Genomic DNA, 54,280 nt, shown 5'->3' with positions numbered 1-54,280 from the left:
CCGGGGCGCCCCCCCGTCGTATGCGCTGCGACCGGGCGACCGGGCGGGCGCCCCGAAGGGGGCGCGGGGACGTGCCCGGCCAGCCACAGCGGCGCCGCAGTCGGCCGACGGCGCGACATGGCACGGCCGGTGGAGCCCTCAGCGGGCCTTCGGCCCGCCCTTCGGGAGCTTCATGCCCCGCGGCATCGGCCCCTTCGGCAGCGGCATGTTGCTCATCAGGTCGCCGAGCGCGCGCAGCCGGTCGTTGGTCGCGGTGACCTGCGGACCGGTGAGCACCCGCGGGAACTTCAGCATCGTGGTCCGCAGCTTCTTCAGCTCGACCTGGCCCTCGCCCGTGCCGACGATCACGTCGTGCACCGGCACGTCCGCGACGATGCGGTTCATCTTCTTCTTCTCGGCGGCCAGCAGGCTCTTGACCCGGTTCGGGTTGCCCTCGGCGATCAGCACGATGCCGGCCTTGCCGACGGCCCGGTGCACCACGTCCTGGCTGCGGTTCATCGCCACCGCGGGTGTCGTCGTCCAGCCCCGGCCGATGTTGTCGAGCACGGCCGCGGCGGCGCCCGGCTGGCCCTCCATCTGCCCGAAGGCCGCTCGCTCGGCCCGGCGCCCGAACACGATCGCCGTCGCGAGGAAAGCGAGCAGGAAGCCCAGGATCCCGAGATAGATGGGGTGACCGATCAAGAAACCGATCGCGAGGAAGACACCGAAGGTGATGATGCCGACAGCCGCGAGTACAAGACCGATCTTCTTGTCGGCCCTGCGGGTCATCTTGTAGGTCAGGGCGATCTGCTTCAGTCGCCCGGTGTTCGCAGCGTCCGCTGCGGTTTCCTTCCTCGCCATGCCACGAAGTCTACGTGGCCCCGGGAGCGTCGACGACGGCGGTGCCGGTGGGGAAGGGGCGCGGGTGGATCGGGAAGGCCCCTCGGACGCTCCGGCCGCTCAGCCGCTGGGCTGCTCCGGCCGCTCAGCCGCTGGGCTGCTCCGGGCGCTCAGCCGCTGGGCTGCTCGGCTGCTCAGCCGCGCGGGCTCTCGGTCGCGGCGGGCGCTCGGAGGCGCGTCGTGGTGGCGGTCTGTTCGAGGACGCGCTGGGCCTCGACCCGGTCCTTGGCCCGGCGGCGGTCCTCCAGGACGGAGGTCCAGGCGTTGCGGCGGGCGGTGCGCTGGCCGCCGCTCATCAGCAGCGACTCGACGGCGCGCAGGGCGTCGGTGAAGGACGGGATGACGGTTGCCCGGACGGGCGGCGCTGCCTGCATGGTGGAGGTCCCCCCTCGGTACGGCTCCGGGTGCGGATGTACGTGGTGTGATTTCAGGGTCACTGTTCGGTGTTACCAGGGCGTGACCGACCGGTCAAACGCCCATGAAGCGCCGATGTGCGGTGGCGGGCGGGCGGTGAACGCCGACGCGGCCCCGGCCGATGCCCTCATCTGCGAGGACGGCCGGGACCGCGTCGATCCGGTCGCTACCGGTCAGTAGGATCTTGTGCGCGAATTCACACGCTTGGCGCAAGCCGTACGGGGCACGGCGGCTGACGGAGTGTCAGGCGGGTCACGCGGACTGCGGGGCGCCGTGCGCGTCCCCCCGCTGCGGAGCGGCCGACTCGCGCAGCTCCACGGCCATCCGGTACAGCCGCCCGGCGCGGTAGGAGGAGCGCACCAGCGGGCCGGACATGACCCCGGAGAAGCCGATCTGCTCGGCCTCCTCCTTCAGCTCGACGAACTCCTGCGGCTTGACCCAGCGCTCCACCGGGTGGTGGCGCACGGACGGGCGCAGGTACTGCGTGATGGTGACCAGCTCGCAGCCGGCGTCGTGCAGCTGCCGCAGCGCGTCGCTGACCTCCTCGCGGGTCTCGCCCATGCCGAGGATGAGGTTCGACTTGGTGACCAGGCCGTAGTCGCGGGCGGCCGTGATGACCTGCAGCGAGCGCTCGTAGCGGAAGCCGGGGCGGATCCGCTTGAAGATCCGCGGGACCGTCTCGACGTTGTGCGCGAAGACCTCGGGCCGGGAGGAGAACACCTCCTGGAGCTGCTCGGGGACCGCGTTGAAGTCGGGGGCCAGCAGCTCGACCTTGGTGTGCCCGCCCTCGCGGCCGGCCGTCTGCCGGTGGATCTGCCGCACCGTCTCGGCGTACAGCCAGGCGCCGCCGTCCTCGAGGTCGTCGCGGGCGACGCCGGTGATGGTGGCGTAGTTCAGGTCCATGGTGACCACGGACTCGCCGACGCGGCGCGGCTCGTCACGGTCGAGCGCCTCGGGCCTGCCGGTGTCGATCTGGCAGAAGTCGCAGCGCCGGGTGCACTGGTCGCCGCCGATGAGGAAGGTCGCCTCGCGGTCCTCCCAGCACTCGTAGATGTTCGGGCAGCCCGCTTCCTGGCAGACCGTGTGCAGGCCCTCGCTCTTCACGAGGTTCTGCATCTTGGTGTACTCGGGGCCCATTTTCGCCCGGGTCTTGATCCACTCGGGCTTGCGCTCGATGGGGGTCTGGCTGTTGCGGACCTCCAGGCGCAGCATCTTGCGTCCGTCGGGGGTGACTGCGGACACAGCGGCTCCCTGTAGCTTTCGATTCCTCGGCGTACACCAGGGTACGCCCGTGATGTGTACGGCCTTCCGGCCGGGCGGACCCCCGTCAGCGGGGGCCGTTTCCCCTTAGGCGGAAGCCCGTTCGATCTCCCGCGGCTTCGGCTCCGCGCTCTCCAGGACGTCCCTCAGATGCCGCTCCACCACCGGCAGCACCTCGTCGATCGTCACGTCCCGGCCCAGTTCGCCGGCCAGCGAGGCGACCCCCGCGTCCCGGATCCCGCACGGGATGATCTTGTCGAACCAGCGGTTGTCCGGGTTCACGTTCAGGGCGAAGCCGTGCATGGTGACGCCCTTGGCGACCCGGATGCCGATCGCGGCGATCTTGCGGTCCTCCCGGCGCTGGCCGGCGTTGGAGGGCGCGTACTCGGGGCCGTTGAGCCGCGGGTCGAACTCCTCGTCGTGCAGCCGGGGGTCGAAGTCCAGCGACAGTCCGCCGAACGCCGGCCGCTGCTCCACCGGGTCGCCGAGCACCCACACCCCGCTGCGGCCCTCGACCCGGGTGGTCTCCAGGCCGAACTCCGCGCAGGTGAGGATCAGGGCCTCCTCGAGCCGCCGTACGTGCGCCACCACGTCCACCGGGCGCGGCAGCTTCAGGATCGGGTAGCCCACCAGCTGGCCCGGGCCGTGCCAGGTGATCTTGCCGCCGCGGTCGACGTCGACGACCGGGGTGCCGTCCAGGGGGCGCTCGTCGTCCGCGGTGCGCCGGCCGGCGGTGTAGACCGGCGGGTGCTCCAGGAGCAGGACGGTGTCGGGGATCTCGTCCGCGAAGCGCGCCGCGTGCACCCGGCGCTGTTCGTCCCACGCCTGCCGGTACTCGACCGCCTGTGCGCCGAACCCCATCTGGACGAACCGCAACTCGCTCACGGCAAGCGCCTCCCTCGAATCCGTAAGGCATGACATGCGCCCACGCCACTGTACGTCCGCCCGGACCGCGTCAGCTCCACGGTCAATCCTCACACGATCGGATGAATGAAGGTCGAAATGTGCGACCGGGCGCTCACGCTCCGCTACATTCGCGCCGTTCACCAGGCCATAAGGGCTGCTCACAGGCAATCCGGGCACCACGGACTCCTTCGGGGCCGCTGGGGGTCCGAAAGGCAGGAGACCGCACCGCAGATGACGGAACGACCCGCGCAGCGCACTCCCAACCGACAGCTCGCCGCGCTCATCGCAGAAGCGGGCTTCTCCAACGCGGGTCTCGCCCGCCGGGTGGACCAGCTCGGCCTGGAGCACGGCCTGGATCTCAGATACGACAAGACCTCCGTCACCCGGTGGCTGCGCGGCCAGCAGCCCCGCGGCACCACCCCCGCCCTCATCGCCGAGGTCTTCACCCGGCGTCTGGGCCGCCGCCTCACCGCCCAGGACCTCGGCCTCGACGCCTGCGCGCCGGTCTACGCGGGGCTGGAGTTCGCCGGCACGCCGGAGGAGGCCGTCGACATCGTCAGCGGGCTGTGGCGCAAGGACTCCGGCAGCCACGCCGAGCTGCGCAAGATCGCGTTCACCCCGGCCGGGCTCGTGGTGCCCAGCCGGGACTGGCTGATCGGCCGCGCCGACGACCATCTCGCCCGCGGCGAGCAGCAGTCCCCCGCCGCCGAGGCCGCCCGGGCGGGCCGGACCCCCGCCGTCCCCGCCCAGGGCCGCCCCGTGGTGCCCCGTCAGCGCGGCGCCGAACGCGCACCCGGCCAGAAGGTCACCACCGGCGACGTCGCCGCGCTGCGCTCGGTCGCCGACCTGTTCCGCGCCCTCGATCACATGTACGGCGGCGGCCACGCCCGGCAGGCCCTGGTGCGCTACCTGGAGCACGAGTGCGAGCCGATGCTGCGCGGCACCTACGGCGAGCAGACCGGCCGCCGCCTGTTCGCCGCCACCGCGGACCTGACCCGGCTCGCGGGCTGGACGTCGTACGACATCGCCGCGCACGGGCTCGCCCAGCGCTACTTCGTGCAGGCGCTGCGGCTCGCCCAGGCCGCCGCGGACCGGGCCTACGGCAGCTACGTCCTGGTCACCATGAGCCGGCAGGCCGTCTACCTGGGCCACGGCCGCGAGGCAGTGCAGCTCGCGCGCGTGGCCCAGCAGGGCGTCGGCACCGGCGCCCCGCCGGTGGTGCAGGCGCTGCTGCACGCGGCCGAGGCGCGCGGGCACGGCGTGCTCGGCGAGGTGCGCAACTGCACCGCCTCGCTGGTGCGCGCCGAACGCGCCCTGGAGACGGCGCGCCCCGGCGACGAGGTGCCCTTCTGGGCCCGCTCCTTCGACGAGGCGCAGCTCGCCGACGAGTTCGGGCACTGCCACCGCGACCTGCAGCAGTTCCGCGCGGCCGCCCAGCACGCCGAGCGCTCCCTGCAACTGCGCGCGCCCTCCTACGCGCGCAGCCGCCTGTTCAGCCGTGTCGTGCTCGCCTCCGCCCGGCTCGGCCTCGGCGAACTCGACGAGGCCTGCCGGCTCGGCGTGGAGGCCGCCGCGCAGTCCGCGGAGATGCGGTCGGTGCGGGCGGTCGAGTACGTCAAGGACTTCGAGCGCCGGCTCGAGCCGTACAAGGACGCGGCACCGGTGCGGGGCTACCGAGACAAGATCGCGGCACTGCAGTAGCCCGGCCCCACCGCGGCCCGAGCCCACCGCGGACCGGTCGTGTCCTGGCCCGGTCGTGTCACGGCCCGGCGCCACCGCGGCCCGGCCCCCCACCGCGGCCCGGTCGTGCCACGGACCGGTAGCGCCCGGACCGGCCCGTCAGGCCGCCTCCCGCAGCGCGGTGCCCGGCGGTTCGGCACGGTGCATCGAGCCCGCGCCCAGGTCGGCCAGGATCGCCGCGGAGGCCCGGTGGCCGGAGTGCAGGGCGCCCTGCACCGTGCTGGTGTCGCGGTGGTCGCCGCACACGTACAGGCCCGCCAGCAGCCGTACCGGCCGCCGCAGGTCGTGCGGTGGCCGCATGGCCGGCACGGCCTCGGCGGTGTGGTGCACGGCGAGGGTCTCCCAGCGCGCCGTCGAGGTGCCGTACAGCCGGGCCAGGTGCATGCGCACGGCCGTGTCGAGCTCCGGCGGGGGCGGGCCGAGGACCGTCGAGGAGACCAGGGTGCGGCCCGCGGGCGCGCGGGCGGGATCGACCCGGCTGACGACCGCGGTGTGCGCGACCGGTCCGCCCCGGTCCGCGTCGAGCAGCAGGAAGGCGCCCGTGCCGGGCGGCTCGTCGGTCGCGTGGTGCACCACCGTCACCGGGTGGAAGTCCGGCACGCGCAGACCGGGCAGCAGCTCCGCGGCGGCCCGCGCGTCGGTCGCCAGCAGCACCGCCCGGCAGCGGATCTCGCCGTGCTCGGCGGTGGTCACACCGTTCGTGGAGACGGAGGTCACCCGGACGCCGGTGCGTACGGTGCCCGGCGGCAGCCCCCGGGCGAGCAGCTCCGGCAGCGCCTCGGCGCCGCCCTCCGGCAGGCACAGCCGCCCGCTCGCGTACGCGCGCAACGCGAGGTCGGCGACCCTGCTGGACGTGGTCAGCTCCGGGTCGCACAGCAGCGCGGCGAGCAGCGGACGCAGGAACCCGTCGACCGTGCGGGCGGGGAGGCCGCGGGCCGCCAGCGCCTGCCCGGCGGGCAGCTCCGGCCGGGCCAGCAGCCGTTCGGCCCGGGTGGCGGCCAGACGGGCCAGGGCGGTGCCCAGGCGGGCCTGGTCGACGGCGGTGCCCAGCGGGGCGCCGGACCGGGGAGCGCTCCGGGAGGGGGTGCTCGCCAGCGCGCGCACCGCGTGGAGTGCGCCCCGTGCGCCCCCCGTGGCCGCCGGAAGTCCGGCACGGTGCCTGCGCCCGTCGCTGTGCAGCAGGACACCCGGGGCGAAGGGCCGCAGGACCAGCCCGTCGAGACCGGGTGTCAGACGTAGTTCGGGATACGCCGTGCACAGCAGCTGGCCGACGCGGTCGAGCCGGAACCCGTCGACCTTCTCCGTGGCCATGCGGCCGCCGGCGCACGGGCCGGCCTCCAGGACCGTGGTCGTCACTCCTGCGCTGGTCAGCCGGTGCGCCGCGGAGAGCCCGGCGACCCCGGCTCCCACGATGACGACGTCCGCTCGGTACATGGGCTCAAGCACGTGCCCCTCCTCGAGGTTGCGCGGCCGGTGGAGACGTGATGCCCCCGACAGGCTCCGGGAATACCCGAGTTCGGGTCGAGGTTAGGGCCGTGACCGACCGTCGGCAGTCGCGCACGGACAGGGCACGGTCGCACACCGGTCGCATGCGGTCGTGCCCCGGCCGGCGCCGCGCTCCCGGTCGCCGTGCCCGACGCCGCCGTGCCCGGTGGCCGCCGTGCCCGACGGTCGCTACGGCTGCGCGTCCGCCGCCCTGATCGACTCCTCGATGTCCGGGAACGCGAACGCGAACCCCGACGCCAGCAGCCGCGCCGGCAGCACCCGTGCGCTGCCCAGCACGTCCCCGGCCATCTCGCCCAGCACCGTCCGCAGCACCGGCGCCGGCACCGGCAGCAGCGTCGGCCGGTGCAGCACGCGCCCCATCGCCGCGGTGATCTCACGGTTGGTCCGCGGATGCGGGGCGGTCAGGTTGACCGGCCCGGACAGGCCGTCGGTGTCGATCAGATGCCGCAGGGCGGCCACCTCGTCGTGCAGCGAGATGTACGACCAGTACTGCCGCCCGTCGCCGATCCGCCCGCCGAGCCCCGCCTTGAACAGCGGGAACAGCCGGGCCCAGGCCCCGCCCGAGCGGGCCACCACCAGCCCCGTCCGCGCGAACACCGTGCGCACGCCCGCCTCCTGGGCGGGCGCCGCCGCGCCCTCCCACTCCACGCACAGGGCGGGCAGGAAGCCCTCCCCGGGCGGCGCGCTCTCGTCGACCGCGCGGTCGCCGGTGTCGCCGTAGAAGCCGATCGCACTGCCGTTCACGAACACCCGCGGCCTGGGCTCCAGCGCGGCGACCGCCTCCGCCAGCACCGAGGTGCCGCGCACCCGGCTGTCGCGGACCGTCCGCTTGTACTCCTCCGTCCACCGCCGGTCGCCCACCCCGGCGCCCGCGAGGTTGACCACCGCGTCGCACCCGGCGAGCCCGGCCGCGTCCACGTACCCCTCCTCGGGGTTCCAGCGCACCTCGTCCCGCTCCCGCGCCGCCCGGCGGACCAGCCGCACCACCTCGTGCCCGTCGGCCCGCAGGGACCGCACCAGCGCCGAGCCGATCAGACCCGAGGCGCCGGCCACCGCGATTCGTGAACTCTCCATGATCCCCATCCTGTACGGGCGTGCCGGGTCCCGGTCCGGTTCCGGGCCCTCCTCATAGAGTGACCGTCATGTCCGCCACACACATACGCCACGCCACGTACGCCGACGAGGACGCCCTGTCCCTGCTCGACCGGGCGACCTGGTCCCCCCTGCACGCGGTCACCCCGCCCCCGCGGGAGCCGTACGAGCCCTTCTTCCGGGAGACCGCGGGCCCCGGCGACCACCTGGTCGCCGAGACCGACGGCCGTGTGGTGGGCTACATCCGCCTCGGTTTCCCCACCGAACTGGCGTCCAACGCGCACGTCCGGCAGATCCGCGGGCTGGCGGTGGCCGAGGAGGCCCGCGGCAGGGGCGTCGGCCGGGCGCTGCTGCGCGCCGCCGTCGAGGAGGCCCGCGACCGCGGCGCCCGGCGCATCACCCTGCGGGTGCTGGGCCACAACACCGCCGCCCGCAAGCTGTACGAGTCCGAGGGCTTCGTCGTCGAGGGCGTACAGCCGGAGGAGTTCTGCCTGGACGGCGCCTACGTCGACGACGTCCTCATGGGCCGCTTCCTGTGACCCGGGTTCCTGCCCCCGGGCCCCCGCCGCCTCGGGAACCGACGGCCCTCAGGAACTGACCAGGTCGCCGGTGTCCACCGGCGCCGTCGCCGTGGCCGCGCGCCAGGCGTCGGAGGCCACCTCCGCGGCCGTCAGGGCGTAGCCCGTCGCGTCGTCCGAGGTGGACCGGGCGAACACGACGCCGTAGACCCGGCCGTCGGGGGTCAGCAGCGGGCCGCCGGAGTTGCCGGGGCGGACGGTGGAGCGGATCGCGTAGATCTCCCGCGTCACCGTGGACTCGTTGTAGATGTCCCGGCCGGTCGCCCGCACCCGGTTCGCCACCGTCGCCGCCTGCAGGTTCAGGTCGCCGTCCTGCGGATAGCCGGCCACCACCGCCGAGTCCCCGCGCGCCGCGCCGTCGTCGAAGCGGAGCACGGGGGCGGTCAGCCCCGGCACGTACAGCACGGCCACGTCCCGCTCGGGGTCGAACAGCACCACGCGCGCCCGGTACGACGGCCCGACCCCGCCCACCCGCACGCCAGGGGCGTCGATGCCGGCCACCACGTGGGCGTTGGTCATCACGCGCTCCCGGGCGTACACGAACCCGCTGCCCTCCCGGCCCTCGTCGCCGGAGACGCCCTCGATCTTCACGGTGCTCAGCTGGGCCGCCTTCGTCGCGCTCGCCGTGACGCTGTCGCCGGAGGGCTCGGCCGCCCGCGCCGCCGACTCGTTCTCGAAGGGGTTGAAGACCTGCGGGAAGCCCGCCCGGTCCAGCGCCGACGTGGCCCGCGAGAACCACGCGGGCGTGGTCCGCGGCATCGCCTCCTGCACCGTGCCGAGCAGGGCCGAGTCCCGGATCGCCGTGTTGACCACCGGCGACGAGGACGCGCCCAGCACGCTCGCCGCCACCCACGCCACGATCAGCACCGCCACCGAGTTGGCCGCGGCCCCGCCGGCCCCGTCCGCCACCCGCAGCGGCCCCCGGTCCAGCTCGCGGCGCAACAGCAGCGCCGGCCGGCCCGCCAGCTCGTGCCCCAGCACGGCCGGCACCAGCACGGTCAGCACCGCGGTCACGGTCGCGCGGGTGGTCCCCGGCGTCACCAGGCCCATCACCGACGGCAGCGCCCACACACCGACGACCGCGCCGCCGACGAACCCGGCCAGCGAGACGCAGCCGGCCACCAGCCCGCGCCGGTAGCCGGACACCGCGTAGGCCGCGACCACCGGCAACAGGAGGATGTCGAGCAGATCCACCAGGCCGCCTCTCTCTCGGACCCCTCAGTACGACGGGACGGGCCCGGTGATCAGTCACCCGCGCGTGCGGCGCCCGGAACGGGGCCACGCCTGCGGGTACCCGAAAAACGTCGCGGACCGGGACGATGGTTCCACCGGGTGGCAGACCACACATCGCGGACCCGGGGGATCAGCCCGACAGTGGGACCATGCGTGTCTTCCGACCGGCCTTACGAAGAGCGCGCAGGGTGCGCAGGCGAACCGTGGCGCGCATACGCCGGCTGCCCCATGCCACCCGGGTGACGCTCGTCTGCCTGCCCGCGCTGGCCGCCGTCCTGGTGCTGGCGCTGTTCGTGAGCGACGCCGGCCGGCCGGCCGGCGTCCACCGCCCCCGGCCCGCCCCCGCGACCCGCCCCCCTCAGCCCTCGGCCGCCCGGCCCCCCATCGTGCCCCGCTCGGCCTGGCTCGGCCCCGCGCGGCTGCACCCCCAGCCGCCCCCGCGCTACGCCGACGAGGTCATCGCCGTCGTCGTCCACCACACCGACTCGCCCAACGGGTACGCGTGCGCCGACGCGCCCCGCGTCATCCGCCGCATCTACGAGGAGCAGACCGGTGTCCGGGGATGGGACGACATCGGCTACAACTTCCTCGTCGACCGCTGCGGCACCATCTACGAGGGCCGCGCCGGAGGCATCGACCGTCCCGTCATCGGCGCCCACACGCAGGGCTTCAACCACCGCACGGCCGGTGTCGCCGCCATCGGCACCTTCACGGCCGGCATGACCGTCCCCAAGGCCATGACCGACGCGATCGCCGCCGTCGCCGCCTGGAAGCTGGGCCTGGCCGGCGTCGACCCGCGCGCCATCGTCCACCTGATCTCCAGCAGCGGCCTCAGCCGCTTCCCCGCCGGCGCCTCCGCCGCGCTGCCCGCGATCGCCGGCCACGACGACGGCTACCGGACGAGCTGCCCCGGCGCCGCGCTGTCCGCCCGCCTGCCGGAGATCAGGGGGCTGGCGGCACGGCTGCAGGGCCGCTCGTCACCCCAGCAGCCACGTCACAGCCGACGCGCAGGGCACGCGGATCCCGCCCGTCCACGGTCCTGACCACAGGCCGACCGGAGGTGGGGAGCATGAGCCGCATCAGCAGCAGGGGACGCTTCCGGATACGTCTTCCCGGTCATGTTCGCCGTCTTCGGCGGTGGTCTGCGCGGTCGCGGCCGTCGTCCTCGGCCCGGCCGCCGCCACGGCGTCCGCGCTCGACCAGGCCGACAAGGCACCGCCGCACCACGCGGTGGCGGCCGAGCGCACGCAGGCGTACCTCCCCCGGAACCGACGGGCCGCCGGCGAACCGCCGCCTGAGCGATCGGCGCCGTCGGCGCGGGCCTGCGCGGCCGGTCCGCGCGCCTGCGCGCCTGTGTGTCCCGTCCGCGCGCCCGTCGGTCCGCGTGCCTGCGCGCCCGTGCGTCCCGCCCGTCGGTCCGCGTGCCTGCGCGCCCGTGCGTCCCGCCCGTCGGTCCGCGTGCCCTGCGTGCCTGTGTGTCCCGTCCGCGCGCCCGTCGGTCCGCGTGCCTGCGCGCCCGTGCGTCCCGTCCGCCGGTCCGCGTGCCCTGCGTGCCTGTGTGTCCCGTCCGCGCGCCCGTCGGTCCGCGTGCCTGCGCGCCCGTGCGTCCCGTCCGCCGGTCCGCGCGCCTGCGCGCCTGCGCGCCCGCGCGTCCCGGCCGTGCGGTCAGTCCCTGAAGCGCTCCCACAGCCTGGGATACCGCTCCGCCAGCGCCCGCTCGTTCTCGAAGTCGACCGGGGAGCCCACCGGTTCCAGCGGCGCCGCAGGGATGCCCAGGTCGGGCGCGACGGTGCCGGTGAGCTGCTCGTACGCCTCGTCCGCGGCGTAGCCGAGCTCCTCGCCGTCGCCGTCCACCTCCTCGTCGAAGTCCGCCAGCAGGTCCGCCAGCGCGTCCGGATCGTGCACCGCGCCCTCGTACACCTCCCGGCCCTGCCCGATCAGCCAGCAGCGGAAGAAGTCGAAGGCGTCGTCGCTCGCGCCGTCCAGCAGCACCCAGGCGGCGCCCCACAGGTCCCAGGTGTACGCCCGGTTGTAGCGGGCCTCGAAGTGACGGGCGAAGTCCAGCACCAGCTCCGGGTCGAGCCGCAGCAGACGCTCCACGAGCAGCTCGGCCTGCTCCTCGGGGTCGCCCTCGGCGGCCTCCCGGGTGGCGTCCACCAGCTCCCAGAACTCCGTCTCGTCCATCACGGGTCCAGCATCGGCCCTGGGCGGGCGGGGCGCACGCGGAGTACGGCGGGCCGCCGCGACCCGTACAGGAGGGCGAGCCGGGCCGCGTCGTCGGCCAGACGCGCCCGCAGACCCGCCGGCGCCAGCACCTCCGCCTCCGGCCCGAGCGCCGTGAGCTGGGTGTGGGCGACCTCCTCGGACTCCACCGGCAGGGTCACCGTCACCCAGCCGTCGCCGTCGGGCGCGCCCGCCGCGGCCAGCGCCTCCCGGGCGGCCTGCGGATCGACGGCGTACGGCAGCCTGCGCACCCCCTCGCCGGACAGCCGGACCACCACCTCGGCCCGCAGGATCGACCGGGCGAACTGCTCGGCCCGCTCCTCCCAGAAGGCGGGCAGATCGAAGTCCTCGTCCCGCTCGAAGCGCTCCCCGTCCGCCTCGACCGCCGTGAACCGGTCGAGGCGGTACACCCGGCAGGACCCGCCGGCCGCCACCCGCGCGCACAGGTACCAGACCCCCGCCTTCAGCACGAGGCCGTACGGCTCCAGCTCCCGCTCGACCTCCGCCTCCCGGCCGCGGTAGCGCGCGGTGATCCGCCGGTCGTCCCACACCGCCCGCGCCACGGCGGGCAGCAGCTCGGGCGTCGCCGGCTCGGTGAACCAGTTCGGCGCGTCCAGGTGGAACCGCTGGGCGGCCGTCCACGGAGCGTCCCGCAGGGACGGCCCGAGGGCCGCGGACACCTTCAGCCGGGCCGCCGAGGCCGCGTCCTGGAGCCCCATCTCCCGCAGCGCGCCGGGCACACCGCTCAGGAACAGCGCCTCCGCCTCGTCGCGCGCCAGTCCGGTCAGCCGGGTGCGGTAGCCGCCGATCAGCCGGTAACCGCCGGCCCGCCCCCGGTCCGCGTACACCGGCACGCCCGCCTCCGACAGCGCCTGCGCGTCCCGGGTGACCGTCCGCTCCGACACCTCCAGCTCCCGCGCCAGCTCGGCGGCGGTCATCGAGGGCCGGGACTGCAGCAGCAGCACCATTCTGATCAGCCGGGCAGCACGCATACGGCCATCATGCACAAGGCCGGGTCCCCGCCGAGGCGGGGACCCGGCCGCACGGCGGGGACCACGGCCCGCCGGACGCCGTACCAGCAAGCAGTACGGGCCGTATCGCGGGCCGTACTACAGGCCGTACTTCTCGCGCGCTTCCTTCACCGCCGTCGCCTTCACCTCACCGCGCCGGGCCAGCTGGGCCAGGGCCGCGACGACGACCGACTCGGCGTCCACTCCGAAGTGGCGGCGGGCGGCCTCACGGGTGTCGGAGAGGCCGAAGCCGTCGGCGCCGAGCGAGGACCAGTCCTGCTCGACCCACTGCGCGATCTGGTCCGGTACCTGGCGCATGTAGTCGGAGACCGCGAGCACCGGGCCCTCGGCGCCGTGCAGCGCCCGGCGGACGTAAGGCACCCGCTCCTCGCCGCGCAGCAGGGCCGCGTCGGCGTCCAGGGCGTCGCGGCGCAGCTCCGTCCAGGAGGTCGCGGACCACACGTCGGCGGCCACGCCCCACTCCTCGGCGAGCATCCGCTGAGCCCGGACCACCCAGTGGATCGCCGTGCCGGAGCCCAGCAGCTGGATGCGCGGGGCGTCGGCCGCCGGGGCGAACCCGGCCGACTCGGCCGTGCTGAAGCGGTACAGGCCCTTGACGATGCCCTCGTCGACGCCCGGGTCGGACGGCTTCGCGGGCTGCGGCAGCGGCTCGTTGTAGACGGTCAGGTAGTAGAAGACGTTCTGGTCCTCGCCCGGCTTCGCCTCGCCGTACATCCGGCGCAGACCCTCGCGGACGATCACCGCGATCTCGTAGGCGAACGCCGGGTCGTAGCTGAGCGCGGCCGGGTTGGTGGCGGCGATGACCGGGGAGTGGCCGTCGGCGTGCTGCAGGCCCTCGCCGGTGAGCGTGGTGCGGCCCGCCGTCGCGCCGACCAGGAAGCCGCGGCCGAGCTGGTCGCCGAGCTGCCACATCTGGTCGGCCGTGCGCTGCCAGCCGAACATCGAGTAGAAGATGTAGAACGGGATCATCGCCTCGCCGTGCGTCGCGTACGACGTCGAGGCGGCGATGAAGTCGGCCATGGAACCGGCCTCGGTGATCCCCTCGTTGAGGATCTGGCCGTTCTTGGCCTCCTTGTAGTACATCAGCTGGTCGCGGTCGACCGGCTCGTACGTCTGGCCCTTGGGGGAGTAGATCCCGAGGGACGGGAACAGGCTCTCCATGCCGAAGGTGCGGGCCTCGTCGGGGACGATCGGCACCCAGCGCCGGCCGGTCTCCTTGTCGCGGACCAGGTCCTTGACCAGGCGGACGAACGCCATGGTGGTGGCCACGTTCTGGGAACCGGAGCCCTTGTCGAAGGCGGCGAACACTTTCTCGGCGGGGGCGGGCAGCGGCGCCACCGGGTGCACCCGGCGGGCCGGGGCCGGGCCGCCGAGGGCCGCGCGGCGCTCCTGGAGGTAGCGCACCTCGGGGGAGTCGGCGCCCGGGTGGCCGTAGGGGACCACGCCGTCGGTGAAGTCGCTGTCCCTGATCGGGAGTTCGAGCAGGTCACGCATCGCCTTGAACTCGTCCACCGTCAGCTTCTTCATCTGGTGGTTGGCGTTCTTCGACGCGAAGCCCTCGCCGAGGGTGAAGCCCTTGACCGTCTGGGCCAGGATGACCGTCGGGGCGCCCTTGTGCTCGACGGCCGCCTGGTAGGCCGCGTACACCTTGCGGGACTCGTGGCCGCCGCGGGAGAGGTGGAAGCACTCCAGGATCTTGTCGTCGCTCAGCAGCTTCGCCATCTCGGCGAGCGCCGGGTCGGCGCCGAAGAAGTCCTGCCGGATGTAGGCCGCGTCGCGGGTCTGGTACGTCTGCACCTGCGCGTCCGGCACCGCGCGCAGCCGCCGGACCAGCGCGCCGGTGGTGTCCAGGGCGAACAGCTCGTCCCAGGCCGAGCCCCACAGCGTCTTGATCACGTTCCAGCCGGCGCCGCGGAACTGGGCCTCCAGCTCCTGCACGATCTTGAAGTTGGGGCGGACCGGGCCGTCGAGGCGCTGCAGGTTGCAGTTGATGACGAAGGTCAGGTTGTCCAGCTGCTCGCGCGCGGCCAGCGCGAGGGCCGCCGTCGACTCGGGCTCGTCCATCTCGCCGTCGCCGAGGAAGGCCCACACGTGGGAGGCGGAGACGTCCTTGATGCCGCGGGCGGTGAGGTAGCGGTTGAAGCGGGCCTGGTAGATCGCCGACAGCGGGCCGAGGCCCATCGACACCGTCGGGAACTCCCACAGCCACGGCAGGCGGCGCGGGTGCGGGTAGGACGGCAGGCCGTTGCCGCCGGCCTCCTGGCGGAAGTTGTCCAGGTGCGTCTCGCTCAGGCGGCCGTCGAGGAAGGCGCGGGCGTAGATGCCGGGGGAGGCGTGGCCCTGGATGTAGAGCTGGTCGCCCGAGCCTCCCCCGCTCTCGGCTCCGCTCGAGCGGGAGGTGCCCCCACCTTCCTTGCCGTGGAAGAAGTGGTTGAAGCCGGTCTCGTACAGCCAGGCCGCGGAGGCGAAGGTGGCGATGTGGCCGCCGACGCCGTGCTTCGCGCCCCGGGTGACCATGGCGGCCGCGTTCCAGCGGTTCCACGCGGTGATCCGGGCCTCCATCGCCTCGTCACCGGGCACGGCGGGCTCGGCGGCGGTGGGGATGGTGTTGACGTAGTCGGTCTCGAGGAGCTTGGGCAGCGCGATGCCGGTGCCCTCCGCGCGCTCCAGCGTGCGGCGCATCAGGTACGCGGCACGGTGCGGGCCGGCCGCCTTGGCGACCGCGTCCAGCGAGGCCTGCCACTCGGCGGTCTCCTCCGGGTCGCGGTCCGGGAGCTGGTCGAGCTCGCTCGGCTGGATGGCGTTGGAGTCGGTCATGTCGCCGCCTTCCTCAGTCGAAGGGGGTTCCCTCATCGGTAAGGGTTCGGGGGTGCCCTTGGTCTTTGGCAGGACAGGGCGCGGGGCTCGGGTTCGAGCCCGACCGCGACTGTATCTCCCTGATCGATGATCGATCAAAGGGTGACAGGCAAAAACTCTTGATGACGAGAAAGTAGGCACCGGGTGCCGTTCGAACAGGCACCCGGTGCCGCGTTCCGGGGTGGGTCGACGGGCTGTTTCCGCAGGTGAGCGCGGCGCCGCTCGGCCGGGTCAGGCGTGAGCCGGGCGCCTGTCAGGCACGCGGAGCGCAGCCCAGCACGTGCGCCTTCACCAGCTCGGCGATCCTCGGGTCACGCCGGCGGAACGCCTGCACCAGTTCCTCGTGCTCCTCGGCGTACGACTGCTGCACCGTCCCCAGCCACCGGATCGACAGCGCCGTGAACACCTCGATGCCCAGGCCCTCCCAGGTGTGCAGCAGCACCGAATTGCCGGCCGCCCGCACCAGCTCCCGGTGGAAGGCCACCGTGTGCCGCACCTGGGCCGTCCCGTCGGACTTGCGGTCGGCCTCGTACAGCGCGGCGACGTGCGGCTCCAGCGCCGAGCAGTCCTCCGCCAGCCGGTCGGCCGCCAGCTCCGCCGCGATGGCCTCCAGGCCGGCCCGCACCGGGTAGCTCTCCTCCAGGTCGGCCGCCGTCAGGTTGCGCACCCGCACGCCCTTGTTGGGCGCCGACTCGATCAGCCGCAGCGACTCCAGCTCGCGCAGCGCCTCCCGCACCGGCGTCTGGCTGACCTCCAGTTCGGTGGCGATACGGCGCTCCACGATCCGCTCGCCCGGCTGCCAGCGCCCGCTGACGATCCCTTCCACGATGTGCTCGCGGATCTGTTCGCGCAGCGAGTGGACGACGGGCGCGGTCATGAGTGCTCCTTAGGAGAGGGCTCCGAATCCGGTGCTGCGGTCCGAGGGCCGGTGGAGGGACGGCGATCGGGCGGCGGGCGGAACCCCGGGTGCGTTTGACGATTAGACAATAAGGCCGGAAACGGCTTGTGGAGAGGCGCACGGGGGCGCTTTGGCGCAGGTGAGACGAGACTTACACAGCGGTGTCCCCCCGGCCGCCCCCGGGAACGCGCGACGCCCCCGTCCGGAAGGCCCGGACGGGGGCGTCGTACGTACTGCTGCGTGTCCCGGGGGTCACTCGGGGGTCAGAGGCCGAGCTCGACCTCGAACTCGCCGGCCTCCAGGATCGCCTTGACCGCGGTCAGGTAACGGGCCGCGTCGGCGCCGTCCACCAGACGGTGGTCGTAGGAGAGGGTCAGGTAGGTCATGTCGCGGACGCCGATGACCGTGCCCTCCTCGGTCTCGATCACGGCCGGACGCTTGACCGTGGCACCGATGCCGAGGATCGCGACCTGGCCCGGCGGCACGATGATCGTGTCGAACAGCGCGCCGCGCGAACCGGTGTTGGAGATGGTGAAGGTCGCGCCGGACAGCTCGTCCGGGGTGATCTTGTTGGCGCGGACCTTGCCCGCCAGCTCCGCCGTGGCCTTGGCGATGCCCGCGATGTTGAGGTCGCCGGCGTGCTTGATGACCGGGGTCATCAGGCCCTTCTCGGAGTCCACCGCGATACCGACGCTCTCGGTGTCGAAGTAGGTGATGGTCCCCTCGGCCTCGTTGATCCGGGCGTTGATGACCGGGTGGGCCTTCAGCGCCTGCGCGGCGGCCTTGACGAAGAACGGCATCGGGGAGAGCTTGACGCCCTCGCGCGCGGCGAAGGAGTCCTTGGCCTGGGCGCGCAGCCGCATCAGGCGCGTGACGTCGACCTCGACGACCGACGACAGCTGCGCCTGCTCGTGCAGTGCCTTGACCATGTTGTCGCCGATGACCTTGCGGATGCGCGGCATCTTGACGGTCTGGCCGCGCAGCGGCGAGGCCTCCAGGGCCGGCGCCTTCCGGGCGGCCGGAGCAGCCGGGGCGGCCGGGGCCGGGGCAGCGGCGGCGGCCTTCGCGGCCTCGGCGGCGGCGACGACGTCCTGCTTGCGGATGCGGCCGCCGACGCCGGTGCCCTTGACGGTGGACAGGTCGACGCCGTTCTCGGCGGCGAGCTTGCGCACCAGCGGGGTGACGTAGGCGCCGTCGTCACCGGCGATCGCGGCCGGAGCCGGGGCCGGGGCGGGCGCGGGTGCCGGAGCAGCCGGGACCGGCTCGGGGGCCGGGGTGGTGACCTGCTGCGGGGCCGGAGCCGTGGGGGCCTGCGGAGCCGGGGCGGCGGGCGCGGGCGCCGGGGCGGCAGCGGCGGGGGCCGGGGCGGCGGGCGCGGCCGGAGCCGGAGCCGCGGGGGCCTCGGCGGCGGGCGCCGGAGCCGGGGCGGCCGGGGCCGGGGCGGCCGGGGCCGGGGCGGCCGGGGCGGCGCCCGGAGCGCCGATGACGGCGAGCTTGGCGCCGACCTCGGCGGTCTCGTCCTCGCCGACGACGATCTCGAGCAGCACGCCGGAGGCGGGCGCCGGGATCTCGGTGTCGACCTTGTCCGTGGAGACCTCGAGCAGCGGCTCGTCGGCCTCGACGGAGTCGCCGACCGACTTCAGCCAGCGGGTGACGGTGCCCTCGGTGACGGACTCGCCGAGCGCGGGCAGGACGACGTCCGTGCCCTCGGCGGTGCCGGCGCCGGCGGCGGCCTCGGCGGTGGGCGCCGGGGCGGGGGCGGCCTGCTCGGTGGACGGCACCGCGGCCTGCGGGGCCGGCTCGGGCGCCGGGGCCTGCTCGGCGGCCGGAGCGGCGGCAGGGGCGGGCGCCGGGGCCTGCTCGGCGGCCGGGGCGGGGGCCGCGGCGGGGGCGCCGGTGCCGTCGTCGATGACGGCCAGCTCGGCGCCGACCTCGACGGTCTCGTCCTCGGCGACCTTGATGGAGGCCAGGATGCCGGCGGCGGGCGAGGGGATCTCGGTGTCGACCTTGTCGGTCGAGACCTCGAGCAGCGGCTCGTCGGCCTCGACGCGTTCACCCTCGGCCTTCAGCCAGCGGGTGACGGTGCCCTCGGTGACGCTCTCGCCGAGCGCCGGAAGGGTTACGGAAACCGCCATGGTTTCGGTTGCTCCTAACGAATTGCGGAAGTCTGAGTCGTCGCGTTCGTCGACCGAGGGTCAGTCGTGCGAGTGCAGCGGCTTGCCCGCGAGGGCCAGGTGGGCCTCGCCCATCGCCTCGTTCTGCGTCGGGTGGGCGTGGATGAGCTGGGCCACCTCGGCCGGCAGGGCCTCCCAGTTGTAGATCAGCTGGGCCTCGCCGACCTGCTCGCCCATGCGGTCGCCGACCATGTGGACGCCGACCACGGCACCGTCCTTCACCTGGACGAGCTTGATCTCGCCCGCGGTGTTCAGGATCTTGCTCTTGCCGTTGCCCGCCAGGTTGTACTTGAGAGCGACGACCTTGTCCGCGCCGTAGATCTCCTTGGCCTTGGCCTCGGTGATGCCGACGGAGGCGACCTCCGGGTGGCAGTACGTCACCCGCGGGACACCGTCGTAGTCGATCGGGACGGTCTTCAGACCGGCCAGGCGCTCCGCCACCAGGATGCCCTCGGCGAAACCGACGTGCGCCAGCTGGAGCGTCGGCACCAGGTCGCCGACCGCGGAGATGGTCGGTACGTTGGTGCGCATGTACTCGTCGACCAGGACGTAGCCGCGGTCCATGGCGACACCCTGCTCCTCGTAGCCGAGGCCGGCGGAGACCGGGCCGCGGCCGACGGCGACGAGCAGCACCTCGGCCTCGAACTCCTTGCCGTCGGCGAGGGTGACCTTGACACCGTCCTGGGTGTACTCGGCCTTCTGGAAGAAGGTGCCCAGGTTGAACTTGATCCCGCGCTTGCGGAACGCGCGCTCCAGGAGCTTGGAGGAGTTCTCGTCCTCGACCGGGACGAGGTGCTTCAGGCCCTCGATGACCGTGACGTCCGCGCCGAAGGACTTCCACACGGAGGCGAACTCGACGCCGATGACACCGCCGCCCAGGATGATCGCCGACTTCGGCACCCGGTCCATGACGAGGGCGTGGTCGGAGGAGATGACGCGGTTGCCGTCGATCTCCAGGCCGGGCAGCGACTTCGGCACGGAGCCGGTCGCCAGCAGGACGTGGCGGCCCTGGACACGCCGGCCGTTCACGTCGACGGAGGTGGGGGAGGACAGCCGGCCCTCGCCCTCGATGTACGTCACCTTGCGGGACGCGATCAGACCCTGCAGGCCCTTGTACAGGCCGGCGACGACGCCGTCCTTGTACTTGTGCACGGCCGGGACGTCGATGCCCTCGAAGGTGGCCTTGACGCCGAACTGCTCGCTCTCGCGGGCCTGGTCGGCGATCTCGCCCGCGTGCAGCAGGGCCTTGGTGGGGATGCAGCCCCGGTGCAGGCAGGTGCCGCCGACCTTGTCCTTCTCGATCAGGGCGACGTCCAGGCCCAGCTGCGCTCCGCGCAGGGCCGCGGCGTAACCACCGCTACCACCGCCGAGGATCACTAGGTCGAAAACGGTGCTGGCGTCGTTCGCCACGTCACGTCCTCCATGCATGTGCGCCACGCCGGTCGTCGCTGACCGGTCGGCGGCTGGTGTCCGGCCGCTGTTGCTTCGGCCCTGTGGTTGGGGCCCTGTCCTGCCGTGCCCCATCTTCGCACTTGTCGGGACCCGACGAGACGCCGGGCCGGGGTGTGAGACGTCCCACGTTCGGCCGAGCGCAGCGCGACGGGGCCCCGCCCTACCCGCGTGCGGGGCCCCGTCGCGCACGGCGCCCGTCAGCCGAGGTCGCCGGCCGCCGTCAGCTCGGCCAGCCGCACCAGCGTGCGCACCGCCGTGCCCGTACCGCCCTTGGGCGTGTAACCGAACGGGCCGCCCTCGTTGAAGGCCGGACCGGCGATGTCCAGGTGGGCCCAGGTGATGCCCTCGCCCACGAACTCGCGCAGGAACAGGCCCGCGACCAGGCCGCCGCCCATCCGCTCGCCCATGTTCGCGATGTCGGCGGTGGGGGAGTCCATGCCCTTGCGCAGGTGCTCCGGCAGCGGCATCGGCCAGGCCGGCTCGCCGACCTCCTCGGCCGCCTCGTGCAGCGCGGAGCGGAAGGCGTCGTCGTTCGCCATGATCCCGAACGTCCGGCTGCCCAGCGCCAGCATCATCGCGCCGGTCAGGGTCGCGACGTCGACGATGGCGTCCGGCTTCTCCTCGGACGCGGCCCACAGCGCGTCCGCGAGCACCAGCCGGCCTTCGGCGTCGGTGTTGAGGACCTCGACCGTCTTGCCGCTGTACATGCGCAGCACGTCACCGGGGCGGGTGGCGGAACCCGACGGCATGTTCTCGGCCAGCGCCAGCCAGCCGGTGACGTTGACCTCCAGGCCGAGCCGCGCGGCGGCGACCACGGCGGCGAAGACCGCCGCCGCACCGCTCATGTCGCACTTCATGGTCTCGTTGTGGCCGGCCGGCTTCAGCGAGATGCCGCCCGAGTCGTAGGTGATGCCCTTGCCGACGAAGGCGAGGTGCTTGGCGGCCTTGGCGGAGGTGTACGACAGCTTCACCAGCCGCGGACCCGCCGCCGAGCCCGCGCCGACGCCGAGGATGCCGCCGTAGCCGCCCTTCTCCAGCGCCTTCACGTCGAGCACCTGCACCTTGATGCCGTGCTCCTTGGCCGCGGCCTGCGCGATCGCGGCGAACGCCTCCGGGTCGAGGTCGTTCGGCGGCATGTTGATCAGGTCGCGGGCGCGGTTGAGCTCCTCGGAGACGGCGGTGGCGCGCGCGACGGCCGCCTTGTGCTCCTTGTCACGGGGCCGGGCGCCGAGCAGCGCGGCCTCGGCGAGCGGCGCCTTGGACTTGCCCTTGGCGTCCTTGCCGTTCTCCTTGTACGTGTCGAAGGAGTACGCGCCGAGCAGCACGCCCTCGCCGATCGCGCCGACGTCGCCGGCGTCGCCGACGGGCAGGGCGAAGGCGGCCTTCCGGGTGCCGGCGAGGGCGCGGGCGGCGACGCCGGCGGCCTTGCGCAGCGCCTCCGCGCCGTAGCCGGCGTCCTTCTCCGGCTCGGCGCCCAGGCCCACCGCCACCACGAGCGGGGCCTTGAAGCCGGACGGCGCCGGCAGCTTCGTCACCTCGCCCTCGGCGCCGGTGGCACCGAGGGTGTCCAGGACGCCGGCGAGTCTGCCGTCGTAGGCGTTGTCCACGGCCTCCGCGCCCGGTGCGACGACCGGGCCTTCGGCGCCCTTGGCGACACCGATCACGATCGCGTCGGCCCGCAGGCCGGGCGCCGCGGCGGTGCTGAGAGTGAGAGCAGTCACGGTGGTGAAATCTCGCTTCCGATGTGAAGTTGCTGGGGTCGAGCGGTGTGGGCCGGCCGGGCCCGGAAGCCGACCCCGGTTCGGCCTGAGGGTGCGGTTCCGGCGGGGTCTTCCCCGGTGCGGCGAACACTCCGGACGAGCCTACGCGCGTACGCGGGCCCGCTCGATCCCGTGATTGTTCACCCGGGGGCGGGCTCCTGGACATCCGTCGCACGACAGGCGCTCGCCCGGGGCGCTCCCGCCTCCGTGGGCAGGTCGGGCGCCGGCCCCTCAGGGAGCGGCGGCGACGGGCGTGGCCGCGGCCCCGGCCCCGGTGACCGCGGTGCCGGCCATCCGGTCGGCGAGGGAACGGCGGCCCGGCAGGAGCACGGGCAGCGCGTTGAGCAGGAAGACGACGACGGCCACCGCCCACACCAGCACCGACAGCAGGAACTGCCCCTCGATCAGCAGCACGCAGGCGACGGCGTAGACCGCGACGTCGGCGGCGGTGGTGACGGCGGCGCGCAGCGCGGCGCGGCGCGGCACGCACGGGGTGACCTTCAGGCCGAGCAGTCCCTTGCCGACGGTGCGCCCCGCGAGGGCGAGGCAGCCCCACTGGTAGAGGAACGTGACGAGGACCAGCAGCCCGAAGGCCTCCTCCACGTACAGCACCGTCTTGCCCCACAGCGACAGCCCGAGGGCCTCCGAGGCGCCGACGACGTCCCCGCGCGCGGTCAGCAGGTCGAAGCCGCCGCGGGTGGCGAGGCCGGGCACGTCGGCGACGAGCGCGGAGATCCGGTTGAAGGTGAGCACGCCGAGCCCGGTGGCCGCCGCGAGCACCAGCGCGAAGTCGATCAACCAGGCCATGGCACGACGGAGTTTCGGCACAGTCGTCCCCCGATCGGATCCCGTGTCCGTGTACGGCGGAAGAGATTAGCGCCCCAGGCACAGCACCAGCAGCGAAACCGTCGCGGCCGTCTCGGCGAGCGCCCCGAAGACGTCGCCGGTCACCCCGCCGAAACGGCGCGTGCAGTGGCGCAGCAGGAGTTCGGCCGCCCCCGCCGCGGCGAGCACCGCGAGGGCCGTGCGGACGGCGTCGTACACCCCGATCCACGCGCCGGCCGCGGCCGCCGCGCCGGTCGTCACGGCCGCGGCGAGCACCGCGCCGCGCACCGGGACCACGCCCGCGACCGCGGCCCCCAGCCCCTCCGGCCGCGCGGCCGGCACGCCCGTGCGCGCGGCCAGGGTCAGTGTCAGCCGGGCCCCGGCCGCGGAGACGGCGGCGGCGAGCGCGCCCCGGGCCAATGAGCCGCCGTACAGCTGGGCCAGCGCCGCCACCTGCGCGAGCAGGACCAGGACCAGCGTGATCACTCCGAACGGACCGATGTCCGACTGCTTCATGATCCGCAGCGCGTCCTCGGCGGGCTTCCCGCTGCCCAGCCCGTCCGCGGTGTCCGCCAGACCGTCCAGGTGCAGGCCGCGGGTGAGGACGGCGGGTACGGCGGCGGAGGCGACGGCGGCGAGCGGCGGGCCGGCGCCCAGCCACAGCAGCAGCAGGCCGGCCGCGGCCGAGGCCGTCCCGACGGCCGCCCCGGCCACCGGGGCGCACAGCATGCCGGCCCGCGCCGCGTCCCGGTCCCAGCGGGTCACCCGGACCGGGAGCGCGGTGAGCGTGCCGAAGGCGAAGCGGAGGCCGTCCGGCCAGGGGGGCGTGGTGGAGGGTGCGGGCACCGGCGCAGGTTACCCGGCGGTCGGGAGGGCGGGGGAGACGGCCGTGGATAAAGTTCCCATATGGGACATTGGTGGGAGCGGAACATCATCGAGCCCGGCAAGCTGCCGCTGCTCCTCGCCCTGGCCGCGTTCGTCCTGACGTTCCTGGTCACCCGGACGATCACCCGCCTCATCCGGGCGGGCAGGGGGCCCTTCGGCAACGTCAAGGCCGGCGGACTGCACATCCACCACGTCGTCCCGGGCGTGGTCCTCACCGTCGTCGGCGGCTTCGGCGCGGTCACCAGCGGCCGGTACGGCTTCGGGGCGGCCGTCTGCGCGGTCCTGTTCGGCATCGGCGCGGGCCTGGTCCTCGACGAGTTCGCGCTGATCCTGCATCTCCAGGACGTCTACTGGACCGAGGAGGGCCGCCAGAGCGTCGAAGTCGTCGTGCTCACCGCGGCCGTGGTCGGACTGGTGCTCGCGGGCTTCGCGCCGTTCGGCGTCAACGACATGAGCCGGCAGGAACTGCACAGCCGCGGCAGCGTGATCGCGACCGTCGTGGTCGACTTCCTGTTCTCACTGGCCGTCCTGGTCAAGGGCAAGGTCCGGATGGCGGTCTTCAGCGTGATCGTGCCCTTCGTCGGCGTGGTCGGCTTCGTCCGGCTGGCGCGCCCCGGCTCCCCGTGGGCCCGCCGCTTCTACCGCGACCGTCCCCGCGCCCGTGCCCGCGCCCTCCTGCGCGCCTACCACCACGACCGCCGCTGGTCGGGCCCGAGCCGGGCGTTCCAGGACTGGCTGGGCGGCAAACCCGACCCCGAGCCCACCCCCCGGGCCCTGGAGCGCCGGTGACCACAGCACACCGCGGGCGTCCGCACCGCGCGGCTGCGGCTGCGGCTGTTGGTGTTGCCGTCGATGTTGCCGTGGTTCCGGATCCGGCTCCGGTCGACAGGCGGGGCCGCGCGCCAGGAGCAGGGCCGCGGCGATCGCCGCGAGGTGCTCCTTGCCGGCGAGGTTCTCCTTCAGGGCGACCTCCAGCACTATCGCGCACACCACCGCGCCGACCGTGACGCGTGCGCCGTAGCGCCTGCCCAGGAACACGGCCAGGCCCACCACCGCCGCCGACGGGCCGGCGTCGACGACCTGGGCGTCGGAGCGGGGCAGACCCAGCGGGCCGCCGGGGCCGAGCGCGATGCCCACCCGCGCGTACAGCGTGCCGGCGAGCGTGGCGGCGTACGCGACGACGAGCGTCCGCCACCGGCCCAGGCAGAGCTCCGCGAGCCCGAACACGACCAGGACCTGCGCCAGCGCCCCCCACGCGGGCAGGTCGAGGGCCGGCACGAACAGCGACAGGGGAGTGCGCAGGAGGGCCGCCCAGAGCGGGTCCGCGGCCCGCACGGCACCGGCGTCCTGCACCAGCGCGTACCCCCACGGCCGGTTCTGCGCGAAGTGCAGAATTCCCGTCAGGCACACCGCCCCCAGGGTCATCGGCACCGCCCGCCCGCGCCGTTCCCGCAGCGGTTCGCGCACGGCGACGTACAGCCGTCCCCATTCGGCGCGGGCCCAGCGGCCGACAGCCGTCATCCGTGCGTCTCCAGGTGCTTGCGGTGCAGCCACTTCGGCAGCCCCGGCGCCTCCAGAAAGCCCTCCGCGCGTGCCGACGCCAGCGCGATGCGCGGGAGGTCCGCGCTCTTCTCGAAGAGCAGGAACCGCGGCTCCCACACCGGCCGGTACTTGGCGTTGGCGCGGTACAGCGACTCGATCTGCCACCACCGGGAGAAGAAACTGAGCAGCGACCGCCACAGCCGCAGCACCGGTCCCGCGCCGAGCCGCGAGCCGCGCTCGAAGACGGACCGGAACATCGCGAAGTTCAGCGAGAGCTGCGTGACGCCGATGTCCCCGGCGTGCCGCAGCAGCTCGATCACCATGAACTCCATCAGCCCGTTGTCGCTGTCGCGGTCGCGCCGCATGAGATCGAGGGACAGCCCCTTGGGTCCCCACGGCACGAAGGACAGCAGCGCCCGCAGCTCCCCCTGGGGATCCGCGCACTCGAGCATCACGCACCGCCCGTCCCGCGGGTCCCCCAGCCGCCCCAGCGCCATGCTGAACCCGCGCTCGGTCGCCCCGTCCCGCCAGTCGTCCGCCCGCTCGATCAGGTACGCCATCTCGTCCTCGGGGATGTCCCCGTGCCGCCGGACGCGCACCGTGTACCCGGCGCGCCGCACCCGGTTGAACGCCTGCCGCACGGTCCGCATGGCCCGTCCCTCGAGGGCGAACTCGGAGACCTCGACGATCGCCTCGTCGCCCAGCTCCAGCGCGTCGAGCCCGTGCCGCGCGTACACGGTCCCCGCCTCCTCGCTCGCCCCCATCACCGCCGGGATCCACCCGTGCGCCCGCGCCTCGGCGAGCCACGGCTCGATGGCGCCGGGCCACGCCTCGGGGTCGCCGATCGGGTCGCCCGAGGCCAGCGAGACGCCGCCCACGAGCCGGTAGACGACGGCCGCCTTACGGGTCGGCGACCACACCGCGCTCTTCTCCCGCCGCAGCGCGAAGTACCCGAGCGAGTCCCGCTCACCGTGCCGGTCCAGCAGCGCCCGCAGCCGCGTCTCGTCGTCCTCGGTGAGCGGGTCGACGGCGCGCCGGGAGCGGAACGCGGCGTAGAAGACGGCCAGGACCAGTGCGGTGCTCAGGACGTTGATGGCGACGTTGGCCCAGTTCGGCGCGTCGATGCCGGGGAAGCGGGACTCGTCCACGGCCACCGAGACCAGCCGGAGCGCACCGTAGTGCCAGCGCTCCGCGAACGTGGAACGCGCCGCGTCCGGATCCTGGTTGGTGACCGTCACCAGCAGCGCGGCGAGCAGCGAGCAGACCAGCGTGCCGACGACCGCGACGGCGGCGGCGAGCTTCGGGTTGGACCGGTCGCCCTTGGCGTAGAACTCCCGCCGCCCGACGAGCAGCGCGGCGACGAACGCGGCGGTGAGGCCGAGGGAGACCCAGTTCTGGGCGTACCGGCGGACCTCCTCCAGCGACATCGCGAGGACGAACAGCGCGAGGAACGGGCCGGCCAGGGCGAGGTTGAGGATCCACGCGGCCCGCTTGCGCCGCCGCATGGTGATCGCCAGGAAGGCGGTGAACACCCCGGAGGCGAAGCCGGCGGTCAGCAGGTACGGCGTGAAGAGGTTCTCCTGGTTGTGCCGCCGTACGTCCTGCCCCAGGGAGACCCACACCGCACTGAGGAAGTTGACGAACGCTACGGCCCGCAGGTACCAGACGGCGAACGCGGCCGCTCGCCGCTGGGCAATTCGGGCATCTCCCATGAGTAAGTATCATATGGGCGATCCCTCTGTGAATCGTCTCATCCCCGCTCCCCCGCGCGGCCACCCCCCGATTCCACCCCCACCGTCACCCGATCTCCCCTGTCCCGCCCCGAGCCCCACCCCTGCCGACGCCCCGAGCCCAACCTGCCCGGGTCCGGCCCGACCGGCCCGGGGTCCGGCCCGACCGGCCCGGGGTCCGGCCCGGCGGCCCGGTCTCGGACTGGCGGTCCGTTCCGACCTGGCCTCCTGGCGGCCCGGCCCCCGTCCGGCGGCCGTGGTGGGTTTCCGGACCGTCTCCGGTCCTGGCGGTCTCCTCGACCCCGGCTGCCGTTCGGGCGCTCCGGCGGCCCCGGCGGGCCTCCGGCTCCCCGGTGGGCCTCCGGCTCCCCGGGGGTCTCCGGCTGCCCGGGGGTCTCCGGCTGCCCGGGGGTCTCCGGCTGCCCGGGGGTCTCCGGCTCCCCGGCGGTCTCCGTCTGCCGGGTGCCGCGGGGGCCGGCGGCGGTGGTGGGCCGCTGGCGTCGGCGGTCCGGCGTTGGCGGCCCCGACAGCTCCGGCCGCCCCGGCGGTCCGGGCGGGCGTCGGTCCGTCTCCGGCTCTCGGGTTCCGGAGGCTGGTGGTCCCGGTGGCCCGCTCGGTCTCGCGGTCTCCTCGGCTCGGTGGCCTGCTCGGTCTCGCGGTCTCCTCGGCCCGGGGCCTGCTCGGTCCCGCGGGCTCCCCGGCCCCTGGCGGCCTGCCCGGCCCCGGCGGGCTCCGGCAGTCGGTGGCCAGGGGGTGGTCATGCCGGCGGTCTGGCCGCCGTGGTGGGGCCGGCGGCCGCGGCAGGCATCGGGGTCATCGGCAGGGGCCGGTTCCCGTGGTTCTACGGGGTGCCGGTGGCCCCGGCCGCCTCTCCTGCACCGGGGGCGTCGGCGTCCCCGGTGGGGCCGGTGGGCTCCGGGTTCTCGGGGACTTCCGGTCCGCCCTCGCCCGAGGGGGCCGGCTTCTCGGGGAGTTCGGCGGCGAGTGCGGCGGCCGCCTGCACCAGCGGCAGTGCCAGCAGCGCGCCCGCGCCCTCGCCCACGGTCACCCCCTGCGACAGCAGCGGCTCCAGAGCCATCCGGTCCAGCGCCTTGGCCTGCCCCGGCTCCCCGCTGTCGTGCGCCGCCAGCCACCAGTCCGGCGCCCGGAACGCGATCCGCTGCCCCACCAGCGCGCAGGCCGCGGCCACCACCCCGTCCAGGATCACCGGCATCTTGCGCACCGCGCTCTGCAGCAGGAACCCGGTCATCGCGGCGAGGTCGGCGCCGCCCACCGCGGCCATCAGCTGCAACTGGTCACCGAGCACGGGCCGTGCCCGGCGCAGCGCGTCCCGGATCGCCGCGCACTTGCGCATCCACGCCAGATCGTCGATCGCCAGCCCGCCCCGCCCGGTCACCACGGACGCGTCGGTCCCGCACAGCGCGGCGACCAGCACACCCGCCGGCGTCGTCCCGCCCACGCTCACATCGCCGAGCACCACCACGTCCGTACCGGAGTCGGCCTCCTCGTCGGCCACCGCGATCCCGGCCCGGAAGGCCGCCTCGGCCTCCTCCGGGGTCAGCGCGTCCTCGACGTCGATCCGCCCGCTGCCGCGCCGCACCCTGTGCCGCACGACCTCCTCGGGCAGGTTCCGCGGGTCGCAGTCCAGGGCCATGTCCACGATCCGCACCGGCACGCCGAGCCGCCGCGCGAGCACCGACACCGGACGGCCGCCCTCCAGCACCTCGCGCACCAGCCGGGCCGCGCTGCCCGCGGGCCGGGCCGAGACCCCGAGCTCGGCGATGCCGTGGTCGCCGGCGAAGAGGACCACGCGCGGCCGTTCGACCGGCCGCACCGGCACCGTGCCCTGCGCCGCGGAGAGCCACTCACCCAGGTCGTCGAGGCGGCCCAGCGACCCGGGCGGCACGACCTGACGCTCCCGGCGCGCCTCCGCGTCGCGGCGCACCCCGCCGTCGGGGCGCTCGATCAGATCGGTGAAGTCGTCGAGATTAAGCGAGCTCATTCGCCGAACAGTACCGGCACCGATCGAACAGAGCCGCGCCACACGGTCACCCCGCGCACCCGGCGTCGTTGCCCCCAAGATCGCGATCCCATACTTTCCCTTTTGTCGAGTTTGTCGTACGTCTTGGGAGCCGCCCGTGAACCGTCTGCGCACCCGCGTCCACGCCCTCGACCGGCGCCGCCGCCACCGCTCCGCGGCCCGCGCGCTCCTGCGGGTGCTGCCCGAACCGGAGAGCTGGCTGGACGTGGGAACGGGCTGTGCGGACTTCCCGCACACCGCCCGGGAGTTCTTCCCCTACACCGCCTTCGACGGCATCGACCCCACCGCCCGTGTCGAGTACGCCCGCCGCGCCGGCCGCGTCGAGGAGGCGTACGCCGGGCAGGTGACGGACCCGCACATCACCTCGCTCCTGCGCGCCCGCTACGACGTCGTCACCCTGCTGCGGCACCGCTCGCCCGGCGCGCCGGACCCCGGCGCCGAACTGCGCGCCGCCCTCGCCGTCCTGCGCCCCGGCGGCCACCTCCTCGTGGAGGTGCCGGGAATGCGGTCGGACGGCGTCCGCGCGTACCTGGAGGCGCAGGGCTGCGCGATCGTCACGCCGGCCGGCCGCTTCCCGGACCTCCTCCCGCCCGGCCGCCGTGTCATCGCGCGCCGCTGACCACGACCCCGGGCCTCCGCCCGGCTCCGCGCCGCCCCGCCCCGTCTCCCCGGCTCCGCTCCGCGGGGGCGGCCCGTGAGCGGCCGCGCGTCACCCGCGCAGCACCAGCGCCTGCCCCGCCACCACCAGCACCACCTGCTCGCACTCCGCCGCGAACGCTGTGTTCAGCCGCCCGAGTTCGTCGCGGTAGCGCCGCCCGGACGCCGTCGCCGGCACGATGCCGGAGCCGACCTCGTTCGACACGGCGACGACCGTGCGCCGGGTCGCCCGCACCGCGTCCGTCAGCTCCCGCACCCGCTCCCGCAGCGCCCGCTCGCCCTCGTCCGCCCATACCGCGTCGTCCCACGCCCCCACGGAGTCCATCGCGTCCGTCAGCCACAGCGACAGGCAGTCGATCAGCAGCGGCGGCCCGTCCTCGGCCAGCAGCGGCACCAGATCGCACGTCTCGGCGGTACGCCAGGAACCCGGGCGCCGTTCCCGGTGCGCGGCGACCCGGGAGGCCCACTCGGTGTCGCCGGCCCGCGAACCGCCCGTCGCCGCGTACAGCACGTCGGGAAACGCCTCCAGGCGCCGCTCGGCCTCCACCGACTTGCCCGACCGGGCGCCGCCGAGCACCAGTGTGCGCCGCGGCACGTCGGGTACGTCCTCGTAGGCGCCCACGACCAGCCTCTCCCCGTCCGGCACGGCCCGCGCCCCCGCCGCGGCCAGCCGCCGCCGCAGCTCCGCCCCCGGCGGCACGTCGTGGTCCAGATGGACGGCGACCACGTCCGTCGTCGGGCCCACCGCCCCGGCCGCCCGCAACCCGGCGAGCGCGTCCGGCCGGCCCACGACGTCGGCCAGCACCATGTCGTACACCGTCACCCCGCCGGCCGCCGTCCCCGCCGGCGCACCCCCCGGCGGCAGGTACAGCAACCGCTGCCCGTCCGGCCCGCTCACCTCGTACCCGGTGCCCGGCGCGTCCAGCGCGACCGCCCGCACCCGGTGCCCCGTCAGCAGCGCCAGTTCCCGCCCGTCCGGCACCCGCACGGGCTGCGGAAGCCCGGCCGGCACCTCCAGGGCCGGCCCGTCGTGCGGATGCGACAGCAGCACCTGCCGTACCCCGCCCAGCGACTGCCCGGCCCGTGCGGCCGCGAACACCGCCCCCGGCGTCAGGTCCAGCAGCAGCGTCCCGTCCACCAGCAGCGCGGTCGCCGCCCGCGCGTCGGGGCCGTGCGCGGCGGCGCAGGCGGCGCAGGGACAGTCGGGGCGGGGGAATCCCGCGGGGGCACCGGTGCCGAGCAGAGTCACTTCCACGAAGCGATTTTCGCCTGCCGCCGCCGGCCCCGCGTGACGGCGGCCGGACGAGGGCGTGCGGATGCGCACGACCGGGCGTGCGCGGTCCGAGCGCGCCGGCCGTCCGCGGCCCTGTGCCGGTGCGCCCGGTGCAGCGCATAGGCTTCGCAGCGGAAGCCGGACCGTGATCCGGCTTCCGCTCTGCAGGTGCCCAGACACGGGAGGCGTACATGGTGGCGTGGACGTGGCGGTTCGAGAAGGCCGACGGGGCGGAGGTCCAGCCCGCGGTGCAGCCCGAGGAGTTCACCACGCAGGGGGACGCCGAGTCCTGGCTCGGGGAGCACTGGAAGACCCTCGCCGAGGGCGGGGCGGACCAGGTACGGCTGTTCGAGGACTCGTCGGAGATCTACGGCCCGATGAGCCTGCACGCCGAGGAGGCGTAGGCGCGCACGCGCCCGCCGCGGGAGCACGGGGCGGCCCGTCGGCCGGCGGCCCCCCGCGCCCCGCTCGACCACCGGGGCGTCCCGGGCCTCGGCCCCGGCCTCAGTCCCGCACGCCGCACAGATGCAGCAGCGCCGCGACCGAGCGGTACGGGTCCGTCCGTCCGGCCCGCTCCTCCACCGCCAGCAGCGTCTCCACGTCGGCAGGCGCCGCCCCGACCCGGTCCGCGGCGGTGTCCGTGAACACACGCACCCCGTACCAGGCGTGCAGCGGCGCCCCGATCCCCGCGAGGGTCGCCGTCAGGTCCTGGAGCCGGTCGGCCCGCAGGCCGGGCCCGGGGCCGGACGGGGGTTCCCCCGCCAGGTCGGGGTCGAGGGCGGCGGAGTCAAGGGCGGCGGGGTCGAGGGCGGCGGAGCGCGGCGCGGCGTCGAGCGCGGCCAGCGCGCCCGCCCAGTCGCCGGACAGCCCCGGCAGCATCGCCGGCGCGTCCCCGTTGCACACCACCAGCGACAGCAGCCCGCCGTGCGCGAGCATCCGCGCCAGCCCGGCCAGCAGCGGGTCGGGCTCCTCGACGTACATGAGCACTCCGTGGCACAGCACCACGTCGAAGCTGCCCGGCAGGAAGTGCACGCCGGTGTCCCGCCCGTCGCCCTGGAGGAGGCGCACCCGCTCCCGGATGCCCTCCGGCTCGGCGGCGAGGGCCTGCCGGGCCGCGGAGATCATCTCGGGGTCCCGCTCGACCCCGGTCACCTGGTGCCCGGCCCGGGCCAGGCGCAGCGCCTGCCCGCCCCGGCCCATGCCGACGTCGAGCACCCGCAGCCGCCGCCCGACCGGGAACCGGGCGATGATCTGCTCGTCGACCTGCCGGGCGACGAGTTCCTGCCGTACCAGGTCGCGCAGAGCGTCCGGCTCGCCCGGCGGGGCGTCCGCCGCCCCGGGGAAAGAGGTCGTGCTCAGGGCCGCTCTCCGCGCTTGACCTGCGGCTTCGGCAGCCGAAGCCGACGCATCTGCAGGGAGCGCATGAGCGCGTAGGCGACCGCGCCACGGCGGCCCTGGTCGGGGAAGCGCTCGGCGAGCCGCTTCTTGAGCCGGAAGCCGCTGAGGATCGAGTCCAGCACGATCATCACGACCACCACGAGCCACAGCAGCAGCGCGATGCTCTGCAGCGAGCCCACCGGCACCATGCTCAGCACGAGGATGACCACGGCCATCGGCAGGAAGAACTCCGCCACGTTGAAGCGGGAGTCGACCCAGTCGCGGGCGAACTTGCGGACCGGGCCCTTGTCCCGGGCCGGCAGGTACCGCTCGTCGCCGCCGGCCAGCGCCTGGCGCTGCCGTTCCAGCGCGGCGCGGCGCTCCTCGCGCTGGCGCCTGGCGGCGTCCTTGCGCGTCATGGACGTATTGGCGACGCTGCGGCGCTGGGACTGGGCCTCACTGCGTTTGGGCGTGGGGCGTCCCTTGGGGGCCTGCGGGTCGCGGGGCTGATTGGAGCCGGTCACCGGCGCCTTGTCGGCGACCGGGGCCTTCTCATCCTTGGCACGGCTACGGAACACAAAACCCAAGGGTACGGGGTGCCCGGGGTTGGTCCCCAGCCCGGCGGGGAACGATCCGGCAACGCCAGGCGTCATGTAAAGGACAGAGGGGACGTTGTGCGCGCTTCCGCATCCCGGGGGGACACCTACTCCTCACGCCGGAGCGTCGGCGGGCGCAGTCGTCCTCGGGGATGAGCCCATCCGTCCCCGAACAGTGCGTCAATGGATGCAGGGCCCGTACTGTGGGTTCTGTCGCAGAGCTGGAGCTGGAAGTCCGTCAGAAGGGGGCGCGCGAAGCCCATGAGCGGTGTCATGAAGCGTATGGGGATGATCTTCCGCGCGAAGGCGAACAAGGCCCTTGACCGGGCCGAGGACCCGCGCGAGACCCTCGATTACTCCTACCAGAAGCAGCTGGAGCTGCTCCAGAAGGTCCGCCGTGGTGTCGCCGACGTGGCCACCTCGCGCAAGCGACTGGAACTCCAGCTCAACCAGCTGCAGCAGCAGTCCTCCAAGCTGGAGGACCAGGGCCGCAAGGCGCTCGCGCTGGGCCGCGAGGACCTGGCCCGCGAGGCGCTGTCGCGCAAGGCCGCGCTCCAGCAGCAGGTGACGGACCTGGAGACGCAGCACGCGACGCTGCAGGGCGAGGAGGAGAAGCTCACCCTCGCGGCCCAGCGCCTGCAGGCCAAGGTCGACGCCTTCCGCACCAAGAAGGAGACCATCAAGGCGACCTACACCGCCGCCCAGGCCCAGACCCGCATCGGCGAGGCGTTCTCCGGCATCTCCGAGGAGATGGGCGACGTCGGCCTGGCGATCCAGCGGGCCGAGGACAAGACGGCCCAGTTGCAGGCCCGCGCCGGCGCGATCGACGAACTCCTCGCCTCGGGCGCCCTCGACGACCAGTCCGGCATGCGCAAGGACGACATCCAGGCCGAGCTGGACCGGCTCTCCGGTGGTACGGATGTAGAGCTGGAACTGCAGCGCATGAAGGCCGAGCTGGCCGGAGGCCCGGCCGACCGCCAGGCCATCGAGGGCGGCACCGGTCAGGCCGGGTCCCAGCAGCAGCCGCAGGACACCCCGCGCTTCGACAAGCAGTAGGGGCCCACGCCGAGGAGGGCGACGTGATCGTACGGATCATGGGGGAGGGGCAGGTGAGGCTGGCGGACAGCCACCTCGCCGAGCTGAACCGCCTGGACGACGAGCTCCTGAGGGAGATGGACAGCGGCGACGGCCCCGGCTTCCGCCGCACCCTCCAGGCCCTGCTGTCCAAGGTCCGCGAGCTGGGCTCCCCGCTGCCCGATGACTCCCTGGAACCGTCGGAGCTGATCCTGCCGTCCCCGGACGCCACGCTGGAGGAAGTGCGGGAGCTCCTGAGCGACGACGGGCTGATCCCCGGGTGACCCCGGCGGGCCGGCGGCGCGTCACCGGGACGGCGGACCCCGGGGGCGGGCAGGGCGGCCGCCAGGCGCTCCGGCGCCGACCCGGCACCCGTACTGTGCAGGCGTGAGCACCCTCGAACGCGCCAGATGCCGGCTGACCGCGCACCCCCTGGCGCTGGACGCGGCCCTGGCGGGCGGGGTCCTGGTCTGCATGGTGGCCGGCTCGTTCGTGGACCCCCGCGGCAGCGACGGCGTCACCTGGGGCGTGCGGACCCCGGACCCGCTCAGCCTCGTCCTGATGGTTCTCGGCGCGCTCGCCCTGGTCTTCCGCCGCCGCGACCCGAGAACGGTCCTGGCCCTCACCGTCACCGTCTCCGTGGTCGAGTGCGTCACCGGCGACCCCCGCGCCCCGGTCGCCATGTCCGCCGTGGTGGCCCTGTACACCGTCGCCTCCACCACCGACCGGCCCACCACCTGGCGGCTGGGCCTGCTCACCATGACGGTCCTCACCGGCGCCGCGATGCTCGCCGGCCCCCTGCCCTGGTACGCCCAGGAGAACGTCGCCATCCTCGCCTGGACCGGCATCGGCGCCACCGCCGGCGACGCCGTGCGCAGCCGCCGGGCCGTCGTCCAGGCCATCCGTGAGCGCGCCGAGCGGGCCGAGCGCACCCGCGAGGAGGAGGCCCGCCGCCGCGTCGCCGAGGAACGCCTGCGCATCGCCCGCGACCTGCACGATGTGGTGGCCCACCACATCGCCCTGGTCAACGTCCAGGCCGGGGTCGCCGCGCACGTCATGGACAAGCGGCCCGACCAGGCCAAGGAGGCCCTCGCCCACGTACGGGAGGCCGGCCGCTCCGCGCTCAACGAGCTGCGCGCCACCGTCGGCCTGCTGCGGCAGTCCGGCGACCCGGAGGCACCCACCGAACCCGCCCCCGGCCTGGCCCGCCTCGACGAACTCGTCGACACCTTCCGCAGCGCCGGCCTGTCCGTCGAGGTCGCCCGCGCCGACCAGGGCACCACCCTGCCCGCCGCCGTCGACCTGGCCGCCTACCGGATCGTCCAGGAGGCCCTGACCAATGTGCGCAAGCACGCCGGCGGCACGGCCAAGGCCGAGGTGAGCGTGGTCCGGGTGGGACCGAACATCGAGGTCACCGTCCTCGACGACGGCGCCGGCGAGGACGGCGGACCGGACGGCGACGGCGGACCGGACGACGGCGGGCACGGCCTGCTCGGCATGCGCGAGCGCGTCACCGCCCTGCGCGGCACCCTCACCACCGGTCCCCGCTACGGCGGCGGCTTCCGCGTCCATGCGATCCTGCCGGTCAAGACCCCCCGCCCCCGCACCGCGGAGGACCCCGCATGACCATCCGTGTCCTGCTCGCCGACGACCAGGCCCTGCTGCGCAGCGCCTTCCGCGTCCTCGTCGACTCCGAGCCCGACATGGAGGTCGTCGGCGAGGCGTCCGACGGCGCGGAGGCGGTCCGGCTGGCCAAGGAGGAACGCGCCGACGTCGTCCTCATGGACATCCGCATGCCCGGCACGGACGGCCTCGCGGCCACCCGGACGATCGGCGCCGACCCGTCCCTCTCCCACGTCCGCGTGGTCATCCTGACGACGTTCGAGGTCGACGACTACGTCGTGCGGTCGCTGCGCGCGGGCGCCTCCGGCTTCCTCGGCAAGGGCTCCGAGCCCGAGGAACTGCTCAACGCCATCCGGGTCGCGGCGGGCGGCGAGGCCCTGCTCTCCCCGGCCGCCACCAAGGGCCTGATCGCCCGCTTCCTGGCCCAGGGCGGCGCCGGGGACGACGACCGCGACCCAGCCCGCGCCGAACGCCTGGAGGCGCTGACCGTGCGGGAGCGCGAGGTGCTGGTCCAGGTCGCCGGCGGCCACTCCAACGACGAGATCGCCGAACGCCTGGAGGTCAGCCCCCTCACGGTGAAGACGCACGTCAACCGCGCCATGGCCAAGCTCGGCGCCCGCGACCGGGCCCAACTCGTCGTCATCGCCTACGAGTCCGGCCTGGTCCGACCACGGGCGGAGTGAGCCGGCCCCTTTCGCGCTTTCCTGGTGAATTCCGTTCAGGGAGGTTCAGCATGTGGACCGATCGACCGGTGGAAGTCACCGATTGGGAGCCGCGTCAGGCGAACATGTCCTGGGGTGAGACCGAGGAGCTTCTCGGTCTGTCGCTGCCCGACGATCAAAAGCGCCTTGCTGCGGTCTTCGGCAAGGGGCTCTTCTCCGACTTCCTGCAGATCCTTTCCGTCGCTCCCGGAGGAGCCTTTGACCTCGCCGCCAGCTGGCAGAGTTTCAGCGCTGATGCTAAAGGCCGACCTGCAGGAGTGGGCGCGGTCGATCGCCGAGGGCCTGACGGGACTGGCGCCCGAGGCGACGGCGTGGGAGCCGGGCACGGCCCCGTTCTTCGACGCCGTCGACTGCGTCTCCTCGCCGGGGACCAGCTCCGGGCTGATCTCGGCGTCCAGGACCGCGGCGAGCGTGTCGCCGGTCACCCTACCTCGCCGGCCACCACGTCCCGCAGGCCGGTACGTGTGCCGGGACGACTTCACCCGGCGATCTGCGCGTTCTTGTGGAACAAGAGGAAAGACAAGTGACTGTTCCCAGAAGTCGATCCGGATGGTGGGTTCGGGTTCTTTTTGCGGCAGGTCTGTACGTCTCCGCGATTTTCTGGCTCGCCCTCAGTCTTCCCTTCATGAATGAGGAGATCGGGCCTACGAGCGATCCTGACGACGTGGTGGGGGCAAACTTCATCCTGTTGATTTCCCTCCTTTTCCTGTCGGCCGCTGCACTGGTGTCTCGCAGGTGGAAAGTCGCCTGGGTGTTGTGCTCAATTCTTTTGGTATTGACAGTCCTCGTCTGGACCCAGGTGCCTTCTCTCGTCACCTACTGGAACTTCGAGGGGCCGTGCTACAGCCCCAGCGGGCGGTGCTGAGGGCTGTCCCGTGATCGCCCTTGTATCCGCCGCGGAAGGCAACCGACCGCGGCCGGTTGTCGCTACCTGCGTCAAGAGACGTGGTATCTGGCCGTCAGCGCCATCGAGCGCATTCTGTCCGTACGGCCCGACAGGCGGGCCGCCGAAACGGAGGTCTCGTCGCGGTGAGTATCCACCTGCACCTTCGCGCCATCGCGGAGTCAGAGATCCGGGACGACCACACCTGGCTTGCGGCGTTCACATGTCCGAGGCTTGGGACAACCACCCCGACGAGTGCGCGGCAGGCATCGCCGACTCGATCGACAAGGTCTTCAACTCCGTCGATGACCTCTGTGCCGCAGCCGAGGTCCTCGATGCAGACGCCCCGTGGAGCACAGCGCTGACGCCGAGCCTCCGACTTTCCTCTGATGCTTCTGGATGAGCCTGGGGTGTCGCAGGCCGCAGACTTCCTCGCAACGGCACGCCGCCACCACCCCGCCGGTTCGCGGCGGGGTGGTGGTACGGCAGCTCCTACGGCAGCGCCAGCATCCGCTCCAGCGCGAGCTTCGCGTACGCCTCGGTCTCCTTGTCGACCTGGATCCGGTTGACCAGGTTGCCGTCGGCCAGGGACTCCAGGGCCCAGACCAGATGCGGCAGGTCGATGCGGTTCATGGTCGAGCAGAAGCACACCGTGCGGTCGAGGAAGACGATCTCCTTGCCCTCCGGAGCGAAACGGTTCGCCAGCCGGCGGACCAGGTTCAGCTCCGTGCCGATCGCCCACTTGGAGCCGGCCGGGGCCGCCTCCAGCGTCTTGATGATGTACTCCGTCGAACCGACGTAGTCCGCCGCGGCCACGACCTCGTGCCGGCACTCAGGGTGGACCAGCACGTTCACGCCCGGGACGCGCTCACGCACGTCCTCGACCGACCGCAGGTCGAAGCGGCCGTGGACCGAGCAGTGGCCCCGCCAGAGGATCATCTTCGCGGCCCGCAGTTCCTCGGCCGTCAGCCCGCCGTTCGGCTTGTGCGGGTTGTAGACGACGCAGTCCTCCAGGGACATGCCCATGTCCCGCACCGCGGTGTTGCGGCCCAGGTGCTGGTCCGGCAGGAACAGCACCTTCTCCCCCTGCTGGAAGGCCCACTCCAGGGCCCGCCGCGCGTTGGAGGAGGTGCAGATCGTGCCGCCGTGCCGACCCGTGAACGCCTTGATGTCCGCGGAGGAGTTCATGTACGAGACGGGCACGACCTGCTCGGCCACGCCGGCCTCGGTCAGCACGTCCCAGCACTCGGCGACCTGCTCGGCGGTGGCCATGTCGGCCATCGAGCAGCCGGCGGCGAGGTCGGGCAGGACGACCTTCTGGTCGTCGGAGGTCAGGATGTCCGCGGACTCCGCCATGAAGTGCACACCGCAGAACACGATGTACTCGGCTTCCGGGCGAGCGGCCGCGTCCCGGGCCAGCTTGAAGGAGTCGCCGGTGACGTCCGCGAACTGGATGACCTCGTCGCGCTGGTAGTGGTGGCCGAGCACGAAGACCTTGTCGCCGAGCCGTTCCTTGGCGGCGCGGGCACGCTCCACCAGGTCCGGGTCGGACGGCGACGGGAGCTCCCCGGGACACTCGACGCCCCGCTCGCTGCGCGGATCGGCCTCACGACCGAGGAGCAGCAGGGCGAGGGGCGTCGGCTGTACGTCGAGCTCCTGGGTGTGGGCGGTGGTCACGTCACGCACCCTTTCTACTTTTCGTCGAACTGACGCTATCTATCATAACCCGGTTCATGTCACTTTGACGATGGTCATCGCGTCGATGTGACGTGAATCCCCGTCGGCCGTTTTCCGCCTCCCGTCGCATGTGCGAGCATGAGGAGGGAACCAAAAGACAGACACCCGGCCCGGAATGAATCCGCGGCCCCGCCGGTTGCAACCGTCGGCAAGCAGTCTCCGTACAACCCGGGAGAGATGTAGATGTCCGTATCGGACGAGACCACCACCGTCACCGACGGCATCATCCTGACCGACGCCGCGGCGGCGAAGGTCAAGGCCCTGCTCGACCAGGAAGGCCGGGACGACCTCGCCCTGCGCGTCGCCGTCCAGCCCGGCGGCTGCTCCGGCCTGCGCTACCAGCTCTTCTTCGACGAGCGTTCCCTCGACGGCGACGTGGAGAAGGACTTCGGCGGGGTCAAGGTCGTCACCGACCGCATGAGCGCCCCGTACCTCGGCGGCGCCACCGTCGACTTCGTGGACACCATCGAGAAGCAGGGCTTCACGATCGACAACCCGAACGCGACGGGCTCCTGCGCCTGCGGCGACTCCTTCAGCTGAACCGCTGAACCGCTGAACCGCCGAGCCCGGACGGTATCCGGGTACTCGGAAGGCGGCGGTCCCCCATGGGGGACCGCCGCCTTCGCCGTGTCCGCCGCTGCCGCTCCTACCGCGCCCCGGACGGCTGCGGCAGCCGGGCCCCGGGCCTCGTCCGCGGGATCGGCTTGCCGTCGGAGCCCACCACCGTGCGGTCGCCGAGCGGCTCGTCGAGGTGGAGCACCTTCCGGTACTCCTTGGCGATCTTGATGCAGACCTTGTCCGGCCACGGCGTCTCGGTGACCGTCACCGTCACCCTGTCCGGGCTCTCGCTCGCCGTCGCCTCGTAGTCCGCGCACACCCCGCCCGTGAAGGTGACGGTCAGCTCGCGGTCGTCGGCGCTGTAGCCGTCCACCTTCACGCCCCGCGGGGCCGCCGTCGCGGAGGGAGCGCCCGAGGGAGCGCCGGACGCCAGGTACTCCGGGTCGACCGCCGTACGCGTCACCGTGACGGTGTCCCGCGCGCCCGGCGCCCGCACCTCGAACAGCCAGGACGGCACCAGCGCCGGCCGCCCGTCCACCGTGTGCGCCGCCAGCCCGAACACCGCGCCCTCGACCGTGGCGGCAGGCTGCGCGGGCGTGGCCGTCCCGCCCGGCGACGACTGCCCGCACGGCTCCTCCAGCCGGTCCTTCAGCGGCACCGGACTGGCGCAGCCCCCGATGCCCGTCCGACGGCCGGCCGGCGGAGCCGCGTTCATCGCGTCGAGCGTCTCGCGCGCCCCCAGCACGGGGTACGTGTCGCCCTTCACCGGCGCCTTCAGCCGGCCGTTGCCGCCGACCAGCTCGCCCTGCGCGTTCACCGCCAGCCCGGTCGTCCAGCCGTAGGTGGGCAGCCCGCCGACCACCGGGTCGGCGTTGACGACCCGCTGCGTGCCCGTGACCCGGCTCGCGTCCACCTTGGCGGCGTCCTGGCCGGCCGCCTTCAGCACGGGTGCGACGGCCTTCTTCGCGGCGGCCTCGCTCACCGTGCGGCCGACCGGGTTCGCGGGGTCCTTCGTGCACACGAGAGTGCCCTGGCAGGCGTCGGTGCCGGCGGCGTACCGGTGGAACGTCCAGTTGCCCGGCGCCTGCCGGTCCACCACCAGGCTGGGCCCCGACCCGTCCTTCGCCGGACCCACCCACCAGGACCGCCCCCGCGCCACCGGCGTTCCGTCGAGCCCGAGGGCCTCCGCCAGCCGGGCCACCTCCTCCTCGGTCACCTGGCCGGCCGCCCGGTACACGGGCGCCGAGTCCGGCCCGTCCGGGAGGGTGCCGTCGACCCGGTACGTCGTGCCGTACGGGTCCGGCTCGCCGGGCGCGATCCCGTTCGTGCCGCCCTCGGACCGGCCGTCGAGGGCGAGCGGCGGGGGCGTGCCGTCGCCCCCCGGCGCCCCCGGACCGCTGCCGCCGGACCCGCCCGTAGCGTCGGCGGCGAGATACGCCCCGCCCGCCCCGACGAGCAGCACAGCGGCGACGACCGACGCGACGACCGCCGGGGAGCGCCGCCGGAGCGCTCGCGCACCCGCATCGTGGGCCTGCCGCTCCCCGGGACCGGGGGTGGCATCGGGAACCCCGGCTTCGCCCTCACCGACAGCGGAGACAGCCCCGGCCTTGCCGGCCGCGGATGGTGTTCCGGCCTCGGCCTTGCCGGCCGCTGAGGGCCGCGAGGCGGAGTCACCGGCACGGGCCTCGTCCCCGGGGTCGGAGTCCTGCGCGGGGGTGCTGGTCCCGGGGGCGGAGTCCTCCGCGGGGGTCCCGGCGGCGGAGCCCTCCGCGCCGGGTGCGTGCCCGGCGTCGGAGGTCCTGCTCTCGTCGTCGCCGGAGGGTCCGACGACGTCGTCGTTGTCGGGTCGCTCGGTGTTCACCGCATCGCTCCTTCGGCCGCACTGTCCCGGTAACCCTGACCCGGCCCTGCCAAAACGGCCGGCCGGAGGGTCGCATCGCGCTTCCCCTTCACGGGGGACGGCGATGGGACGCGGCGGGGGAGCGTACGGTTCCCCGAACGAGCCGATCCCTGCTGCCGCGGCGGATTCAGTCGCCGTAGTCCGACATCGCCTCCAGCAGTCGGGCCGAGTCCGGCGGAACCGTCACGCCGTGAATGTGCGAGGGGGACACCGGCCGGGCGGCGGCCTTGTCCGGAACCGCCCAGTGCGGGGCCATCCGGGCGCAGTCGCCGCGCAGCGACGCGAGGCCGCCTTCCAGGTCGGCCGGGGCCGGGGAATGGACGTCGAGGTTGGTCATACCGGCACCGTAGGCACGCCGGAGACGGCGAAGAAAGATCTACTATTGGGTAGTTTCCGTGCTTCGAAGGCGGTGCCGGACCCGGTAGCGTGAACTGTCAACCCAGTTTTCTCCCCCCAGGAGAGTCCACGCCGTGCGCATCGCAGTCACCGGCTCCATCGCCACCGACCACCTCATGACCTTCCCCGGCCGATTCGCCGACCAACTCGTCGCGGACCAGCTGCACACGGTCTCGCTCTCCTTCCTGGTCGACAACCTCGACGTCCGCCGCGGCGGCGTCGGCGCGAACATCGCCTTCGGCATGGGGCAGCTCGGCACGAAGCCGATCCTGGTCGGCGCCGCCGGCTTCGATTTCGACGGCTACCGCGCCTGGCTGGAGCGGCACGGCGTCGACACCGACTCCGTACGCATCTCCGAGACCCTGCACACCGCCCGCTTCGTGTGCACCACCGACGCCGACCACAACCAGATCGGCTCCTTCTACACGGGCGCCATGAGCGAGGCCCGCCAGATCGAGCTGAAGACCGTCGCCGACCGCGTCGGCGGCCTCGACCTGGTCCTGATCGGCGCCGACGACCCGGAGGCGATGCTCCGGCACACCGAGGAGTGCCGCTCCCGGGGCATCCCGTTCGCCGCCGACTTCTCCCAGCAGATCGCCCGCATGCACGGCGACGAGATCCGGATACTGCTGGACGGCGCCACCTACCTGTTCTCGAACGAGTACGAGAAGGGCCTGATCGAGAGCAAGACCGGCTGGAGCGACGAGGAGATCCTCGGCCGGGTCGGCCACCGGGTCACTACCCTCGGCTCGCGCGGCGTGCGCGTCGAGCGGGCCGGCGAGCCGGCCATCGAGGTCGGCACCCCCGACGAGGAGCGCAAGGCCGACCCCACCGGCGTCGGCGACGCCTTCCGCGCCGGATTCCTCTCCGGCCTGGCGTGGGGCGTCTCCCTGGAGCGCGCCGCCCAGATCGGCTGCATGCTCGCCACGCTCGTCATCGAGACGGTCGGCACCCAGGAGTACCAGCTGCGCCGCGCCCACTTCATGGAGCGCTTCACCAAGGCCTACGGCGACGAGGCGGCCTCCGAGGTCAAGAAGCACCTCAACTAGCATCCCGGCCGGCGCCCGGCCCGGCGCGTCAGGACAGTCGGCGGACCACGTACGCCGATCCCCGGTCCGTCGGCTCCTCGCCGACGTACTCCTGGCCCCGCATCTCGCACCACGCGGGGATGTCCAGGCGCGCCGCCTCGTCGTCCGACAGGACGCGGACCCGGCCGCCCACCGGGACCTCGCCGATGACCTTGGCGAGTTCGATCACGGGGATCGGGCAGCGTCTGCCGAGGGCGTCCACCACGAGGGCGTCGTCCCGGACGACCGCCTCGGACGCCGGTGCCGCGAGCTTGTCCCGGACCGCCGCCACCACCCCGGGCAGCACCTCCAGGAACCGCTCGACGTCCTCCGCCGGCGTCCCCGGCGGCAGCGACACCCGCACGTTGCCCTCACTCAGCACCCCCATCGCCCGGAGCACATGGCTGGGCGTCAGCGTGCTGCTCGTGCAGGACGAGCCGGAGGAGACCGAGAAGCCGGCGCGGTCCAGCTCGTGCAGCAATGTCTCCCCATCGACATAGAGACACGAGAACGTGACGGTTCCGGGCAGGCGGCGGGCGGGATCCCCGACCACCTCCACGTCCGGCACCAGCGCCGGCACCCGGGACCGGATCCGCTCCGTCAGCTCCCGCAGCCGTGCCGCCTCCAGCTCCGCCTCCGCGCGCACCGCCCGCAGCGAGGCGGCCGCCGCCACCACGGCCGGCAGGTTCTCGAAGCCGGGGGAGCGCCCCGACTCCCGCTCGTCCGCCGGGTCCTGGGGAGCGAACCGCACCCCCTTGCGCACGACGAGCAGCCCCACCCCCGACGGCCCGCCCCACTTGTGGGCGCTCGCCGCCAGCAGCGACCAGTCGCCCTCGACCGGCCCCCAGCCCAGCGACTGCGCCGCGTCCACCAGCAGCGGCACGCCCGCCGCACGGCACGCCTCGGCCACGGCCGCCACCGGCTGCTCGGTACCCACCTCGTGGTTGGCCGACTGCAGGCACGCGAGCGCGGTGTCCGGGCGCAGGGCGTCCTCGTAGCCCCGCACGGTCACCGCGCCCGTGCGGTCCACGGGCACCTGGGTCACCGTTCCGCCGTCCGCCTCCCACGCCTCCGCCGAATGGAGGACCGAGGAGTGTTCGACGGCTGACACGATCAGGTGACGTCCGATCCGCCGCCGGCCCGCCAGCGCGCCCGCGATCCCGGTGTGTACGGCGCGGGTGCCGGAGGAGGTGAAGACGAGTTCGTCCGGCCGGCAGCCCACGGCCTCGGCGGCCGCCTCGCGGGCCGCGTCCAGCAGCAGCCGGGCGCGCCGTCCCTCCCGGTAGGGACGCGACGGATCGGCCCATCCCTCGTCGAGCGAGGCGAGCAGCGCCTGACGGGCCACGGGGTGCAGAGGAGCGGCGGACGCCGCGTCGAAGTAGGACACACGGCAACGCTAGGCCCCCGGCCGGCACACCCCGGCACACCCCCCGAAGGGGGCGCCCTCCCGGGCCGCGCCCCGCCGCCTTGCCGGGCCGCGCCCGCCCGCCGGGCCGCAGGCCGCCCCGCCCCCGCTGCGCCGCCCGTCGCGCCTGCCCCTCCGGGGTGCGCTCGCGGTGCCGCCACACCGCGCCCACTGTCTTGCCAGGCCGCTGGCCGCCCGCAGTTCGGGTGGCCAGCGACTCGCCGTGCCACGTCCCCGCCGCCGCGCCGCGCCGCTCCGCCATGTACGCCGGCCCGGCGTCCGCCACGCACACCGGCCCGGCGTCCGCCACGCACGCCGGGCCGCACGCAGGCCCCGACTTCGCGGCTCAGCACCCCCTCGCCGCGCCGCGCCGACCACCCCATCGGCCTGCGCCCCCGCCCCGCCCCGCGCCCGCCGCACCCCCGCCCCGCCCGCCGCCGCGCCGCAGGCCCGACTTCGCCGGGTCGCGCGGTCCGTCGTGCCGGGTCGCAGGCCGTCCCGCCGCCCCGGCGAGGGGGCTGAGCGGGCGTCAGCGGTGGGTCGTGGGGCGGCAGCCGACCCCTTCGGCTGAGCGCACGGCGCGTTGGGGACCCTCCCCGCGCGACCCCAAATGGCGTCGGCTAGGGTTTGGTCCGCATAAACATCCAAACCCCTGCCCGACGCAGGGCGGCGACCGACCAGCGAGAAGGCCGCAGCCGATCCGCGCGGGCGAGACTCTCGGGAAGGCGCTACGTGAGTCCCAACGGCTCCGACCGCTCGCCGCGGCGCCCGATGCGGCGGAAGCTGCTGCAGGCACTGACCGCGGCCCTGGTCCTGGCGACCGCCACCGGTTGCACATACAAGGACTTTCCTCGCCTGGGTATGCCCAACCCGGCCTCGGAGGAGGCTCCGCGGATCCTCTCCCTGTGGCAGGGATCCTGGGCCGCCGCGCTCGTCGTCGGCGTGCTGGTGTGGGGTCTGATTCTGTGGAGCGCCATGTTCCACCGGCGCAGCCGCACCAAGGTCGAGGTCCCTCCGCAGACCCGGTACAACATGCCCATCGAGGCCCTGTACACGGTTGTCCCGCTCCTGATCGTCTCGGTGCTGTTCTACTTCACCGCCCGCGACGAGTCGAAGCTCCTCGAACTGAAGAAGAACCCCGACGTCACGGTCAACGTCGTCGGCTTCCAGTGGAGCTGGGCCTTCAACTACATCACCCCCGTCGCCGGCTCGACCGGTGACGCGAAGACCGACAAGAACCTGGACGCCGTCCCGAACCGGTACAAGGACGACTTCCCGGCCAACGCCGGCGGCGTCTACGACATCGGCACCCCGGCCACCCGGAATCCGCAGACCGGCAACCCCGGCCCGACGCTGTGGCTCCCCAAGGGCAAGACGGTCCGCTTCGTCCTCACCTCGCGGGACGTCATCCACTCCTTCTGGGTGGTGCCGTTCCTGATGAAGCAGGACGTCATCCCGGGCCACACCAACGCCTTCGAGGTGACCCCCAACAAGGAGGGCACGTTCCTGGGCAAGTGCGCCGAGCTGTGCGGTGTCGACCACTCCCGGATGCTGTTCAACGTGAAGGTCGTCTCCCCTGAGCGCTACGAGCAGCACCTCAAGGACCTCGCGAAGAAGGGGCAGACCGGTTACGTTCCCGCCGGCATCGCGCAGACGAGCCACGAGAAGAACCGGGAGACGAACAACCTGTGAGCACCGTCAACGAACCCAAGGGTGCCGCGGCAGCAGGGTCCTACTACGAGGACGAGCTGCCGGTCCGGCGCCAGAACCGCGGCAGTGTCGTGGTCAAGTGGCTGACCACGACCGACCACAAGACCATCGGTACGCTGTACATGGTCACGTCGTTCGCGTTCTTCTGCATCGGTGGCGTGATGGCGCTGCTGATGCGCGCCGAGCTGGCCCGTCCGGGCCTGCAGATCCTCTCCAACGAGCAGTTCAACCAGGCCTTCACGATGCACGGCCTGATCATGCTGCTGATGTTCGCGACGCCGCTGTTCGCCGGCTTCGCGAACTGGATCATGCCGCTGCAGATCGGCGCCCCTGACGTCGCCTTCCCGCGGCTGAACATGTTCGCCTACTGGCTGTACCTGTTCGGCTCGCTGATCGCGGCGGCCAGCCTGCTGACCCCGAACGGCGCCCCCGACTTCGGCTGGTTCATGTACGTCCCGCTGTCGGACGCGGTCCACACCCCCGGCATCGGCGCCGACATGGGCATCATGGGCCTGATCCTCTCCGGCTTCGGCACCATCCTCGGCTCGGTCAACTTCATCACCACGATCATCTGCATGCGCGCCCCCGGCATGACGATGTTCCGCATGCCGATCTTCACCTGGAACGTGCTGCTGACCGCCCTGCTGGCGCTCATCGTCTTCCCGGTGCTGGCCGCGGCGCTGTTCGCGCTGGAGGTGGACCGCAAGTTCGGCGCCCACATCTACGACCCCGCCAACGGCGGAGCGTTGCTGTGGCAGCACCTGTTCTGGTTCTTCGGCCATCCCGAGGTGTACATCATCGCGCTGCCGTTCTTCGGCATCGTCAGTGAGATCATCCCGGTCTTCTCCCGCAAGCCGATCTTCGGCTACATGGGCCTGGTCGGCGCCACCATCGCCATCGCGGGTCTGTCCGTGACGGTGTGGGCGCACCACATGTACGCCACCGGCGGTGTGCTGCTGCCGTTCTTCTCCTTCATGACCTTCCTGATCGCGGTCCCGACCGGTGTGAAGTTCTTCAACTGGATCGGCACCATGTGGAAGGGGTCGCTGTCCTTCGAGACGCCGATGCTGTGGTCGACCGGCTTCCTGATCACCTTCCTCTTCGGCGGTCTGACCGGTGTCATCCTGGCCGCGCCCCCGCTGGACTTCCACGTCACGGACTCGTACTTCGTGGTGGCCCACTTCCACTACGTGATCTTCGGCACGGTCGTCTTCGCGATGTTCGCCGGCTTCCACTTCTGGTGGCCGAAGTTCACCGGCAAGATGCTCGACGAGCGCCTCGGCAAGATCACCTTCTGGACGCTGTTCATCGGCTTCCACACCACCTTCCTGGTGCAGCACTGGCTGGGTGCCGAGGGCATGCCGCGCCGGTACGCCGACTACCTGGCGGCCGACGGCTTCACCGCCCTGAACACGGTCTCCACCATCGGCTCCTTCCTGCTCGGCCTGTCGATGCTGCCCTTCTTCTACAACGTGTGGAAGACGGCCAAGTACGGCAAGCCGGTCGAGGTCGACGACCCGTGGGGCTACGGCCGCTCCCTGGAGTGGGCCACGTCCTGCCCGCCGCCGCGGCACAACTTCCTCACCCTGCCGCGGATCCGCAGCGAATCCCCGGCGTTCGACCTGCACCACCCTGACATCGCCGCCCTCGACCAGCTCGAGAACGCCCCGCACGGCGAGCCGGCTGCGCTCGGTGGCAAGGAGGCCGGCAAGTGAAGATCCAGGGCAAGATGTTCATGTGGCTGAGCGTCTTCCTGCTCGCCATGGCGGTCGTCTACGGCGTGTGGTCGAAGGAGCCGGCCGGCACCACGGCCCTCTTCCTGACCTTCGGCCTGAGCATCATGATCGGCTTCTACCTGGGCTTCACGGCCCGGCGGGTCGACCCGGGTGCCCAGGACGACAAGGAGGCGGACGTCGCCGACGACGCCGGCGAGATCGGGTTCTTCAGCCCGCACAGCTGGCAGCCGCTGGCCCTGGCGGCCGGTGGCGCCCTCGCCTTCCTGTCGATCGCGATCGGCTGGTGGCTGATGTTCTTCTCGGCCCCGCTGATCCTGATCGGGCTGTGGGGCTGGGTCTTCGAGTACTACCGCGGTGAGAACCGCACCCAGTAGCACCCGGTGACCGGCACGCAGTAACACGCGCCGAGCGCTCGAGAGCCCGGACACTCCGTCAGGAGGGTCCGGGCTCCTGCTTTCGGCGCAACGCCGGTCACCCGTACGCGTCACTCGGCGCGCCGCCGTTGACGAGGCTCCCTAGCGTGAACCCATGAGCCAATCTCCGCGCACCCGCACCGTCGTCAGCTGCACGCTGCTGGTGATCGCCCTCGGCGCGGGCGGCACCGCTTGCGGCTCGGGCGGCAGCCCGCTGTCCGCGAAGCCGTACGACGCGACGGACCAGATCTCCTTCAGCGTCTCCGGCGAGGGCGGCAAGAAGGCCGACCCGGACAAGCCCCTCGAGGTCACCGTCGAGGACGACGGCCGCATCACCGACGTCACCGCCGTGGACGCCACGGGCCGTCACGTGACGGGCGAACTCTCCGCCGACGGCGCCCGCTGGCACAGCACCTCCCCGCTCGCCGCAGACGCCCACTACACGGTGCGGGTGAGCACGGAGGACGAGGACGGGGCGCCAGGCCGCAAGGTCCTCACCTTCGACACCAGCGAACCCACCGTCAGCAAGCGCCTGACGGTCGAGTTCGGGCCCAAGGACGGCACCTACGGGGTCGGTCAGCCCGTCACCGCCGAACTCAGCCAGCCCGTCAAGGACAAGGCGCAGCGGGCCGTGATCGAACGGGCCCTCAGGGTGGACGCGGCGCCCCGGGTGGAGGGCGCCTGGCACTGGGTGGACGACAAGGAGCTCCACTACCGGCCCAAGGACTACTGGCCCGCCCACGCGACCGTCCAGGTCCGCAGCGAGCTGGACGGCGTCAAGGTCGGCGACCGCCTGCGCGGCGGCGCGTCCAGGCCGCTGAAGCTGGCCATCGGCGACAGCGTCGTCGCCGTCACGGACGCCGCGGCGCACACGATGACGGTGTACAAGAACGACCAGGAGATCAAGACGATGCCGGTGACCACCGGCAAGCCCGGCTTCGAGACCCGAAACGGCGTCAAGGTCGTGCTGAGCAAGGAGTACTTCGTACAGATGCGCAGCAGCACCGTCGGCATCGCCGAGGGCTCCTCGGAGTCGTACGACCTGCCCGTCTACTACGCGACCCGGCTGACCTGGAGCGGCGAGTACGTGCACGCCGCGCCCTGGTCGGTGGGCTCACAGGGCAACGCCAACGTCAGCCACGGCTGCACCGGCATGAGCACGGCCAACGCGGAGTGGTTCTTCGACAACGTCCGCGAGGGCGACGTCGTCAAGGTCGTCAACTCGAACGGCGAGATGATGGCGCCGTTCGGCAACGGCTTCGGCGACTGGAACCTGGACTGGAAGCAGTGGCGCGAAGGCAGCGCGCTGGTCGCGGGCAGCCCGGAGGCGCCCCGCCCGGAGGTCCGGGCGAGGCTGCGTCCCGATTCGGTCTAGGACGCGACGGTCCGTGAGCGCCCTCTCCGGCGCTCACGGCCTTCTCAGGCGCTCACGGCCCTTTTCCGCCGCAGCAGGGAGGCCAGCGCGGAGGCGAACTCCACCGGGTCCGCCGGCAGCGTCACCGCCGCGTCCGCGCGGCTCCAGGTCGCCAGCCAGGCGTCCTGCGGACGGCCGATGAGCAGGAGCACCGGCGGGCAGTCGAAGACCTCGTCCTTGATCTGGCGGCACATCCCCATGCCGCCCATCGGCACCGCCTCGCCGTCCAGGACGCAGACGTCGATGCCGCCCCTGTCCAGTTCCTTCAGGACGGCGGCCGGGGTCGCGCACTCGATGAACTCGACCAGCGGGGCGTCGGGGGCCGGCCGCTTGCCGGAGGCCAGCCGCACCTGTTCGCGGGTGTTGGAGTCGTCGCTGTAGACCAGCACCGTGGCGGTCGGCTGCATTGTTCCTCCGGGACGTCAGCGTCGTACGGCGAGGGACGGGCTCAGCCCGATGCGGCGGATGCTACTCCCTCGCAACCCTTGTCAACAGCCGTCCGCGGCCCTCCGCACACCGCTTCGCTGGGCCATCCGGGCAGTACACACGGTGCGGACACCCCGAACAGCACCCCCCGGCGTGAGGGCTGGATAAGCGACCGACATAATGTCGGTCGTGGCGACAGCAACGACAGTAGAAACCGGGCACGCGCACCCGTCGGTCAATCGGCCGAACCTCACCAGCGTCGGAACCATCATCTGGCTGAGTTCCGAGCTGATGTTCTTCGCGGCCCTCTTCGCGATGTACTTCACCCTTCGATCGGTGACCGGTCCGGACCACTGGAAGGAGATGGCAAGTGCCCTCAACGTTCCGTTCTCCGCGACCAACACCACGATCCTGGTGCTCTCTTCCCTGACCTGTCAGCTCGGCGTGTTCGCCGCCGAGCGCGGTGACGTGAAGAAGCTCCGGGGCTGGTTCATCGTCACCTTCGTGATGGGTGCGATCTTCATCGGCGGTCAGATCTTCGAATACACGGAGCTGGTGAAGAAGGACGGGATCTCGCTCTCCTCCGACCCGTACGGCTCCGTGTTCTACCTGACCACCGGCTTCCACGGCCTGCACGTGACGGGCGGCCTCATCGCCTTCCTGCTGGTCCTCGGGCGCACCTACGCGGCCAGGAGGTTCACCCACGAGCAGGCGACCGCGGCCATCGTCGTGTCCTACTACTGGCACTTCGTCGATGTCGTCTGGATCGGCCTCTTCGCCACGATCTACCTGATCAAGTAGCAGGGCCCGTTCCCGCGTGCGCCGCACCGGCGCACATCCCAGAAGCATCGACGCAGAAGATCCTGACACCGGGGTAATCCGTGAAAAAGCTCTCCGCACGACGACGCCATCCGCTGGCGGCAGTCGTCGTCCTACTCCTCGCGCTGGCGGCCACCGGGGGGCTGTACGCCGTGTTCGCGCCCGCGAGCAAGGCGCAGGCCGACGACACCGCCCAGTCCCTCGCCATCGACGAGGGCAAGAAGCTCTACGCCGTGGGCTGCGCCAGCTGCCACGGCACCGGCGGTCAGGGCACCTCCGACGGTCCGAGCCTCGTGGGCGTGGGCGCCGCGGCCGTCGACTTCCAGGTCGGCACCGGCCGTATGCCGGCCCAGCAGCCGGGCGCGCAGGTCCCCAAGAAGAAGGTCGTCTACACGCAGGCCGAGATCGACCAGCTCGCCGCGTACGTCGCCTCCCTCGGCGCCGGCCCGGCCGTCCCGACCGGGGACAAGTTCGGCACGCAGGGCGCGGACATCGCCAAGGGCGGTGAACTGTTCCGCACCAACTGCGCGCAGTGCCACAACTTCACCGGCAAGGGTGGTGCGCTGACGCACGGCAAGTTCGCGCCGAGCCTCGCGGGCGTCAACCCGAAGCACATCTACGAGGCCATGCAGACCGGCCCGCAGAACATGCCGTCGTTCCCCGACACCACGCTGTCGGAGCAGAACAAGAAGGACATCATCGCGTACCTGAACGCGGTCAACGGGGACAACACCGAGAGCCCCGGTGGCCTCGAGCTGGGCGGACTCGGTCCGGTCAGTGAGGGTCTGTTCGCGTGGGTCTTCGGACTCGGCGTGCTGATCGCGGTCGCCGTCTGGGTCGCCGCTCGGACCGCAAAGGCCAAGAAGTCATGAGTAGCCAAGACATTCCAGAAGAGAACCTGCCCGCTGAGCAGGAGGCCGCGCACGGCGCGGTGAGCGTCGCGGACGAGAAGGACCCGTTCGCCGACCCGGGCCTGCCGCCCCACGAGCACCGGATCCAGGACATCGACGAGCGGGCCGCCAAGCGGTCCGAGCGCACGGTCGCCCTGCTGTTCACGGTGTCGATGCTGGCCACCATCGGCTTCATCGCCTCCTACGTGGCGGTCCCGGACGACAAGTCGATCTACGTCTTCCCGATCGGGCACATCAGCGCGATGAACTTCGCGCTGGGCCTGACCCTCGGACTGGCGCTGTTCTGCATCGGCGCCGGCGCGGTCCACTGGGCCCGCACCCTGATGTCCGACGTGGAGATCGTCGACGAGCGTCACCCGATCGAGGCCTCTCCCGAGGTCCGCGCGAAGGTCCACGCGGACTTCGCGCAGGGCGCCAAGGAGTCGGTGATCGGCCGCCGCGGACTGATCCGCAGCACGATGCTCGGCGCGCTCACCCTGGTGCCGCTGTCCGGCCTGGTGCTGCTGCGCGACCTCGGTCCGCTGCCCGGCACCACGCTGCGCCACACCATGTGGTCCAAGGGCAAGCTGCTCGTCAACATGAACACCAACGAGCCGCTGCGCCCCTCCGACGTCGCGGTCGGCTCGCTCACCTTCGCCAAGCCCGAGGGCCTGGAGGAGCACGACGAGGACTTCCAGAAAGAGATCGCCAAGGCGGCCCTGATGATCGTCCGGCTCCAGCCGGACAACATCAAGGACAAGCGCGAGCTCGAGTGGTCGCACGAGGGCATCGTGGCGTACTCCAAGATCTGCACCCACGTCGGCTGCCCGATCTCGCTGTACGAGCAGCAGACGCACCACGTGCTGTGCCCCTGCCACCAGTCCACCTTCGACCTCTCCGACGGAGCCCGGGTGATCTTCGGCCCCGCCGGTCACGCCCTGCCGCAGCTGCGCATCGGCGTGAACGACGAGGGCTACCTCCAGGCGCTCGGCGACTTCGAGGAGCCCGTCGGTCCTGCTTTCTGGGAGCGCGGATGAGCACTACGACGAACCAACAGTCCCGCGCCCGCGGGAAGGCCTCCGGTGGCGAGCGACTCGCCGACTGGGCCGACGGCCGGCTGGGGATCTACTCCCTGGCCAAGGCCAACATGCGCAAGATCTTCCCCGACCACTGGTCGTTCATGTTGGGCGAAGTCTGCCTGTACAGCTTCATCATCATCATCCTCACGGGTGTGTACCTGACGCTGTTCTTCCACCCGTCGATGAACGAGGTGGAGTACCACGGCAGCTACATCCCGCTGCAGGGCCAGCTGATGTCCGAGGCGTTCAACTCGACCCTGCACATCTCCTTCGACGTGCGCGGTGGCCTGCTCATCCGGCAGATCCACCACTGGGCCGCGCTGATCTTCCTCGCCGGCATGTTCGTGCACATGATGCGCGTGTTCTTCACCGGCGCGTTCCGCAAGCCGCGTGAGATCAACTGGCTGTTCGGCTTCCTGCTGTTCGTCCTGGGCATGTTCACCGGCTTCACCGGCTACTCGCTCCCGGACGACCTGCTCTCCGGCACCGGTGTCCGCTTCATGGAGGGCGCGATCCTGTCCGTGCCGATCGTCGGCACGTACCTGTCGTTCTTCCTCTTCGGCGGCGAGTTCCCGGGCGGCGACTTCGTGGCCCGCTTCTACTCGATCCACATCCTGCTGCTGCCGGGCATCATGCTCGGTCTGGTGGTCGGCCACCTGATCCTGGTCTTCTACCACAAGCACACGCAGTTCGCGGGCCCCGGCAAGACGAACAACAACGTCGTCGGCATGCCGCTGCTGCCGGTGTACATGGCGAAGGCCGGCGGCTTCTTCTTCCTGGTCTTCGGCGTGATCGCGGCCATCGCGGCGATCGCCTCGATCAACCCGATCTGGGCCCTGGGCCCCTACCGTCCGGACCAGGTGTCCACCGGCGCCCAGCCCGACTGGTACATGGGCTTCTCCGAGGGCCTGATCCGCACCATGCCCGGCTGGGAGGTCAACTTCTGGGGCCACACGCTCGTCCTGGGCGTGTTCATCCCGCTGGTGATCTTCCCGCTGGTGCTGGTCACGATCGCGGTCTACCCGTTCATCGAGTCCTGGGTCACCGGCGACAAGCGCGAGCACCACATCCTGGACCGCCCGCGCAACGCCCCGACGCGCACCGCGTTCGGCGCCGCGTGGATCGCCTGGTACTTCGTGATGCTGATCGGCGGCGGCAACGACCTGTTCGCCACGCACTTCCACCTGTCGATCAACGCCATCACCTGGTTCGTGCGGGTGTCGTTCTTCGTCGCGCCGGTGCTGGTGTTCGTGGTCACCAAGCGGATCTGCCTCGGCCTGCAGCGCCGGGACAAGGAGAAGGTGCTGCACGGCCGCGAGGCCGGCATCATCAAGCGCCTGCCGCACGGTGAGTTCATCGAGGTCCACGAGCCGCTCAGCCAGGAGCAGCTGCACACCCTCACGGCGCACGAGCAGTACAAGCCGGTCCAGATCGGCCCGACGGTCGACGAGAACGGCGTCGAGCGCAAGGTCAAGAGCTCCCAGAAGCTGCGCGCCAGGC

The 54,280-nt window shown here is 72.8% G+C and carries 48 protein-coding genes and 1 pseudogene (1 of these 49 only partly in view); 21 read left to right on the top strand and 28 right to left on the bottom strand.

Going from position 1 to position 54,280, the window contains the following annotated elements; translation table 11 throughout:
* Positions 1-138: 138 nt before the first annotated feature.
* From VKA29_RS04450 to lipB, 4 genes are all read right to left on the bottom strand, one after another.
* Positions 139-840, bottom strand: a complete 702-nt coding sequence (locus tag VKA29_RS04450) for a DUF4191 domain-containing protein (RefSeq protein ID WP_324783829.1) — start codon at positions 838-840, stop codon at positions 139-141.
* A 173-nt stretch (positions 841-1,013) separates the two neighbouring features.
* On the bottom strand, positions 1,014-1,253 hold the full coding sequence (locus VKA29_RS04445; RefSeq protein ID WP_324783828.1) for a hypothetical protein: 240 nt from the start codon (positions 1,251-1,253) through the stop codon (positions 1,014-1,016).
* A 292-nt stretch (positions 1,254-1,545) separates the two neighbouring features.
* A complete protein-coding gene (lipA, locus tag VKA29_RS04440) occupies positions 1,546-2,535 on the bottom strand; it encodes a lipoyl synthase (RefSeq protein WP_324783827.1) in 990 nt (329 codons plus the stop codon).
* A gap of 105 nt (positions 2,536-2,640) precedes the next feature.
* Positions 2,641-3,438 (bottom strand): lipoyl(octanoyl) transferase LipB, encoded by a 798-nt coding sequence (lipB, locus tag VKA29_RS04435; RefSeq protein ID WP_324783826.1) that lies wholly within the window; start codon positions 3,436-3,438, stop codon positions 2,641-2,643.
* Between the two features lie 252 nt (positions 3,439-3,690).
* Between lipB and VKA29_RS04430 the strand changes: the two genes are divergently transcribed.
* On the top strand, positions 3,691-5,160 hold the full coding sequence (locus VKA29_RS04430) for a regulator (protein WP_324783825.1): 1,470 nt from the start codon (positions 3,691-3,693) through the stop codon (positions 5,158-5,160).
* 138 nt (positions 5,161-5,298) lie between these two features.
* On the opposite strand, the gene VKA29_RS04425 is transcribed toward VKA29_RS04430, so the two are convergent.
* Together VKA29_RS04425 and VKA29_RS04420 are read right to left on the bottom strand one after the other, a co-directional pair.
* Positions 5,299-6,645 carry an NAD(P)/FAD-dependent oxidoreductase gene (locus VKA29_RS04425; protein ID WP_324783824.1) on the bottom strand — a complete coding sequence of 449 codons (1,347 nt, stop codon included), beginning with the start codon at positions 6,643-6,645 and terminating at the stop codon, positions 5,299-5,301.
* Positions 6,646-6,873: 228 nt separating this feature from the next.
* On the bottom strand, positions 6,874-7,779 hold the full coding sequence (locus VKA29_RS04420; RefSeq protein WP_324783823.1) for a TIGR01777 family oxidoreductase: 906 nt from the start codon (positions 7,777-7,779) through the stop codon (positions 6,874-6,876).
* 68 nt (positions 7,780-7,847) lie between these two features.
* Between VKA29_RS04420 and VKA29_RS04415 the strand changes: the two genes are divergently transcribed.
* Positions 7,848-8,336 (top strand): GNAT family N-acetyltransferase, encoded by a 489-nt coding sequence (locus tag VKA29_RS04415; RefSeq protein WP_324783822.1) that lies wholly within the window; start codon positions 7,848-7,850, stop codon positions 8,334-8,336.
* A gap of 48 nt (positions 8,337-8,384) precedes the next feature.
* Here the strand turns inward: VKA29_RS04415 and VKA29_RS04410 are convergent, their stop codons facing one another.
* Positions 8,385-9,569 (bottom strand): MarP family serine protease, encoded by a 1,185-nt coding sequence (locus VKA29_RS04410; RefSeq protein WP_324783821.1) that lies wholly within the window; start codon positions 9,567-9,569, stop codon positions 8,385-8,387.
* Between the two features lie 188 nt (positions 9,570-9,757).
* Between VKA29_RS04410 and VKA29_RS04405 the strand changes: the two genes are divergently transcribed.
* Positions 9,758-10,651, top strand: coding sequence for a peptidoglycan recognition protein (locus tag VKA29_RS04405; RefSeq protein ID WP_420718435.1), 894 nt, complete (start codon positions 9,758-9,760; stop codon positions 10,649-10,651).
* Positions 10,652-11,273: 622 nt separating this feature from the next.
* On the opposite strand, the gene VKA29_RS04400 is transcribed toward VKA29_RS04405, so the two are convergent.
* The 9 genes from VKA29_RS04400 to VKA29_RS04360 form a co-directional block, all read right to left on the bottom strand.
* The gene (locus VKA29_RS04400; protein WP_324783885.1) at positions 11,274-11,792 is read right to left on the bottom strand and encodes a DUF4240 domain-containing protein; all 519 of its coding nucleotides are present in this window, start codon (positions 11,790-11,792) and stop codon (positions 11,274-11,276) included.
* Positions 11,792-12,823: a YafY family protein gene (locus VKA29_RS04395; protein WP_324783819.1), complete on the bottom strand. Its 1,032-nt coding sequence runs from the start codon at positions 12,821-12,823 to the stop codon at positions 11,792-11,794. The genes VKA29_RS04400 and VKA29_RS04395 overlap by 1 nt, the downstream gene beginning before the upstream one ends.
* Positions 12,824-12,940: 117 nt before the next feature.
* A complete protein-coding gene (gene aceE, locus VKA29_RS04390; RefSeq protein WP_324783818.1) occupies positions 12,941-15,679 on the bottom strand; it encodes a pyruvate dehydrogenase (acetyl-transferring), homodimeric type in 2,739 nt (912 codons plus the stop codon).
* Between the two features lie 292 nt (positions 15,680-15,971).
* Positions 15,972-16,595: a GntR family transcriptional regulator gene (locus VKA29_RS04385; protein WP_324783817.1), complete on the bottom strand. Its 624-nt coding sequence runs from the start codon at positions 16,593-16,595 to the stop codon at positions 15,972-15,974.
* Positions 16,596-16,879: 284 nt separating this feature from the next.
* A complete protein-coding gene (sucB, locus tag VKA29_RS04380) occupies positions 16,880-18,751 on the bottom strand; it encodes a 2-oxoglutarate dehydrogenase, E2 component, dihydrolipoamide succinyltransferase (RefSeq protein ID WP_324783816.1) in 1,872 nt (623 codons plus the stop codon).
* A gap of 60 nt (positions 18,752-18,811) precedes the next feature.
* Positions 18,812-20,200, bottom strand: coding sequence for a dihydrolipoyl dehydrogenase (gene lpdA, locus VKA29_RS04375; protein ID WP_324783815.1), 1,389 nt, complete (start codon positions 20,198-20,200; stop codon positions 18,812-18,814).
* Positions 20,201-20,439: 239 nt separating this feature from the next.
* Complete coding sequence (locus tag VKA29_RS04370; RefSeq protein WP_324783814.1) at positions 20,440-21,963, bottom strand: leucyl aminopeptidase; 1,524 nt, start codon at positions 21,961-21,963, stop codon at positions 20,440-20,442.
* Between the two features lie 270 nt (positions 21,964-22,233).
* A complete protein-coding gene (locus VKA29_RS04365) occupies positions 22,234-22,809 on the bottom strand; it encodes an RDD family protein (protein WP_324783813.1) in 576 nt (191 codons plus the stop codon).
* A 66-nt stretch (positions 22,810-22,875) separates the two neighbouring features.
* A complete protein-coding gene (locus tag VKA29_RS04360; protein WP_324783812.1) occupies positions 22,876-23,673 on the bottom strand; it encodes an adenosylcobinamide-GDP ribazoletransferase in 798 nt (265 codons plus the stop codon).
* 60 nt (positions 23,674-23,733) lie between these two features.
* On the opposite strand from VKA29_RS04360, the gene VKA29_RS04355 reads away from it, so the two are divergent.
* Positions 23,734-24,501: a hypothetical protein gene (locus tag VKA29_RS04355; RefSeq protein ID WP_324783811.1), complete on the top strand. Its 768-nt coding sequence runs from the start codon at positions 23,734-23,736 to the stop codon at positions 24,499-24,501.
* 93 nt (positions 24,502-24,594) lie between these two features.
* On the opposite strand, the pseudogene VKA29_RS04350 reads toward VKA29_RS04355, so the two are convergent.
* The 3 genes and pseudogenes from VKA29_RS04350 to cobT form a co-directional block, all read right to left on the bottom strand.
* Positions 24,595-25,233: pseudogene (locus tag VKA29_RS04350) on the bottom strand (hypothetical protein); the annotation flags it as partial.
* Positions 25,230-26,966: a phosphatidylglycerol lysyltransferase domain-containing protein gene (locus tag VKA29_RS04345; RefSeq protein WP_324783810.1), complete on the bottom strand. Its 1,737-nt coding sequence runs from the start codon at positions 26,964-26,966 to the stop codon at positions 25,230-25,232. The pseudogene VKA29_RS04350 and the gene VKA29_RS04345, both read right to left, overlap by 4 nt.
* An 859-nt stretch (positions 26,967-27,825) precedes the next feature.
* Positions 27,826-28,986: a nicotinate-nucleotide--dimethylbenzimidazole phosphoribosyltransferase gene (gene cobT, locus VKA29_RS04340; protein ID WP_324783809.1), complete on the bottom strand. Its 1,161-nt coding sequence runs from the start codon at positions 28,984-28,986 to the stop codon at positions 27,826-27,828.
* 136 nt (positions 28,987-29,122) lie between these two features.
* Here cobT and VKA29_RS04335 point away from each other — a divergent pair, with 136 nt between their 5' ends.
* Positions 29,123-29,644 carry a methyltransferase domain-containing protein gene (locus tag VKA29_RS04335; RefSeq protein WP_324783808.1) on the top strand — a complete coding sequence of 174 codons (522 nt, stop codon included), beginning with the start codon at positions 29,123-29,125 and terminating at the stop codon, positions 29,642-29,644.
* Between the two features lie 90 nt (positions 29,645-29,734).
* Here the strand turns inward: VKA29_RS04335 and VKA29_RS04330 are convergent, their stop codons facing one another.
* Positions 29,735-30,937, bottom strand: coding sequence for a bifunctional adenosylcobinamide kinase/adenosylcobinamide-phosphate guanylyltransferase (locus tag VKA29_RS04330; protein WP_324783807.1), 1,203 nt, complete (start codon positions 30,935-30,937; stop codon positions 29,735-29,737).
* A gap of 209 nt (positions 30,938-31,146) precedes the next feature.
* On the opposite strand from VKA29_RS04330, the gene VKA29_RS04325 reads away from it, so the two are divergent.
* Positions 31,147-31,359, top strand: coding sequence for a hypothetical protein (locus VKA29_RS04325; RefSeq protein ID WP_324783806.1), 213 nt, complete (start codon positions 31,147-31,149; stop codon positions 31,357-31,359).
* Between the two features lie 100 nt (positions 31,360-31,459).
* On the opposite strand, the gene VKA29_RS04320 is transcribed toward VKA29_RS04325, so the two are convergent.
* Positions 31,460-32,257 carry a methyltransferase domain-containing protein gene (locus VKA29_RS04320; RefSeq protein WP_324783884.1) on the bottom strand — a complete coding sequence of 266 codons (798 nt, stop codon included), beginning with the start codon at positions 32,255-32,257 and terminating at the stop codon, positions 31,460-31,462.
* 53 nt (positions 32,258-32,310) lie between these two features.
* Positions 32,311-32,985, bottom strand: a complete 675-nt coding sequence (locus VKA29_RS04315; protein WP_324783805.1) for a DUF3043 domain-containing protein — start codon at positions 32,983-32,985, stop codon at positions 32,311-32,313.
* A gap of 216 nt (positions 32,986-33,201) precedes the next feature.
* Here VKA29_RS04315 and VKA29_RS04310 point away from each other — a divergent pair, with 216 nt between their 5' ends.
* The 4 genes from VKA29_RS04310 to VKA29_RS04295 all read left to right on the top strand — a co-directional run bounded on the left by VKA29_RS04310 (position 33,202) and on the right by VKA29_RS04295 (position 36,308).
* Positions 33,202-33,984, top strand: coding sequence for a PspA/IM30 family protein (locus tag VKA29_RS04310; protein WP_324783804.1), 783 nt, complete (start codon positions 33,202-33,204; stop codon positions 33,982-33,984).
* 23 nt (positions 33,985-34,007) lie between these two features.
* Positions 34,008-34,286 carry a PspA-associated protein PspAA gene (gene pspAA, locus VKA29_RS04305; RefSeq protein WP_324783803.1) on the top strand — a complete coding sequence of 93 codons (279 nt, stop codon included), beginning with the start codon at positions 34,008-34,010 and terminating at the stop codon, positions 34,284-34,286.
* 103 nt (positions 34,287-34,389) lie between these two features.
* Positions 34,390-35,628 carry a sensor histidine kinase gene (locus tag VKA29_RS04300; RefSeq protein ID WP_324783802.1) on the top strand — a complete coding sequence of 413 codons (1,239 nt, stop codon included), beginning with the start codon at positions 34,390-34,392 and terminating at the stop codon, positions 35,626-35,628.
* Complete coding sequence (locus VKA29_RS04295; RefSeq protein WP_324783801.1) at positions 35,625-36,308, top strand: response regulator transcription factor; 684 nt, start codon at positions 35,625-35,627, stop codon at positions 36,306-36,308. The genes VKA29_RS04300 and VKA29_RS04295 overlap by 4 nt, the downstream gene beginning before the upstream one ends.
* A 35-nt stretch (positions 36,309-36,343) precedes the next feature.
* On the opposite strand, the gene VKA29_RS04290 is transcribed toward VKA29_RS04295, so the two are convergent.
* A complete protein-coding gene (locus tag VKA29_RS04290) occupies positions 36,344-36,772 on the bottom strand; it encodes a hypothetical protein (RefSeq protein WP_324783888.1) in 429 nt (142 codons plus the stop codon).
* A 98-nt stretch (positions 36,773-36,870) separates the two neighbouring features.
* Here VKA29_RS04290 and VKA29_RS04285 point away from each other — a divergent pair, with 98 nt between their 5' ends.
* On the top strand, positions 36,871-37,212 hold the full coding sequence (locus VKA29_RS04285; RefSeq protein ID WP_324783800.1) for a hypothetical protein: 342 nt from the start codon (positions 36,871-36,873) through the stop codon (positions 37,210-37,212).
* 510 nt (positions 37,213-37,722) lie between these two features.
* On the opposite strand, the gene nadA is transcribed toward VKA29_RS04285, so the two are convergent.
* Positions 37,723-38,907 (bottom strand): quinolinate synthase NadA, encoded by a 1,185-nt coding sequence (nadA, locus tag VKA29_RS04280; protein ID WP_324783799.1) that lies wholly within the window; start codon positions 38,905-38,907, stop codon positions 37,723-37,725.
* A gap of 243 nt (positions 38,908-39,150) precedes the next feature.
* Here nadA and VKA29_RS04275 point away from each other — a divergent pair, with 243 nt between their 5' ends.
* The gene (locus tag VKA29_RS04275; protein ID WP_023551351.1) at positions 39,151-39,507 is read left to right on the top strand and encodes an iron-sulfur cluster assembly accessory protein; all 357 of its coding nucleotides are present in this window, start codon (positions 39,151-39,153) and stop codon (positions 39,505-39,507) included.
* 106 nt (positions 39,508-39,613) lie between these two features.
* Here the strand turns inward: VKA29_RS04275 and VKA29_RS04270 are convergent, their stop codons facing one another.
* Entirely contained in the window at positions 39,614-41,386 is a 1,773-nt protein-coding gene (locus tag VKA29_RS04270; protein WP_324783798.1) for a hypothetical protein, read from the bottom strand.
* Positions 41,387-41,552: 166 nt separating this feature from the next.
* Positions 41,553-41,762 (bottom strand): hypothetical protein, encoded by a 210-nt coding sequence (locus VKA29_RS04265; RefSeq protein ID WP_324783797.1) that lies wholly within the window; start codon positions 41,760-41,762, stop codon positions 41,553-41,555.
* 133 nt (positions 41,763-41,895) lie between these two features.
* Between VKA29_RS04265 and VKA29_RS04260 the strand changes: the two genes are divergently transcribed.
* On the top strand, positions 41,896-42,870 hold the full coding sequence (locus VKA29_RS04260; RefSeq protein ID WP_324783796.1) for a carbohydrate kinase family protein: 975 nt from the start codon (positions 41,896-41,898) through the stop codon (positions 42,868-42,870).
* Positions 42,871-42,898: 28 nt separating this feature from the next.
* Here VKA29_RS04260 and VKA29_RS04255 read toward each other — a convergent pair whose 3' ends face one another.
* A complete protein-coding gene (locus VKA29_RS04255; RefSeq protein WP_324783795.1) occupies positions 42,899-44,275 on the bottom strand; it encodes a cysteine desulfurase/sulfurtransferase TusA family protein in 1,377 nt (458 codons plus the stop codon).
* A 750-nt stretch (positions 44,276-45,025) separates the two neighbouring features.
* Here VKA29_RS04255 and coxB point away from each other — a divergent pair.
* The 4 genes from coxB to VKA29_RS04235 all read left to right on the top strand — a co-directional run bounded on the left by coxB (position 45,026) and on the right by VKA29_RS04235 (position 49,527).
* On the top strand, positions 45,026-45,985 hold the full coding sequence (coxB, locus tag VKA29_RS04250) for a cytochrome c oxidase subunit II (protein WP_324783794.1): 960 nt from the start codon (positions 45,026-45,028) through the stop codon (positions 45,983-45,985).
* Positions 45,982-47,718, top strand: coding sequence for a cytochrome c oxidase subunit I (gene ctaD, locus VKA29_RS04245; RefSeq protein ID WP_324783793.1), 1,737 nt, complete (start codon positions 45,982-45,984; stop codon positions 47,716-47,718). The genes coxB and ctaD overlap by 4 nt, the downstream gene beginning before the upstream one ends.
* On the top strand, positions 47,715-48,113 hold the full coding sequence (locus VKA29_RS04240; protein WP_324783792.1) for a cytochrome c oxidase subunit 4: 399 nt from the start codon (positions 47,715-47,717) through the stop codon (positions 48,111-48,113). Before ctaD ends, VKA29_RS04240 begins: the two co-directional genes overlap by 4 nt.
* A gap of 154 nt (positions 48,114-48,267) precedes the next feature.
* Positions 48,268-49,527, top strand: coding sequence for a L,D-transpeptidase (locus VKA29_RS04235; RefSeq protein ID WP_324783791.1), 1,260 nt, complete (start codon positions 48,268-48,270; stop codon positions 49,525-49,527).
* Positions 49,528-49,571: 44 nt separating this feature from the next.
* Here the strand turns inward: VKA29_RS04235 and VKA29_RS04230 are convergent, their stop codons facing one another.
* Positions 49,572-49,973, bottom strand: coding sequence for a hypothetical protein (locus VKA29_RS04230; protein WP_324783790.1), 402 nt, complete (start codon positions 49,971-49,973; stop codon positions 49,572-49,574).
* Between the two features lie 199 nt (positions 49,974-50,172).
* On the opposite strand from VKA29_RS04230, the gene VKA29_RS04225 reads away from it, so the two are divergent.
* The 4 genes from VKA29_RS04225 to VKA29_RS04210 form a co-directional block, all read left to right on the top strand.
* A complete protein-coding gene (locus VKA29_RS04225) occupies positions 50,173-50,793 on the top strand; it encodes a heme-copper oxidase subunit III (protein ID WP_324783789.1) in 621 nt (206 codons plus the stop codon).
* An 80-nt stretch (positions 50,794-50,873) separates the two neighbouring features.
* Complete coding sequence (locus VKA29_RS04220) at positions 50,874-51,683, top strand: c-type cytochrome (protein WP_324783788.1); 810 nt, start codon at positions 50,874-50,876, stop codon at positions 51,681-51,683.
* The gene (locus tag VKA29_RS04215) at positions 51,680-52,738 is read left to right on the top strand and encodes a ubiquinol-cytochrome c reductase iron-sulfur subunit (protein WP_324783787.1); all 1,059 of its coding nucleotides are present in this window, start codon (positions 51,680-51,682) and stop codon (positions 52,736-52,738) included. The genes VKA29_RS04220 and VKA29_RS04215 overlap by 4 nt, the downstream gene beginning before the upstream one ends.
* A protein-coding gene (locus VKA29_RS04210) for a cytochrome bc complex cytochrome b subunit (RefSeq protein WP_324783786.1) crosses the window boundary here: on the top strand, positions 52,735-54,280 show its 5' portion. The gene runs 92 nt beyond the window's last position; only the first 1,546 of its 1,638 coding nucleotides appear in the window; the start codon lies at positions 52,735-52,737; its stop codon lies beyond the right edge, outside the window. Before VKA29_RS04215 ends, VKA29_RS04210 begins: the two co-directional genes overlap by 4 nt.

Source organism: Streptomyces sp. H51 (assembly GCF_035656535.1).
GTDB lineage: Bacteria > Actinomycetota > Actinomycetes > Streptomycetales > Streptomycetaceae > Streptomyces.
Note: the sequence above shows the minus strand (reverse complement) of the source record. Positions and strands in the feature narration are given on the sequence as shown.

What these genes read in the sequence shown, in the direction of transcription:
- VKA29_RS04450 (WP_324783829.1), bottom strand. Translation starts at nt 840, where the DNA reads ATGGCGAGGAAGGAAACCGCAGCGGACGCTGCGAACACCGGGCGACTG.
- VKA29_RS04445 (WP_324783828.1), bottom strand. Translation starts at nt 1,253, where the DNA reads ATGCAGGCAGCGCCGCCCGTCCGGGCAACCGTCATCCCGTCCTTCACC.
- VKA29_RS04430 (WP_324783825.1), top strand. Translation starts at nt 3,691, where the DNA reads ATGACGGAACGACCCGCGCAGCGCACTCCCAACCGACAGCTCGCCGCG.
- VKA29_RS04420 (WP_324783823.1), bottom strand. Translation starts at nt 7,779, where the DNA reads ATGGAGAGTTCACGAATCGCGGTGGCCGGCGCCTCGGGTCTGATCGGC.
- VKA29_RS04415 (WP_324783822.1), top strand. Translation starts at nt 7,848, where the DNA reads ATGTCCGCCACACACATACGCCACGCCACGTACGCCGACGAGGACGCC.
- VKA29_RS04405 (WP_420718435.1), top strand. Translation starts at nt 9,758, where the DNA reads ATGCGTGTCTTCCGACCGGCCTTACGAAGAGCGCGCAGGGTGCGCAGG.
- VKA29_RS04400 (WP_324783885.1), bottom strand. Translation starts at nt 11,792, where the DNA reads ATGGACGAGACGGAGTTCTGGGAGCTGGTGGACGCCACCCGGGAGGCC.
- VKA29_RS04395 (WP_324783819.1), bottom strand. Translation starts at nt 12,823, where the DNA reads ATGCGTGCTGCCCGGCTGATCAGAATGGTGCTGCTGCTGCAGTCCCGG.
- aceE (WP_324783818.1), bottom strand. Translation starts at nt 15,679, where the DNA reads ATGACCGACTCCAACGCCATCCAGCCGAGCGAGCTCGACCAGCTCCCG.
- VKA29_RS04385 (WP_324783817.1), bottom strand. Translation starts at nt 16,595, where the DNA reads ATGACCGCGCCCGTCGTCCACTCGCTGCGCGAACAGATCCGCGAGCAC.
- sucB (WP_324783816.1), bottom strand. Translation starts at nt 18,751, where the DNA reads ATGGCGGTTTCCGTAACCCTTCCGGCGCTCGGCGAGAGCGTCACCGAG.
- VKA29_RS04365 (WP_324783813.1), bottom strand. Translation starts at nt 22,809, where the DNA reads ATGGCCTGGTTGATCGACTTCGCGCTGGTGCTCGCGGCGGCCACCGGG.
- VKA29_RS04355 (WP_324783811.1), top strand. Translation starts at nt 23,734, where the DNA reads ATGGGACATTGGTGGGAGCGGAACATCATCGAGCCCGGCAAGCTGCCG.
- VKA29_RS04345 (WP_324783810.1), bottom strand. Translation starts at nt 26,966, where the DNA reads ATGGGAGATGCCCGAATTGCCCAGCGGCGAGCGGCCGCGTTCGCCGTC.
- cobT (WP_324783809.1), bottom strand. Translation starts at nt 28,986, where the DNA reads ATGAGCTCGCTTAATCTCGACGACTTCACCGATCTGATCGAGCGCCCC.
- VKA29_RS04325 (WP_324783806.1), top strand. Translation starts at nt 31,147, where the DNA reads ATGGTGGCGTGGACGTGGCGGTTCGAGAAGGCCGACGGGGCGGAGGTC.
- VKA29_RS04315 (WP_324783805.1), bottom strand. Translation starts at nt 32,985, where the DNA reads ATGACGCCTGGCGTTGCCGGATCGTTCCCCGCCGGGCTGGGGACCAAC.
- VKA29_RS04310 (WP_324783804.1), top strand. Translation starts at nt 33,202, where the DNA reads ATGAAGCGTATGGGGATGATCTTCCGCGCGAAGGCGAACAAGGCCCTT.
- VKA29_RS04295 (WP_324783801.1), top strand. Translation starts at nt 35,625, where the DNA reads ATGACCATCCGTGTCCTGCTCGCCGACGACCAGGCCCTGCTGCGCAGC.
- VKA29_RS04275 (WP_023551351.1), top strand. Translation starts at nt 39,151, where the DNA reads ATGTCCGTATCGGACGAGACCACCACCGTCACCGACGGCATCATCCTG.
- VKA29_RS04265 (WP_324783797.1), bottom strand. Translation starts at nt 41,762, where the DNA reads ATGACCAACCTCGACGTCCATTCCCCGGCCCCGGCCGACCTGGAAGGC.
- VKA29_RS04235 (WP_324783791.1), top strand. Translation starts at nt 48,268, where the DNA reads ATGAGCCAATCTCCGCGCACCCGCACCGTCGTCAGCTGCACGCTGCTG.
- VKA29_RS04230 (WP_324783790.1), bottom strand. Translation starts at nt 49,973, where the DNA reads ATGCAGCCGACCGCCACGGTGCTGGTCTACAGCGACGACTCCAACACC.
- VKA29_RS04225 (WP_324783789.1), top strand. Translation starts at nt 50,173, where the DNA reads ATGTCGGTCGTGGCGACAGCAACGACAGTAGAAACCGGGCACGCGCAC.
- VKA29_RS04215 (WP_324783787.1), top strand. Translation starts at nt 51,680, where the DNA reads ATGAGTAGCCAAGACATTCCAGAAGAGAACCTGCCCGCTGAGCAGGAG.